We start from the raw sequence: 57,671 nt of genomic DNA, 5'->3' as shown, positions 1-57,671 counted from the left end.
ACCTGCGGATTGCGGTCGTCCATGGGCCACAGCGGCCCGGACGTGAGGTACCGGCGCAGGGTGGACTCGCGCGAGGCGGCCTGACAGCCGAACTCGCTGTGGGCCAGAGAGCGGTTGAGGGTGTGTGGAAGGTAACTGTCCACCGCGCCGCGGTAATGCCATGGGCCGTGAACGTCATGCAGGTCCTGCGGGCGTTGGCTGGCTGTGTCGGTGCTGAGGTCGTATTCGGGCCCGCTGGGCGAGGTCGGCAGGAACGGCCGGGTGCCGTCGAGATGATCAACAATGGTCCGGATCCGCGCCACGGTGGGGTCTGACCCGTTCACCGGGACATGATGTTCATCGGTGAGCTCGTTGCCCGCACAAAGCAGCACGACGCTGGGGTGATGACGCACCGCCCGCACGAGGGCGGGCAGGTCACGCTCCAGATTGGCCAGGAACGCTTCGCCGCGCGGCGGAACATTGTCGGTTCCGCTGGAGGTCAGGGGCATCTCCTGCCAGACCAGCAACCCGCACCGGTCACACTCGTCCAGCACGGCAGAAGAAGCAATGGGTCCGACTCCATTGAAACGCAGCAGGTTCGCGTGAGCGTCCAGCGCGTACCCTACAAGGGCACGCTCACGCTCGGGAACGCCGTCACGGCCTGCAATCAGGTCGCTGGGAACCACGTTAAACCCTCGGACGTACATCGGCTGCCCGTTGATTTCCAGCGTATACGGCAGCGCGCCGCGGGCACGGGAGGCGTCGTTACGCACCAGCGCCGCGCGCCGAACCCCGAATGTCCGCTCGACCGGGGCACTGCCCGGCACCCACGCGCGCAGGGTATAGAGCGGCTGTGCCCCCATGGCCGCCGGCCACCACAGCGCTGGTGCGGTCAGCATGAACACCGGCCTCACGCCTGCGGTGATCTCCCGGCGTCCGTCCGGATGAATCAGCTCTGCCGTGACGGGAAGACCGAGGTCTCCGTCGAGTTCGACTTCCACCTGCACTTCAGCCTGGGCGTGGTCCTCCGTCAGGGTGACACGGGGGAAGGCGTCCAGCACAGCTGTTCCTGCATCTGTCTGCAAGCTCACGTCGCGCCATAGCCCCACATGAACCAGACGCGTACCAAAGTCCCACCAGTAGCCGCTTCGCGGCTTGAGCGTGCCTGTCTGGCTGGTGCGGCCCAGTTGCCCAGCCTCCGGTGGGGGTTCATGCAGTACCACGACCAGCAGGTGGTCCGTCTCACGGTCGAGGCCGCTCACGTCGAAGCGCCCGGGCGTGTGGGTGCCGGCCAGACTGCCGAGTTGCTGGCCTTTCAGGTACACGTCGGCGCTGTAGTCCACTCCGCCGAAACACAGGAACAGGCGCGTGCCAGGCGGCAGTTCAACCCGGAAGGTACGTCGGTAGACCCATTGCCGCGCACTGACCCATTCGGCGTCCAGGCTGGAAAGTCCAAAGTTGGGATCGGTGATCAGGCCAGCCCGGATCAGATCGTCGTGCACACTACCGGGCACCCGCGCCGGAATCCAATTTGTGCGCGCGAACGCGCCCACGGGCTGCGAGGTCTCTTTGTGCAGCCTGCGGAATCGCCACGCCTCGCTGACCGATGAAGTCAGTTGCCAGCTGCCCCCAAGGCTCTGGAGAAATGGGCTGCTGCTCAGCGAGACGGGCTCGGGGCGGGGGTCGGTCATGGGGTCAGGAGAGGTGGGGTGTCAGGGAATCGGCGCGCCCCGCAGAACGCACAAAGTTGAGGATCTTGTCACGGGCCTCGGCGTTCACCGCGCTCAGCCCGCGTGCCAGCAGCGCCGGGTCCTGAGCGTCGAGCTCGGCACTGGTCATGCGCCCGAGGCCACCCATGGCAGCCAGCAGAGCGTTTTCCAGGTCGGTGGCGATGTTCATCTTGCTGATGCCGCCGCCGGGCAGCTCGATGGCCCGGTGCACTGTCTCGGCCGGCAGGCCGCTGCCCCCGTGCAGGACCAGCAGGGTCTCTGGAAGCAGGCGGCGGATCGCGGCCAGGCGGTCGAAGTCGATTTTCGGATTCGTGACCGGATAGACGCCGTGCGCGGTCCCGATGGAGACGGCCAGGACGTCGCAGCCGGTGCGCTCGACGAACTCGGCGGCTTCTTCCGGCACGGTGTAGAGCGCCTCGTCCCCTTCGGTTTCCAGTTTGTCGGTGGTGGTGAGCCGGCCGAGCTCCGCTTCGACACTGACCCCGCGCTCGTGAGCGTAGGTCACGATTTCCCGTGTCTGGCGGACGTTGTCCTCGAACGGCTGGGCGCTCGCGTCGATCATGACGCTGGTAAATCCTGCCTCGATGGCGGCCCTGATGACGTCATCCTCCCAGCTGTGATCGAGATGCAGGCACAGCGGAACGTCGGACCCCAGGTCAAAGGCCGCCTGCTCTACGGCGTCCCGGAAGTCGCGGGGCGTTAACCCGAACCAGCCAAGTTCACGCTGGCTGATCTCGATAATGACCGGGCTGCGCAGGTCCACGGCGGCCTGCAGCACAGGCCGGACACAGGCGCGGTAGCGAGCGCTGAACGCCGCTACGGCGTATCCGTCCCGTTGAGCGGCGGGCAGCATTTCGGCCAGGGTCAGGGCATGAGGAAGTTTCATTGCAGGGCCTCCAGGGCACGTGTCAGCCCGCTGTCCGGGCTGCTCAGGATGGGCGTGCGGGTCTCGCCGAGTCCGGGAATCAGGCGCGCCATGCTGGCCTGCGCAAGAACCACCACGTCGGTACGCTGTGCGAGCCCCTGCAATGCAGCGCTGACCAGAGCGTCGTGCTGCTCCGGCTGCCCGGCCATCAGGGCGTCGTAGGCACCTTCGACCAGCACCCGCTCGACCTCGGCGGCTTTGCCCGCGTCCGCTGCCGCGCGCTCGATCAGGCGGGCGGTAGGTTCCAGCGTGGAACCGACGGTGGCAATGACGCCAACCCGCTCGCCCAGCTGCACGGCCTGTCTGGCCATAGGTTCGTCTATGCGGAGGAACGGGACCGGCAGCTCGGCCCGGAGGTCATCGACTGCCCCGCCGACCGACGAGCAGCAGCACATCACCACGTCCGCACCGGCATTCACGGCGGCATTCGCGTAGGCGCGCAGGCGGCCGGTCACGTCCGTGGTGGGCTGCCCGGCCTGCATCACGTCCGGAAGCAGGCTATCGTCGAGAAGGTTGATGATGCGTACTCCCGGCGCGCGCTCAGCGGCCAGGGCCTTCATGGCGCTCACGGTCACGGGGGTGGTATGGATCAGGGCCAGGGTTTTCATGCGTGAGTCTCCATTGCCACGTCAAGTTCGAGGGTTACGATTTCCCAGGGACGAACGGTGAGCTCCACCATGCCGTCGGTCACGTCTATGTCTTCCTGGGGGTGTTCGCGCAGGTTCGCACGCCGGGCACCCGTCATGCCGACCGCCACGCGGACGCGTGCAACCTGTGGGTCGGGGGTCTGGTTGACGAAGCGGACAATCAGCGCGTTACGGTCCTCGGCGCGTTTCACCGCGGTGACCAGAACGCGTCCGGTGACCTCGATGAAGCTGCGCGCTGGCGGCAGCGTGGCGGGCCGGTCGCGGTGGCGGTTGCGCAACGGCACGATCTGACTGGTCTGCGTGGCAGCGTGCAGTGGGGCGTTGAAGCTGTGCGCGTCGCGCCAGGTGTCTGCTTCGGCCCAGGTGCCGGCGTGCGGCACCAGGCTGTACTCGGCCGTCACTGGCCCCAGCATCTGCGCTTCGGGCGTGGGAGTGGTTGGTCCAGCGCCGCCCACCCGGGTCAGGAAGTCCTCACGAGACAGCCAGCCCACGGCGCGCAGCACGGTCAGTGACAGGATACCGTCCTCGGCGGCGCTGAATTCCGGCAGGCCGCGGTTCAGCACGGTCAGTCCACGCGTGCCGTCGCTGAGGCTGGCAAAGTTCAACTGGGGGTGCTCATGCACGGCCGGTTCACTGCTACCGCGCTGATCTGCGGGCAGCGTTACCGGGCGGTCCACGACGCCGAACTGCGTTTCGGCGCTGGATACCGTGACCGGTGCGCCCAGGGGGAAGCGGGCGCGCAGCCGGTGGTCGCGCGCCGTGTTGTCGAAATGCGTGCGGATGTCCACCCGGCGCACGCCGGGAAGAAGGGTGACGTCGCTGTGCAGCACAAACGGTACATGGCGGGTGCTGCGGCTCTGGCGGTCCTCGCTCAGGCCCTCGGGCAGCGTCCAGCACCATGTGACGCGCAGGGTGGCGCGGGCCGGGCCGACCTCCACCCAGGACAGATGCGCCTGAACCTGCCCGGTGTGAAACACCTGATCACCCAGCGGCCAGGCGTAATTGTAGGTGTCTCCGTTGTCGCCGCCGTTGTCGAAGCTGTTCAGGCCGGTGTAAGAGTGCCCGGTGGACTTGTCGAGCAGGTCGAGGCTGCCGTTGTCCGGGTTGACCGTGACGCGCAGGAACTCGTTCTCAAGCGTTCCGGGTCCTACGGCCAGCGTGCTGACGGCAAGGGCACCCTTATTCAGGGCCACATCGCCCAGCACCTGATAGGGCCGCACCAGCGCTGAGCCCAGCGGCTGCTTGCGGCGGCGCAGGGCATACGACCGGTAGCCCAGGCCGGGCACGTCCTGGGCAACAAACGTCACCTCTATGAATTCATTGGCATCGTGCGTGCGGCCAGGACTCAGGCTCAGCCAGGAGAAGGCTTCGGTCTTTTCGACGTCGCTGCCCACCGTGCGGATCTGGAAGGGGCACTCCTGACCCAGATGATCAATCAGCATCCAGTGAAGCGGAGTGATGTTCAGGTGAGGATTCATCAGCACGCGAACTTCGTCGGTGCGCGGCCAGTTGAGCGGGTTGAAGACCGTGACCACCTCGCCGCCCTCGGCAAAGGCCGGGTCCACCCGCGTGGCAATGGACCCGTGGGCATCCTCGGCCAGCAGGTCGGCCATCTGCTGCGCCTCGTCGAAACGGGTGATCATCTCGCGGTGCACCTGGTCGATCGAACAACCACAGATGCTGTCGTGCGGGTGATTCTCGATCAGGCGCTCCCAGGCGGTCCACAGGTAGTCGGCCTCGTACTGTTCACCCAGCAGCCAGTGCAGGGCCTGCAGGGGCTCGGCGTACCGTTCGAGCGCCGTCTGGGCGCGGGCGTTGCGCTGCTTGAGGTACAGCCGGGCACTGAGCACGCCGGGCAGCAGGTGCGCCTTGCGCCCGAACGCGCGGCCTTCACCCTGCCAGACCACCTGTACCCGGTCCTGCTGAGCCTGGACCTCCTGCACAAAGGCGTCAAGCGTACTGATGCGGTAGGTGACCCCCTCGTCGGCCAGGGCGCCGTTGAGCTCCCGAAGCAGCCCGGGCAGCCGGGGATCGACCGGCAGGTGATCCCCGCCCATCGGCTCCAGAAGCACGTCCGTCACGGCGTAGCTGCGCAGGTACGCGCTGGTCCGGCGGGCCCGCCCGATGGTCTGGTCCTCGGTCAGTGCGGCGTCGTCAGGAAAGACCTTGTAGTGGCTCTGGTAGTACTCCAGGGGCAGGAACACCCCCAGCACGCGGGTTCCGTCGGGCGCCTCCCACCAGAATTCGCTGTGTATGTGTGGGGGAAACCGGTTGTCACGGGCCCGCGGGTACAGGTACCGGTTGAGCCCGACCTCGGCTGCGCCGGCCTCGACGCCCATCGGAGGGCCGCCGAACCCCCGCCAGACCACGGCACTGTCGATGCCAAATCCACGGAGCAACTGGGGCATCTGCGCAATGTGCCCAAACTGGTCGGGCAGGTAGCCGACGCGGCTGACTTCCACGCCCAGGTCACGGGCGGTTCGCTCGCCAAGCCACAGATTGCGCAGGGTGGCTTCTCCGCTGACCAGAAACTCGTCGGGCAGGATGTGCCAGGGGCCGACGAATAGACGCCCGTCCCGGATCTGGCGAATCAGTTCGTCCCGACGACCGGGCCGGACCTGCAGGTAGTCCTTCAGGACCAGGGTCTGCCCGTCGAGGACGAACGAGGCCAGGTCCGGCCCGGCGGCCAAAGCATCGAGAATCGCATCGACGGTATGCACCAGCCGGAACCGGAAGCGCTCACGGGTGCTCCACCATTCCCGGTCCCAGTGGGTGTGATGGTACACGTGCACGGTGACGGGACGCGGAACGGTCGTCACTGAGCGCTCCGGGTGGACCACGCTGCCCAGGTCTCGCGCACCAGGTCATAGTCCTCGTCGGTGAGGGGCTGCTGGTCACTGTCGACGTGCGTCACGAAATACAGGCTGGGAATGCCCAATTGCGGCTGGAGGCGGGTGTACTCGCGCCACGCAGCGCGGCTCGGCATCGGCCAGTTGTCGGTATCAACGGCGTGGTGCGGCAGCGCGGCCCGGGTGACGCGGGCGCGGTGGATCATCTGCTCGGGAACGTCCTGACCGGTATTCACGTCGTTGAGCCGGATCATGTCGGTAACGCTGGCAAAGACCGGGTGAGGCGTGTGGGTCATAATCAGCGCGTCGGCCTTGCAGCGTTTGGCCTCGTCCCGCAGAATCCACAGCAACCGGTGCAGCAGGTGAATTCCCCAGGCGCCCCCGCTGCGCTTCAGGCCGGGGCCGCTGGGGGTGCGGGCACTGAAGTCCACCTTGAAGCCGTCTGCGCCGTACTCAAGGAGCATGCGGCGCACAGCCGCACGTAGGACCGCCTCGTAGGCGGGGCTGGTAGGGTCGGCCGTGACCGGCTCGCCCAGGTCGTTGAGCACGCAGGCTTCGGGGGGAAGGCCCTCGGGGTCCCAGGCTTTCCACCACAGCAGCACCCGCTGATCCCGGGCGTGAGCTCGAGCGATCCAGCCTTCCAGGTCAGGCCACTTGGCGCGGTCGACCTCACACTGGCCGTAGCTCGCGCTCCATTTGTCGTCCAGCACCAGAATGCCCGGGTGCAGGTCATGGGCCTCCAGGGCAGCCAGGAAGCCATCATAGTTCTCCTGGGTGCAGTGGTCCGGCGCCCGGCCGCCGCGCTCGCGCACGAGGTGGCACTGGGCGCCCCAACCGCACTGGATGGGCGTACTCCACCAGCCGGGCTGAGCGCCCGGATCAAGCTGCGCATAGCCGAGTGCAGCGTGCCGTGCGCTGTTGTGCGCGATGGCGTCATACGGTCCATCCGCAAAGGCCAGGCGCAGGGTTGGCGTGCGGAACTGTCCCTGAACGCGGGTTTGGCCTTCATAGGCCAGCCTCAATGAGAACGCCGACTCCTGCGCATCGTAATGGAAGCCCGTGAAGTTCATTTCCTCGACCGGGGCAACGATGGATGCGGCCAGCCACCCGGCCGCGGCGGTCGTGGTGACCTTCGCTTCCCCTTCGTATTCAGGCGCACCGCCCTGATCGGCGCCGAGTGCGCCTCTGCGCTCGATCCCGGCCTGATGAAAGACGTACACCAACGGTGCAGGAGTAAAAAACCAGTGGGCCTTGCCCGGCAGACTGGTGCCCATCACGTCAATCGCGGTGGACTGCTCAGCGGGAATGGTCCGCTGCTCACGCTGATACGGCTCGGGGTTGAACACGGAGCTGAAGTGCGCTCCGCTCTGGAAAAACCCGCTTCCCCACCGTTGCTGGCCGTTGTAATGGCCGCCGAAGAGATGCACGTCGGTGAGTTCACCTTCGCCCTGGACCTCGACATGGCTGTCGATACCGTGCGCGTCGCAGCGGAGCACCAGCGTTTTGTGCTGCCAGATGCCACCTTCAAGCAGGAAGCGCAGCGTCACGGCGCCGTCCTCCTGGCTGATGGCCGGCGGGTGCAGACGGGCCGTGCGGTCGAGGCCGTGAGTGGTATGCAGGCTGGGCGCCAGGAACAGTTCGCTGAACAGCTGGCCGTCCGGGCGGGACAGTCGTGCGAAGGGACGGGCATCGTCCAGGCTCAGCCGGTAGGTCGGGCTGTGGATGTGGAGGCCGTGTTCGACGCGTTCGGCACTCACTTGCCTGGGGTCAGTCATCGTGTGCATGGTCACCTCTTGTCGTGTGTTCAGGGACACCCTACCCTATTCCTTAAAATTTTGAAATAACCCTGTACGCTTGGAGGCACGATGATCAATCCCCGCAGTAAGGCGCTTACCTTCCACTTGATCGGCCACGCCCACATCGACCCGGTATGGCTCTGGGACTGGCGTGAAGGCCACGAAACGGTCAAAGCCACCTTCCGCAGCGCCCTGGACCGGCTGAAGGAAAACCCGGATATGGTCTTCGTGCATTCCAGCGCCGCTCAGTACGCCTGGATGGAGGCACACCCGCAGCTGCTGGCCGAGGTCAGGGACGCCGTGCAGCGTGGCCAATGGGAACCGGTGGGAGGCTGGTGGGTGGAGCCTGATGTCAACCTCGCGCATGGCGAGGCGCTGGCACGTCAGGCGCTGATCGGCCAGCGCACCTTCGAGCGCCTGCTGGGCAAGCGCGCCCGCGTCGGCTTCCTGCCAGACTCGTTCGGGCACCCCGGCACTCTGCCGCAGCTGCTCCGGCAGTCGGGCCTTGACTCCTTCGTGTTTATGCGGCCCAGTGCCGGCGAACTTGATCTGCCTGCCAACCTGTTTACCTGGGTGGGGGCCGACGGCAGCCGCGTGCTCAGCGCCCGCCTGGAATGCTACAACAGCAGCCCCAACCAGATTTACACCAGCCTGGAGCGCAACCTGGCCTGGCGTCCCTCCCAGCTCACTAACTGGCTGGGTCTGTTCGGGGTCGGGAACCACGGGGGGGGCCCAACCCGCAAAGCCATCGCCAACCTGCGCGAACTGGCCGCTGACCCGGCCTGGCCTACCCTGCAGATGAATTCTCTGAGCGGTTTTTTCGAGACCGTGCGGGGGGAAAGCGCGCCGGAATACACCGGGGAACTCCAGCACCACGCCCGGGGCTGTTACGCCGCGGTCAGCGATATCAAACGCCTCAACCGACGCGCCGAGCACGCCCTGATGCGCGCCGAGAAACTTGCCGTAATGGCGGGTCCTGCCGGCTACCCTTACCCAGCCGAGGCCCTTACTCACGCGTGGAAGGGGCTGCTGTTCAATCAGTTTCACGACATTCTGGCCGGGAGCTCCCTGCAGAGTTCCTTCGAGGATGCACACCAGCAGCTTGGGGAGGTGCTGAGCATCGCCAGCCGGGTGACCTTCGCGGCCACCCAGGCGGTTGCGGATCAGGTTGATACCCGCCTGGACGGCCGGGAGGTGGATGAGGTGATCCGCAGCGTCCATTGGAACGGCGGCAGCTGGGTCACAGACTACGGCGATGGAGTGCCTGTCCTGGTGTTCAACCCGGACAGCCGGGAACGTGACGAAGCGGTCGAGATCGAGCTGAATGACTGGCACACCAGCAACCTGCGCCTGATTGACGACGCGGGCCAGGACGTGCCGTATCAGCGCCTGCGCGCCGAGAGCGTCAACGGGCAGGGCCGTCCCCGCTTCGTGTTCCGCGCGCAGCTGCCGGCCTTCGGCTACCGGATGTACCGGGTGCTGGACGAACCAGCGCCCGAACAGACCAACCCCCCCCTGCTGAGCGCCACGACGACCCTGCTGGAAAATGCCTTCTGGGCGCTTCATCTTGACCCGCACACCGGCGGGCTGATCCGACTGGTGGACAAAGCCAGAGGTCTGGATCTGCTGGCCGGAACCGGCGCTCAGCTGCAGGTGGTCCGCGACGACACCGATACCTGGGGTCACGGCGTCCGGGGTTTCCGGCAGCTGGTCGGCGTGTTTGGGAACGCCACTCTGGAGGTGCTGGAACTCGGAGAGGTTCGGGCCACCGTGCGGGCCACGACCCGCTTCGGCCGCTCGACCGCCGTGCAGGACTTCACGCTGTACGCCGGGTCTGCCGAGATTCACGGTCAGCTCAGCCTCGACTGGCACGAGCCGCACCACGCCGCACAGCTGGTATTCCCCGCGGCCCTCAGCGAGGTGACAGCCACCTACGAGGTCCCGTACGGTTTCGTGACGCGGCCCGCCGACGGCGAGGAGGAACCGGTGCAGTCCTGGACGGACGTCAGCGGCCTGGCCCGTGACGGACGTGGCGCGCCGCACCCGGCTGGGCTGGCGCTACTCAACGACAGCAAATATTCGGCCAGTGTGCTGGGCGGTGAGCTGCGCCTGACTCTGGCGCGGAGCCCGGTCTATGCGCACCATGATCCCGCAACCCTGGAGCCGGCGGTGGCGTATGCGCACCTGGATCAGGGCGCCCAGCGCAGCCGATGGGCCCTGGTGCCTCACACCGGTGACTGGCGCGCTGCTCACATGCCCGAGCAGGCGGCTGTGCTCAACCAGCCGGCAGTCTTCACCAGGGAGTACGTGCATGCCGGCTCCTGGCCCGCCTCACACTCCGACCTGCATCTGCAAGACCTGCCGACCGTACAGGTCAGCGCGCTCAAGCAGGCCGAAGACAGCGAGGACATCATCGTCCGCCTGCACGAATGGGGTGGAAAGGCGGCCCAGGGCCAGCTGCTTGTGCGCGGCCACGCCATTGACGTGGAACTCAGGCCGCAGCAGGTGCTGAGCCTGCGCCTCGCCGCAGATGGCCAGGCGCTGAAGGTGAACTTCCTGGAGGAAGCTGATGACTAGAGCCGTGCTGACGCTTGATAAAGCCGTAGACGACGCCGTGGCCACCCATCCGCGCCCTCATCTGCGCCGGGCCTGGCGGTCACTGGACGGCTGGTGGGACTTCGCTCCTGATCCTGCTGAGGACCCTGAGGACGTGACGTTTACCGGGCAGATCCAGGTTCCGTACGCGCCTCAGACGCGGGCCAGCGGTCTCCCGCAGGTGGTGGACCCAGCGCCGACCACGCTGTGGTACCGCACCCGGGTGGACCCCACGCCGGACGAGGTTCCGGCAAGGCACGAGCGCCTGCTGCTGCATTTCGGTGCGGTGGACTGGTCGGCCGAGGTGTATGTCAACGGCGCGTTTGCCTCGCGGCACGAGGGCGGCTACACCCCCTTTACGGTCGACGTGACTCGCGCCGCCAGGGACGGCTCGTTCGAAGTGTGCGTACGCGCGGTGGACGATCACAGTGACATGGCCATGCCGCGAGGGAAGCAGGACTGGCGCGAACCGCACGCCATCTGGTACCCGCCCACCAGCGGCATCTGGCGCACCGTGTGGCTGGAAAAGGTCCACCGACAGCACGTGGCTGCTCTGCGCTGGACCCCGGACCTTACCCGGTTTGAATTGACAGCCCTGGTCTCACTGGCCCACGCCCCGCTGCCCGGCACCCGGGTGCGGATCGAACTATGGGACGGTGAGCAGGTGCTGGCCGACAGTGACACGCTGGTCATCGGTCAGCACATGACGGTGCCGCTGAGGCTGCCCGACCCCGGTGTGGACGACGCCCGCAATCAGCTGCTGTGGATGCCGGACCACCCCAAATTGCTCGACACCCGTGTGACCCTCAGTGTCGGCGGCGAAGTTCTTGACCAGCCGGAAGGCTACGCCGCGCTACGTTCGGTCGAAGCCCGGGGGCGGCGGTTCCTGCTGAACAGCATTCCACACCCTCTGCGCATGGCCATGCACCAGGGCTACTGGGAAGACACCGGCATGACCGGCGATGACCGGCGGTACCGCGAGGACGTGCTGCTGGCCCGCCGGCTGGGCTTCAACGGCCTGCGTCTTCACCAGAAGATTGAAGATCCCCGCTTCGTGTACTGGTGTGACCGGCTGGGACTCGCGCTGTGGGTCGACCTGCCCAGTGCCTACGCGTTCACGCCCACCAGCATCGAGCGCCTGACCCAGACTTGGATGGAGGTCCTGCGGTTGTACGCCTCGCATCCCAGCGTGGTGGTGTGGGTCCCGTTCAACGAGTCGTGGGGCCTGCCGGACATTCCCAGGGAAGCGGCGCAACAGCAGGCCCAACGGGCGTTGTATGCCCTGACCCGAACCCTCGACAGCACCCGGCTGGTCAGCGGCAGCGACGGCTGGGAACAGGTGGTCAGTGACGTGTACACCCTGCACGACTATGTCCAGGACTCCGAGACTCTTCTGTTTCGTTACGGTAACCGGCAGGCCATCGAGGAGAACATCTGGCGCCTGTGGCCCGGCGGCCGGGAGCAGGGCCTGGCAGGGTTTACGCCCGGCGACCGGCCCGTGATTCTCAGCGAGTTCGGGGGCACCTCCTGGGTGCCGGTCGGGGAGGACGGCTGGGGGTACGGTGTTGTCCGCGACACCATGACCTTTACCGAGCGTGTCGAAAGCCTGCTGGCCGCTGCAGACCGCGCGATCCTGGACAAGGGCATCCACGGCTACTGCTACACGCAGCTGACCGACACCTACCAGGAAATGAATGGGCTTGCCGGTATGGACCGCATACCCAAAGGGGACGTGGACCGGCTGTCGAGCGCCGTACGCGGAGAGCGGCACGATCCCTCCAATCCGCTGTGGTATTCCAAGCGCTGGCGGGGACAGCGCGACCCGTGACGCGGATCGTGATCGTGGGTGCGGGCGGCGTGACCTTTCCCCTGACGCTCGCGGCGGACCTGCTGACCCAGCCGACTCTGGAGGGGGCCACGCTCGTGCTGCACGACCCTGACGTGGCGCGCGCCAACCGGACTGCCCGGGCCGTTCGCCAGGTGGCCGACGCCCACGCGCGGCCTCTGGACCTGGTGGTCACACACGACCGCCGCGCAGCGCTTCAGGGGGCAAGCTATGTGCTGCTGACCTTTCAGGTCGGTGGGCTGGAAGCGTACCGCACGGACCTCGACATCCCACGGCGCTATGGAGTGGACTGCGTCGCCGGCGACACCCTCAACCCGGGCGGGGTGATGCGCTTCGTGCGCAGCAGCCCCGTCTTCGAGGCGCTGGCGCAGGATCTGCTTGAGCTCTGTCCTGACGCGCTGGTCATCAACTACACCAACCCCATGGCCATGAATACCCTCTACCTGTCACGGCTGGGACTGCGGGCCCTGGGGCTGTGCCACAGCATCCCGGGTACGGCGGCCGTAATCTCGGGACTGCTTGGGCTCGGCCCGGGGGTATTGTCCTACCGTGCCGCCGGCATCAACCACCAGGCATGGTTCCTGAGCGTGGAGGCCGGCGGCGTGGACCAGCAGAGCGCTCTGCGCACTGCGCTGCGTGAGCGCTTCCTGCCCGACTATGACGCCACCACCGGCTGGACCGAAGGTGACGCTACCTACGCCGGCGGCCAGGAGCGGGTTCGTGCAGAGATGATGGAAACTTTCGGGTACTTCACGAGCGAATCGAGTCACCATGCCTCCGAGTACGTGCCTTACTTCCGCCGCTCAGCGCAGACAGTCAAAACGCACCTGCCACGTCGCTGGGATTACCTGCGCAGTGCAGAAACGGTGGCCGGACAGGTGGACACTCTCGTTGCCCTCAGCGCCGATCGGCTCAGCCGCGGCCTGCAGGCGTCGGGCGAATGGGGAATGCCGATCATCGCGGCGCTGGAGGGAAGCGAGCCGGCCGACGTCTACGTGAATGTCAGCAACGACGGCTGGATTACGAACCTGCCGGCAGAGGCGTGCGTGGAGGTGCCGGCCCGCGTGGACGCCCGGGGCGTGCATCCTGCAACGATGGGTCGGCTGCCGGGCGCCTGTGCCGGCCTGAACCTCACTGGTATTGCCCTGCAAACGGCAGTCGTCGACGCTGTGGTTGCCCGCGACCCGCCCGCACTGACAGCGGCCATGGCCCTGGATCCACTGACCGCAAGTGTGCTGGACCTGCGTGACATCCGCGCAATGTCGCGGGAGTTGCTGGCGGCGCAGCAGCCGTGGCTGCCTGAGTGGCTTCGGGCGGAGGTGAGGGCATGAGGCGCAAATTGACCACCCGAACGTTTGAATCCCTGCAGCGCACAAGTGCCGGACAAAGTACTGAACGCGGTACAATTGTTCAGGGTTTGAATATCCAGACGTCGTCTGGGTCGGGGAGCGGGATGAATCAGAGCAGATCAAGGAGTATCCGGCAGGGACGCAATCTGCCGGAAGTGCGGGCCGACAATCTCAGCGTGGTCGTGGAGGCACTGCAGAAGCTGCAGCCGATCTCCCGCAGCGCACTGGCGGACGCCACCGGACTCACGGCCGCGACGATTACACACATGGTCAACGAGCTCGAGGCCTTCAACCTGTTGGTCGAAGCCCCGTCCGGCGAGCGGAATGTCGGGCGGCGGCCAACGCTGCTGTCGTTCAACCGCCAGCGCGGTCAGCTGATCGGGGTGGAGGTCTCACGCACCCGCATCCACGCGATCCGGTCGGACTTCAGTGGTCAGGCCCTGGCCCGACTGGACCGTCCATTCCGGCCCACCTCGTCCGTCAAGAAGGGCCTGAGTACAATCTGCGAGGCCATTACGGAACTGATTGATCCTGCTCTGCCGCTCCTCGGCATCGGGGTGGGCATTCCCGGACCAGTCAACAGCACCCAGGGGATCGTCATCGAGCCACCGAACTTCGGTGGGTGGCGCAACGTGCCGCTCACCAGCGCCCTGACCGAGCGATTCGGGGTGCCCTGCTGGCTGGACGACGACGCGAAAGCGGCTGCCTATGGAGAACGCTGGTATGGTGCAGGCCGTCATGAAGAGACGCTGCTGTACATATCGCTGCGGTCTGGCGTGGGCGCAGGCCTGATTGTCGGTGACCGGGTCTACCGCGGGGCCCACGAGCTGGCTGGGGAAATTGGACACACCACCATTCATGTGGACGGCCCGCTGTGCGAGTGCGGCAACCGGGGTTGTCTCGAAACGCTGGTCAGCGTTCCGGCCATCATGCAGGAAGCCCGCCGGCTGGGGCTGGACGCTGAAGACCCGGCCGACCTGCACCGCATGGCCGTTGCCGGCGACGTGTTGGCCCAGAACATCAAAGACCGCGTGTATCTGTACCTGTCGGCCGGGCTGGTCAACGCGGTCAATCACTATGATCCAGCGGTGATTGTCCTGGGTGGGCAGCTGGTGCGGGCCTGGCCTGACCTGACAGAAAACGTGGCCCGAAAGGTCAAGGGGCGCTCATTCGGCTACCTGTCCAAAGACATCCGGATTATGGAAAGCATGCTTGACATCGACGCGTCCGCACTGGGCGCAGTGGCCATCGCCATCCACAACATTCTGCGTGATCCGGCCGAGGCGCTGCCCGGCACATCACATGCTGAATTTTCAGTAGTGAATTCCTGACGGCATAACCGCAGGTCACGGTGAAAGCACCGTAAAAAGCGCGCGGTCCCCGGGGACCGCGCGCTCATGACATTCCTGACTGCTCAGCCTTTGACCCCGCCGGATATTGAGGCACCTTCGACAAAGTACCGCTGGAAGGAATAGAACACGATGATGACCGGCAGCATGACCAGCAGGGCCGCGGCCATCAGGTATTGCCACTGCACGGCGGTGGCGGTGCGGAAAAACTGCAGCCCCACCTGAAGCGTGTAGAGCTTTTCATCATTGAGGTACAGCAGTGGACCCACGTAGCTGTCCCACGCGCCTTCGAAGGTGAAAATGGCGACCGTGGCCAGGGCAGGCTTGGAAAGGGGAATGATGACCCGGCTCCAGATCCAGAAGTCGCTTGCGCCGTCCACGCGCGCGGCTTCGGAATACTCGTTGGGGATCCCCATGAAGAACTGCCGCAGCAGGAACGTAAAGAACGCACCGGCAAAGAAGCTGGGCACCACCAGGGGCAGGTAGGTCCCGACCCACTGCAGTTTGGAAAACAGAATGTACTGCGGAATCAGGGTGACCATGCCAGGAATCATCATGGTGGAAAGCAAGACGGCAAACATCGCGTCCCGGCCCGGGAAACGCAGTTTGGCAAAACCGTAGGCCGCCAGCGACGAGGACAGCACTGTCCCGATCACCACGGCGACGGCATACAGCGCGGTGTTGATGGCGTAGCGTGTGAACGGCGCGAGGGACCAGGCTTTACTGAAGTTGTCGAAGCGCAGGGGATCAGGAATCCAGATGGGTGGGTTGGCGTACACCTGCGTATCGGCCTTCAGGGCGGTCGACAGCATCCATAGTGCCGGAAACAGGACCGCCGCACTGATGGCACAGAGCAGCGCGAACGCCAGGGTCTTCCAGAACAGGTTTTTTGCGGCAGAAGGACTCAGTCGCGGCCGGTTGACGACCGCCGTGCTGGAAGTGGGGAGTTTCTCTTGAACCGTCATCAGCGGGCTTCTCCTTCGTAGTACACCCAACGCCGCGAGACCCAGAACTGCAGCCCGGTCAGAATCAGGGTGATGATCAGCAGCACCCAGGCCATGGCACTGGCGTAGCCCATCTGGTATTCGCCGAATGCCTTCTGCCACATGTACAGGCCGTAGAACAGCGTGGAATACGACGGACCGCCCCGACCACCCTCAGAGATAATCAGCGAGGTTTCCCAGAACTGGAAGGCAGCAGCTATGCCCGTGACCAGTTTGAAGAAAATGGTGGGCGACATCATAGGCACGGTGATGGCCCAGAACTGCTTGATCGGCGAGGCGCCGTCAAGCATGGCCGCCTCGTAGAGGTGGCGGGGAATGCCCTGCAGACCGGCCAGATAGATGATGTATCCACCGGCTGCACCCCACATGCTCATGATCACCAGAGCCGGCTTGGCCCAGGTGGGGTCGGCAAACCACAGCGGCGGATTCTCTATGCCAATGGCCCTGAGAAACACGTTGATGGGGCCGAAGTCCGGATTGAACACCCACAGCCACAAGAGCAGGACAGCGACGCCGGTCAGCACTTTGGGCAGAAAGAAGATGGTCCGGAAAATACGTTGTCCGGGAATTTTCTGGTTGAGAAGCACTGCAATCAGCACACCGGTCAAGACACTCAGCGGCACGGCAAACAGCACGTAGAAGCCAGTGTTGTACAGCGAAGTCCAGAACAGATCGTCATCGAAAAACAGCCGGCGGTAGTTGTCCCATCCGACCCAGCTCGACTTGGACGTGATGTCGTAGTTCGTAAAGCTCGCATAGAGCGACCACAGCATCGGGCCGGCAATGAAGAGGATAAAGCCGATAAACCATGGAGCGACGAACAAATACCCGGTAAGTGCTTCTTTCCGCCGGGCCTGACTCATACGGGCCATGTGTACCTCCAACAGGATGACGGACTATGGAAATCACGAATACCACAGGCACATGAACGGCTGCGGTGCGGAAACCTTCTGCCTCTGCCCCAAGGAGGGCATGGCGCTTCAGGTGAACGGGTGAGTTGCTTAAATATATAAAAAAACTGCCGGTTTTGGTATATGCTCCTGACTAAGGCCACCGCCCCATAAAAATTCCACCTGACTGCAGAGGAGCTTCTCATGACAACGCTTCCGCTGGAGGCCAACACCCGTCATGTCCTGGCGATCGACATCGGCGGTACAAAGCTGGCTGCCGGCATCGTCACCGCAACCGGCCAGCTGCTGGACTCAGCCCGCATTCCGACCCAGGTTGAGCAGGGCCCCGACAGGATCATCGAGCGGGTACTGCACCTGAGCCGCATGCTGCTGGGACGCAGCCGGGCGCACATCGAACGTGTTGGCGTGGGCTGTGGGGGACCCCTCGACACAAAGCGCGGGCTGATTCAGAATCCTCCGAACCTGCCCGGCTGGATCGACTATCCCCTGGTACAGAACCTTCACGACGGCCTGGGGCTGCCCGTGGCCCTGGAGAACGACGCGAATGCCGCTGCCCTGGCCGAATACCATTTCGGAGCCGGACGCGGCACCCAGCACATGGTCTACCTGACCATCTCGACCGGCATCGGCGGAGGCCTGATCCTGGATGGAAAACTGTACCGCGGCAAACACGGCAACGCCGGCGAGCTGGGGCATCTTCAGGTCCGTTACGATGGCCCCAGCTGCAACTGTGGCGGCTGCGGGTGTCTGGAAGGCTACGCCTCGGGAACCAACATCGCCCGGCGAGCACGCGAAGCGGCGGCCGATCATCCTGAATCACTGCTGGCACGACTGACCCCCAGTCTCAGCGACATCACTGCCCAGACTGTCCTGACGGCTCTGGAGGCGAATGACCCGGTCGCCACGGCGCTGTGGGACGAAACCCTGGACATGCTCGCGGCCGGGGTGGCCAGTGTCGTGCACGCCTTTGACACCGAGCGGGTGGTGATCGGCGGTGGAATCACCAATTTCGGCGACCGGCTGTTCGTTCCGCTGCGCGACCGGGTGGCGCGGCGCAGCATGCCTTCGCTCGCCGAAGGCGTCGAGATCTGTCCGGCCGCATTCGCGGAGAACGTTGGCATACTTGGCGCCGCAGCCGTCGCGCTGCGCGAGCCGCTGGAGGTTTCGTTATGACTCTTGCTACGCATCACCTTACGAGCTACATCGACCGTCACCGCCAGGCCCTCGACCGCCTGGCTGGTCTAGCCCCCGAGGTTCAGGCCGCCGCGCAGGCCTGCGTGAGCGCCCTACAGGGCGGCGGCAAGCTGCTGACCTGCGGTAACGGCGGCAGCGCCGCAGACGCGCAGCATTTCGCTGCCGAGCTGACCGGACGCTACCGCCGCGAACGCCGCGCGCTGCCAGCAATTGCCCTGACCACCGATTCGAGCGCACTGACCTGCATCGGCAACGACTACGCCTTCGAAGAAGTGTTTGCCCGGCAGGCCCAGGCTCTGGTTCAGCCTGGAGATGTGCTGGTCGGCATCACCACGAGTGGAAACAGCGGCAACGTGGTCCGTGCCCTGGAGGTCGCCCGTGAGCGCGGCGCCTTCACCATCGCCCTGACCGGCGAAAACGGTGGCCGGGCCGCGCAGACTGCCCACCTGACGCTCCAGGCTCCCAGCGAGCGTACCGCGCAGATCCAGGAGATGCACATCCTGCTGATTCACGTGCTGTGCGAAACCATCGACGACGCCTTTGTAGAGGACCGTCAAGCATGACCGCCCCGCCAAAGAACGCAGTGTTTCACATGATCGGCAATGGTCACATCGACCCGGTATGGCTCTGGAACTGGCAGGAGGGCTACCAGGAAATCAAGGCCACCTACCGCTCGGCCCTCGACCGCCTCACGGAACATCCCGACTTTATCTTCACGGCCTCTTCGGCCGGGCACTACGCCTGGATTCTCGATAACGAGCCGGAGATGTTCGAGGAGATCCGCGCCCGGGTTGCTGAGGGCCGCTGGGCCCTGGTGGGCGGATGGTGGGTACAGCCGGACTGCAACATCCCGAGCGGTGAAGCCTTCGTGCGCCAGGGGCTCTACGGGCAGCGGTTCTTTCAGGCGCACTTTGGCCGCACCGCCGATACCGGCTACAACCCGGACTCCTTCGGACATGCCGGCACGCTGCCGCAGATCCTGCTGGGAAGCGGCCTGAAGCGCTACACCTTCATGCGACCGGGACCGCACGAGCAGGCGCTCCCCAGCCGGCTGTTCTGGTGGCAGGGTCCTGACGGCTCGCGCGTCCTGACCTTCCGTATTCCCTATGAATACTGCACCTGGGGCAAGGACCTCGAAGCTCACATCCGGAAGTGCACCACCGAACTCAGCGGCACGGTCAATGAACTGATGTGCTTCTACGGCGTCGGCAACCATGGCGGCGGGCCAACCACCGAGAACCTGGCGTCCATCGCCCGCCTGAAAGCCGATCCCGACCTTCCCGAACTGCGTCTGAGCGATCCACGGCAGTACTTCAACGCCGTGCAGCACACCGACGTCCCGGTGTGGTCAAGCGAATTGCTGTACCACGCCGTCGGCTGCTACGCGGCACACTCCGGCGTGAAGCGCTGGAACCGCGCAGCGGAACTGGCGCTGGTGCGCGCTGAGAAACTTGCGGCACTGGCGACGGCTCTGACGGGCATCACCTACCCGCATGACGACCTGGCACGGGCTTGGAAGCGGGTGCTGTTCAACCAGTTCCATGACATTCTGGCCGGCACCTCCATCGAGAGTGCCTACGAGGACGCCCGCAACGAGTACGGTGAAGCCCTGGCCACCGCCCAGCACGTCGCCAACGCCGCCCTGCAACGCATCAGCTGGCGGGTGACCGTGCCTCATCGGGAAGGCAGCAAGCCGTACGTGGTGTTTAACCCGCACCCCTGGCCGGCACGCGTGGCCATCGAGCACGAGACGGGGGGGGTACCCACCGACTTCACCATCGTTGACGAGCGCGATCAGCCCGTTCCCGCGCAGCGCATCCAGTCCGAAGCGACCGTCACCGGCTGGCGCAAACGGCTGCTCTGGACCGCGGACCTTCCGCCGTTCGGCTACCGCACCTACACCATCCTGCCCGAGGCGGCACCCCAGACACCGCCGGTGGACGCGAGCGATACCCATCTGGAAAACAGCAACTTCCGGCTGGACATCGACCCGCAGACCGGTGGCATCGCCAGCCTGCTTGACAAGCGCACGGGTGCCGAGGTGTTTCGCGACACCGCCGCTGTCGGGCAGGTCATGCGCGACCCCAGCGACACCTGGAGTCATTCGCTGCTGCGCTATGATGATCTCGCCGGCCGCTTTGCAGACTCGACGAGCGTCCTACTCGAACACGGCCCGGTGCGCAGCACCATCCGCACCACCAGCCGCTACGGGCGCAGCACCCTCACTCAGGATTTCATGCTGTACGCCGACCAGCCGCATATTGAAGTCCGCGTCCGGGTGGACTGGCATGAGCAGCAGCGGGTGCTGAAGCTGCACTTTCCGGCGCACCTGCACTTTCCGCAGGCGACCTTTGAAGTACCCTACGGAGTCACGACCCGCCCCACCAATGGCAACGAGGAACCGGGGCAGCGCTGGATCGACCTCAGCGGCGTGTACCGCCCCAGTGGAGTCATCCGTGGCCTGAGCCTGATCAACGACGCCAAATACAGCTACCACGCCCTGGACGCCGACCTGGGCCTGACCGTCCTGCGGTCCCCGGTTATCGCGCATCACGATCCCTACGAGCCGGTCGAGGGCAGCGACTACCGCTACCTGGACCAGGGCGAGCAGGCATTCACCTACTGGCTGTACCCACACGACGGCACTTGGCGGGACGCCGGCACCCCCCGCGAGGCGGCGGTGCTTACCGAGCGGCCGGTGGTGATTCCCGAGACCTACCACGACGGCGCGTTTGCGCCGGCCGCGTCCTTTATGCAGGTCGAACCGGCCAACGCGCAGGTGACGGTCTTCAAGCGTGCCGAGGACAACCACGGCTACGTCCTGCGGCTGGTCGAAACCCACGGTCATCCGGTGCAGGCTCAGGTGAACCTGCCCGGGCTGGACCGTCAGATCCAGACCGGGCTGGGTGCCTTCGAAATCAAGACGCTGCTGATTCCGGACGGCGGCGGCGCCGCTCAACTCCTCAACCTGACCGAGCTGGAGGTCCTGGGTGAGGCCTGAGCTCCCCCTCTGGCCGGCTGGACTCCCGCAGGCCCGCGGACCGTGAAAGGATAGGACTGTCCATCTGTCCCTGGTCATCGATCCGTTCCCTGACATAAGGAGACCCATGCCCAGACCTATCACCCTGTTTACCGGCCAGTGGGCCGACCTGCCTCTCGCCGACCTCGCTCCGCTGGCACGCCAGATGGGCTACGACGGCCTTGAACTGGCCTGCTGGGGCGACCATTTCGACGTGCAGGCTGCCCTGCGCGACCCGACCCACCTCCGGCGCACCCGCGACCTGCTGGAGGCCAACAACCTGAGCTGTGTGGCCATCAGCAATCATCTGGTGGGTCAGGCCGTATGCGATCCCATCGATGAGCGGCACCAGCAGATCGTGCCCGCCCACGTCTGGGGTGATGGTGACCCGGAAGGCGTCCGGCAGCGCGCCGCACAGGAAATGATGGACACCGCGCGCGCGGCGGCAGCCTTCGGTGTGAAGGTAGTCAACGGCTTTACCGGCTCGTCTGTGTGGCACACCCTGTATGCCTTTCCGCCGACCAGCCAGGCGTACTGGGACCGTGGCTTCGAGGATTTCGCGGCCCGCTGGCGGCCCATCATGGACATTTTCGACGCGCACGACGTGAATTTCGGCCTGGAGGTGCACCCGACTGAAATTGCCTTCGATATCGCCTCGGCGCAGCGGGCCCTGGAAGCCATCAGTCACTCGCGCTTCGGGCTGAACTATGACCCCAGCCACCTCGCCTACCAGGGGGTGGATTACGTGAAATTCCTGCGGGACTTCGCCGACCGCATCGTGCACGTCCACATGAAAGACGTCTGGTGGGGGCATGGCAACGGCGACGTGGGCGTGTTCGGGGGACACACCACCTTTGGTGACCCCAGACGCTACTGGGATTTCCGCAGTGTGGGGCGCGGTGATGTCCGGTTCGAGGACATTCTGGTGGCCCTCAACGACATCGGGTACCGGGGGCCGCTCAGCGTGGAATGGGAGGACGCCCGTATGGACCGCGTCCACGGCGCTACCGAAAGTGCCGCGTTCCTGCGCCGGCTGGATTTTGAGCCGGCGGGTGGTGCCTTCGACGCGGCATTTGCCCGCACCAACCCGGCACCGACAGGAGGCTGAGATGCGCAGACTGCGAATGGGGATGGTTGGGGGTGGCCAGGGTGCGTTCATCGGCGCAGTGCACCGCATGGCGGCCGCCCTGGACGGCCAGTTCGAGTTCGTCGCAGGGGCATTATCCAGCACCCCCGACAAAGCCCGGTCCTCCGGACTGGCGCTGGGCCTCAGCGAACACCGCAGTTACCCCTCCTGGCAGGCCATGCTCGAAGGTGAACTGCGCCTCCCGGCAGACGAACGCATCGATCTGGTGTCGATCGTGACCCCCAACCACCTGCACTACCCGGTGGCGCACGCCTTTGCCAGTGCCGGATTCCATGTGGTCTGTGACAAGCCCCTGGTGCACACCAGCGAACAGGCTCAGAACCTGATAAGCGTCGTGCAGCAGACTGGGGTGGTCTTTGGAGTCACCTACAACTACACCGGCTACCCCATGGTGCGAGAAGCCCGTGAACGCATCCGGCGCGGGGACCTCGGGGAGATCCGCAAGGTGATCGTGGAGTACAACCAGGGCTGGCTGGCCTCGCAGCTGGAAGCGACCGGCCACAAGCAGGCCGACTGGCGCACCGATCCCGAGCGCAGTGGCATCGCCGGCGCGGTGGGCGATATCGGGTCGCATGCCGAGAACCTCGTGTCGACCGTCACGGGTCTGGAACTTGAGGCGATCTGTGCGGACCTGACGACCTTCGTGCCAGGCCGGGCCCTGGATGACGACGCCAGCATGCTGCTGCGCTTTACCAATGGGGCGCGTGGCCTGCTGTGGTGTTCCCAGATCGAGATCGGCGCAGAAAACGACCTGAGGCTGCGCGTGTTTGGCACCCGGGGCAGTCTGAGCTGGCGGCAGGAGGACCCGGATACCCTCGAACTGCAGCAGGAAGGTGAGCCTCGGCAACTGCTTCGGCGCGGCAACGCCTACCTGAGTGCGTCGGCCCAGGCCGCCACACGTCTGCCGGCGGGGCACCCGGAAGCGTTTATCGAAGCGTTTGCCAACGTGTACCGTGGTGTGGCCGAAACGGTGCTCGCCCGCCTGGAGAACCGCACACCGGACCCCCTGATCGCCGACTTCCCGACCCTGGCAGACGGTGCTCGGGGCGTCCACTTCATCGAAAAGGCCGTCGAAAGTGGGCAGACCAGCCAGAAGTGGACGCCGGCCCGCTGGTTGCCTCCAGCCTGATGCCCCCCTTGACCTAAAGGTCCCATGCCTCCCTAAGAACCGACGCCCGCCGATAACTTCACCTTCGGACCGTGGACGGTAGGCCACCCCGAACGGATCGCGCCCGGGGTGACCACCCGCCCCGGCTTCAGCGTCCCATACATCGTGCAGCAGCTCGCGTGCCTCGGGGCGTACGGCGTCGATCTGCACGACAACGACCTGGTTCCGACTGACGCCACGACGCAGGACCACGACCGGATCGTCAGAGAGTTCCAGGCGGTGCTGTCCGACCATGCACAACCTTCTTTTCCGTCAAGCTGCTGGAGGACAGTGGCCACGCCTGTCCGCAGCACTTCGATGCCCATGCGCTGCGCACCGAGGACGAAGCCGGCGTGCGGGCCTTTAAGCGTGGTGCATGCGTCCCTACCTGATTCTGAAGGCCAAGGTGACCCAGTTCGACGCGGACCCCCGAGATCCAGGCGGCGCTCCGGGCCTACCGGGTCGAGGAGGACCTAGACCTGCCCTTCCGGTTCACTTCCTAGGGGGCGCAGGCCGTGAAAGCCCGGGCCTTCGACCGTAAAGCACCCGGGCAAGTTGGCTCCGGCCTGGAGCACCTCGTTCGGCTTACGCTGGAACTGCTGCTGGGCGTGCGGCCGTAGGGCGATGCCGCCCAGGGTAGGCCCGGTCCAGCTGTGGGAGCTATTTCCGGGCCGACCAGTCGGTCGCCCGCCAAACCAGGAAGTTGTACACGGCGAATCCCACGAAAAAGTGGTGTGCCCGGCGCTCCCTGCTGAAGCCGCACAGCCACGGCAGGGCCAGCTGCACCACCACGCTGGCCAGCTCCAGCCGGCCATGCCAGCGGAACGGGACCACCCGGACCACACCCAACGGCGTCCGTGTGGTGGTCACTGCGAGCAGAATCAGCAGCACAAAAGTGTCTGACCAGCGCTGAGGCGCGGCACTCAGGCCGGTGCACCGCGAGAGCAGATAGAGGGCGGGCGCGGTCACATAATCCACCAGCGCATGACCCCGACGTCCCCACAGGTTTCGCATGGCTCACGCTATCGGCTTGCCACCCCTTGATGCTGAGGGCTCTCTCAGCGTCCGCAGACAAAACGTCCTGGCTTTTTGCAAGAAGAGCTTCTGGCCTCGCTTAGCCTCAAACTGTCATGACCGGGGAGCGCTGTAGCTGATCCGGTAAATCAGGCCGTTGCCGTCGTCAGTCAGGAACAGGGCGCCGTCTGGCGCAACCTGAAGGTCGACCGGGCGCCCGGATGTCGTCAGGCCCTTGAGGAAGCCGGTCAGAAAGTCTCTCACCTCACCCGTCTGCGGATGAATGGTCACGACCTTGTAGCCCGACTTGGGCTCCCGGTTCCACGACCCGTGCAGCGCGACGAACATCAGGCCCCGGTATTCGGCGGGAAACGCCGTGCCAGTATAGAACGCCAATCCCAGCGGAGCGGAATGGGCGGTGGTGGTTGCAAAGGCCGGCTGCGCCGATTCACATGAACCCTGGCCCTCGCGGCCGAAGGAGGGGTCGCGGACCTGCCGGGTGTTCGGGGCCGGGGCGTAGCAGTAGGGCCAGCCATAGTTGCCGCCTTCCTGAAGCCGAAAGAAGGCTTCGGGCGGAATGTCGTTGCCCAGCAGGTCGCGGCCGTTGTTGGTGGCATACAGCTGACCTCCGAACCATTCCAGGCCCACGGCGTTGCGCAGGCCACTGGCAAACAGCCGGCCATTTTTACCATCAGCGTCGTACACCCAGACAGCCGCCCGGCGGGGATCGCTTTCCTCGCAGACATTGCAGGAGCTGCCCGACGCGACATACATGCGCCCGTCCGGCCCGAACACCAGGGTGCGGGACTTATGCTGCCCCCCTGCAGCCAGTTCGACGACGTGCTGGGCCTCGGCGCCCGCCCGGAGGTCTCCACGCGCGTACCGGAAGCGCACCACGCGGTCGGTGGTCGCCACATACAGATAATCTCCACGGAATTCCAGACCGTGCGGCTCGTTGAGGCCCTCGGCAAAGACTTCACGGCGGTCACTCTGGCCATTGGCGTCACGGTCCGGCAGCACATAGACCCGGCCCGCCGCACTGTCGGTGACGAAAAGGTCTCCGTTGGGAGCCACTGCCATCAGCCTGGGTTTTTTCATTCCGTCGGCATACACCGCAGCATGAAACCCCGGGGGCAGGGTCAGCCCCGCGTTGGGCAGCGAGGGATTCGGCCGGGTGACGACGGCACACGACGACAGCACAGCCGCAAGTATGCCGGTGATGACACCGGCTTCCCAAAAATAAGGGGACCGCATACCCCATTAAAAACAGTGCCTGTGAGCCGGTGGAGCGCTCCAGGTAAAGAAACACCACAGCTGGCTCCCGCGCCTGTCAGGGCCGCTGATAGAGCTCTGCGTCAGGGTTGCAGACCATGACATTGACCACTGCCCCGCTGAAACAGGCAGCCCGGATCAGCCAGCAACGAATAATGACCTCTCTTACGGAACCTGACACTACGCAGAACCTCGGATGAGAAGCTCAGCACCGAGCCAGAAGAAAGGAACGCCTAACCCCGGGCACATATCCGACCGGCGTGGTCCGGCACACTGAGCTATGAACAACAAGTGGACGGCCGCCTTTCGCGGCGCGGTCCTCACGGCCGTGCTGCTGGCGGCCGGGATGGTCGACGCCCGGACCACACCCACCGAGTCTGCCGCAAGCCCGGCTGTGCTGGCGCAGGCGGCCCCTGTGCCCTCACCGGCCACGCCGGTCATCCCGCCAGCGCCACTGAGTCCACAGGAATCTGCCGCCCTGACGGGGCTGTTTGAGAAGCTGCGCCCCGCCACGCTGCGCCTCGAGGACTGTCCACCCAATGACTGCTCCGATCCAGACGGTGTGGGGACCGGCTTCCTGATCGGAGGCGGCTATGCCCTGACGGCCTTTCACGTGATTGAAGGCGAGAAGAACCTGACTGCGGTCACCACGGACAAGCGGCGCTACACGCTGCAGGTTATCGGCTTCGACGATCACTCCGACGTGGCGTTGATCCGCGTAAATGTTCCCGCGAATACCCCTTATGTTCCCCTGGCCACCACGGGGCCAGGGGTGGGAGAGCCGGTACTGACCATTGGTAATGGCAACGGCACCTTCCTGAGTTCCAAGACCGGCCGGATGACGGGTCTGGACCGTGAAGCGGGACGCGCCGAATTTCCGGAGGGAACCCTGGAGTTCAACGCCCCGCTGCTGCCCGGAGACAGTGGCGGACCGGTAATCAACTCGCGTGGAGAAGCGGTGGGCGTGGTGAGCTACATCCGTTTCTCGGGAAGGCGCAGCAGCCGCATCACGGCCTACGCCGTGCCCGTCACCGAGACCAGCACACGAATGGCCGACCTCCGTGGCGGGATGCAGCGGGTGGCACCAGCCACGGGGATAGATCTCGATTCCCAGCTGGACTTCGCGGTAACGCTGCCAGCAGAGCAGTTCAGCCAATTCAGCGACTACTTTGATCTGGATCTGGGCAGCACGCCCGGTGCCTTCTTCACCAGCGTCCTGCCAGGAAGTCCGGCTGACCGTGCCGGTCTCCGGCCTCTGGATTTTGATGAGGACGGCAAGCGCATCTCCGGAGACATCATCATTGCGGTCAACGGCCAGCGGACGGTCAACTTCTCAGATTTTCAGTTTGCCGTCAGGCGGTATCAGGCGGGAGAAACCGTGACACTCAGGGTGCTGCGAGGCGGCCGGCCACTGGACCTGAAGCTGGTGCTGGTGCCACGAACCGGGGTCCGCCTGAACGGAACGTCAGGAAAATTCTGAGTCTTGCTGGCGCTGTCCTGGGTCCAGAATGCAGTCCTGGGGGGCTGGGGTCACCAGAAAGAGCGGCGCGAACTGGTACGTGCAGAACCACTTGGTGGTGGGTACTGCTTGCAGACCCTGCCTTACGGTCTCCCCGGATGCTTTCCTCTACCCTGGCATCCAGGGATGCGCAAGATCGTGCATGTGGACGCGGACGCCTTCTTCGCGAGTGTAGAGCTGCGGGATGACCCCAGTCTGCGCGGAAAGGCGGTGGCCGTGGCCTACCATGGCCCGCGCAGCGTGGTCACCACCGCCACCTACGAGGCCCGGCAATACGGCGTGCGGAGTGCGTTGCCGCTGCGAACTGCCCTTGCCCGTTGCCCGCACCTGATCGTCATCGAACCGCGCATGGACGCCTACCGCGAGGCCAGCCGCGTCATTCAGGGCGTGTTCCTGGAATTCACCGATCTGGTCGAGCCGCTCAGCCTGGACGAGGCGTACCTGGACCTGACCCAGCCCAAACAGGGCCCGCGCAGCGCCACCCTGATTGCCCGCGAGATCAGACGTCTCGTACGGGACCGAACCGGAGGTCTGACCGTTTCGGCCGGCGTGAGCTTCAACAAGATGCTGGCCAAGATCGGCAGCAGCATGAACAAGCCCGACGGCCTGACAGTCATTCTCCCGGACGAGGCGGATGCGCTGATCGCGCGGTTGCCGGTCAGGGAGTTTTACGGCATAGGACCGGTGACGGCTGCCAGGCTCGAAGGCATGGGTGTAAGCACCGGGGCCGATCTGCGCCGGCTTCCGCTGGCCGAACTCACAGCCACCTTCGGAGCGCACGGAGCGCACATGTACGCTATCGCTCGGGGCATCGATGACCGCCTGGTGGACCCGAGCGATGACCGCAAAAGTATCGGCACCGAGGATACCTTTGATACGGATGTCAGCAGTCTGGACGAACTGGCCGCGCATCTGCACAGCCTGTCCGAGCGCACCAGCCGCAGGCTGAAAAAGCATGGTCTGGGTGGACGCGTGGTGGTGCTCAAGGTGAAGTTTGCGAACTTCGAGCTGATCACCCGGCGGGTCAGTCTGCCGGTTCCGGTGCAGGCCGCAGAGGACCTGCAACGGGTGGCGTCGAGCCTCCTGAACGCCCAACTGTTACAGAACCGGCCGGTACGGCTGCTGGGGGTCAGCGTAAGCGGCCTGGTGGACCCTGAAGGGCGCGATGTGGCCCCTACTCTGTTCAAGGTCGTGTAATCAGCGGTGTTTTTGGTACCTGGATGTAGGGTGACCGGTTGTCTTCTCGGGCACCGTACCTGGATTTATCGGCCGACTACCCTGCCTGACGTTGGTCATCCCAGGGCAGTGACCCGAAAGATCATTGCAACCTCCGGAGCCTGGGGCCGCTGTACGGGCCTCATCTCCCCCACAGCCCCTATGATCTGAAACACCATGTCCTGCGGGTGTGACGGCGCTGCCGGTCTCTGAGGGTTGATCGTTCCTCCAGTCCGCATCCACCCGTCCGAAGACCACAGGAGGAAATGCCATGTCCGACGCCGCACCCCCACCGCCCGCACCGAACGGCCAGCCTCAGACCGGGAGGCGCCTCGCCGGCCGCCGGGTCCTCGTTACCGGGGGCACAAGTGGCATCGGCCTGGCCGTTTCGCAGGCTCTGGCCGAACATCAGGCGCGGGTGTTCCTTATAGGCCGGACAGCGACCACTCTGGAAACTGCCGTGCATGACCTCCAGGCAGGTGGTTGCGACGCGCTGGGTATGACGGCCGACACCAGCAGCCCACATGACCTGCGCAAAGTGTTTGGAGCCATCGACGCGCAGTGGCAGGGCCTCGATGTCCTGGTGAACAATGCCTCGCTGCGCGGCACACCCTTCTGGGACGAGGACGAGACCCAGGCAGACCAGCTGATGCGGGTCAATGCCGGAGGCTACGTGACCTGTGCGCACCTCGCTGCGCGGCGCATGCGGCAGCAGGGCGGACACATCGTCAACATAGGCTCACTCAGCGCCGAACTGCGCGACGGACCGTACGCCAGCTACGTGGCGGCCAAGTCCGCGGTGCGGGGGTTCTCGATGGCCCTTGGCAGGACGGTACGCGGGGCGGGCATCAAGGTCACGCTGATCGAGCCAGGGTTCGTCGACACGCCGATGATCGATCTGCCGCCGGAAGACAAGGCTCAGAAGAAACGGCGCCACGAGATGCTCGAACCTGGGGATGTCGCTGAAGCCGTCATATTCTGCCTGACCCGGGCCCCCGGGGTGGATGTCCCGCTGCTGCAACTCCAGCCCCTGCATTAGAGGCTCGATGAACATGCAGCCAGACCGGGACGCGTGAGCATTATCACCACTGTGTACGCCGCCAGGGCACATCGCGGGCGGGTGCGGTTCAGAAGGCGTACCGGACCGTGCAGTACGGCAGTTCGCGCCGCAGCAAGGTCGTGAAGTGCTTTACCGCCTGGCCCTTCAGGCCTCTGCGGTAGCGCAGATTCTCACCCCCGTACTCTGACCGTTTGGTTTCCTGCCACTGCGGTGTCCAGAGCAGCCTTTCGGCCTTCGGGTGCCAGCCGAGGTTGACCTCGTGCAGGCCCGCGTTGTGGGTCAGGAAGATGACCTCGGCTGCCAGCTGCGCTTTCGCCTGCGGCGAGAGGGCCGCGTCGACCTGCCGGAACAGCTCGGTATAGGCCGTGGTCCACCCTTCATAGACAATCACCGGTGAGAAGTTCAGATGGACTTCGTACCCAGCCCCCACGAAGTCATTGATGGCCGCGAGGCGCTCATGTATGGGGGACGTGCCGATGTCCACCACCCGGGCAATAGACGCAGGCATCAGCGAAAACCGCAGACGGGTGCGGCCCTGCGGGTCATAGGTCAACAGCGTCCGGTTGACGTACTTGGTGGCGAACGACGCCTTGGCATTTGGCAGGGACCGGAACAGCGTCACCAGGTCTCGGACGTTCTCCGAGATCAATGCGTCCACGCTCAGGTCACTGTTCTCGCCCAGGTCATAGACCCAGGCAAAAGGATCGACCGGGTTGGGTTCCACTTTTGCCCCCAGGACATTGGCGTGCCTGCTCAGCGCCGTCATCACGTCATCGATGTTGGCGAAGGTGCTGATGGGGTTCGCATACCCCTTGTGTCTGGGGACATAGCAGTAGGCGCACGACAGCGCGCACCCGTTCGCCATGCCCGGGGCGATGAAGTCCGCGCTGCGGCCGTTGGGCCGCATCTTCAGGGTCTTGCGAACCCCCAGTACGAGGATCTGGCGCTTGATGCGCAGCCAGTCCTTGACCAGCCCGGCATTGCCGTGCAGCCCTGGAATATTCCAGTGCGAAGTGACTTCTATGCGTTCGGCGTCCGGAAAGCGGTTGAGGATGTCCTGCCCCCGGGGCAACCGCGCGGCCTGAGGGTCGACATAGATCTGTCGGATGTCGAGGGGAAACCGTGCCGGCATGTCTCAGTAGAGAGCCTGAGCCTCAAAGCGAACGCGAGCCGGCAGACGAAGTGCGTTTGTCCGGAATATATGTACGGTACCGTTATATGAATTCACCGCGGCCAATGGCGCGTCACGTAAGGACATGGCCGACCACAAATAGCAACCCGTGACTCATGAGGACGTCCGTCTCCTGCCTCAGGAGCCCTCCCTGATCAGCACTCCCAGGCCCGCGTCCCGGCCGCTCCTGGCGATTCAACCAAGCCCGGTGTCACTGCTCGTCGTCCAAGCCGCACTGACCTGGACCCTGGTCGGCCTGATCCTGACCGTCCAGCTGGTCCATTACCCGCTGTTCTCCCATGTTGGCGCCGGGTACGCCACGTACCAGCAGGAGCACGTCAGGCGTATCACCTGGCTGGTCGCGCCGCTTATGCTCGCCGAACTCGCCACAGGTGCCGCACTGGCACTCCACCCACCGCCCTTCGTGCCGGTCGCGTCCACCTGGGTGGGGCTGGCGCTCCTCGCCCTGATCTGGCTTTCAACGGCCCTGATCCAGTCCCCAACCCATCGCCATCTGGCCACGGGATTTGACCCGGCTTGGCACTCATGGCTGCTGACGACGAACTGGGCCCGGACCCTGCTTTGGGTACTGCGGGGAGTCCTGGTGGGCTGGTGGGTGCTGCAAGCCGGGGTCCATCAGGCGTGATTCACAGACTCGGCTTTTACGGGGGTGGACGCTCCCGAGCGGTATGGACCAGGGTTGTCGAAGAGAAGATCCTGGCCCATCTGCAAGGCGCCCATCTCAAAGGCCCGGTGGCTGGCGGGGCCTCCCCAGGACAGCGATCGTTGAGTATCTGGAAACACCAGACGGAGGATTTGGGCTGAACTGCACCTTTGCCCCAGCACGTTTCTCGCGCTCAGCGCAGGGGAAAGGGAGCTTTTTTTCTGTTTTCAAAGCGCATGATTGAGGTGTAGCCGACCCTTTCGAGCAGGGCTGCGGCCCGCGGGAAGTCTGCCGCCACATCCTCCGGGCGGTGCGCGTCGGAGCCCAGCGTCACCGGCACACCGTAGTGACAGCATACCGCCAGAAGTTCTTCCCGTGGATATGGCTCCCCCAGCCCCTTGCGCCACCCGCTGGTGTTCAGTTCGATGGCAACCCCGCTGTCTGCGAGAACGCGCACGGTGTCCTCCAGCAGGGGCGTGAGCCGAAGGTCCGGGATATGCCCACGCGTCTTCAGGCAGTCCAGGTGCCCGATGACGTCGTAAGCTCCGCTGCGCGCGGCGGCCTGGGTGGTATGCAGGTATTCATCGTAGACGTCGTCCGGGGACTGCCCGACCGGCAGTTCGGGCGAGAAGATGCTCCATTGACCCAGCCAGTGCACGCTGCCGATGACATAGTCCAGGGGCATGGAACGCCACAGGGCGCGGTAGTGTTCGTCCCACCCCAGCACGTAATCACTCTCCACGCCCAGCCGGACCTGAACGCGGCCTCTGAAGCGGTCGCGGACCACATGCATCTCCTTCAGGTACGAGGAGAACTCGTGATGTGACATGGCCGTACCGGGCAAAGCGTGCGGATCCTCACCCAGGTGGTAAATCGGGCTGTGATCACTCAGGCCAACCTCAGAGAGTCTGGCCCGGGCAGCAGCCTCGACATAGTCCTCCAGATTGCCGGAGGCGTGGCCGCAGCGGTGGTGATGGGTGTGATAGTCGACCAGCACAGGATCTCCTTGCGGTAAGCAGACGCAGAGCGGCAGCTGCGGAGTGCAGGGGGCAGGGTGGAAGACCACTTCCCTGCACTCCGGGCATGCTGTGAACAACGACACCCAGCATGCCCCCATGCGGTCGCAGGGTCAATGGAGGCACGGTCAATGGACAAGGTTGCCCGCCTTCACGCCTGCGTTCCCGGACATCAGGCATATGCAACTGCGTGATCCCGCGCCGACCTCCCTGGTCCAGGCCAACTCTGGTTGTCGGTATCCTCATAACCCGGCGCTGTTTCCAGCAAAGACTCCGCACCGAATTTCAAGAATCAGTCTGCGTCCTCGCAAGAGGGGCGAACCTCGTGCGGTCGCCCCTACTGGACCATGGAACTGAAAGTTACTTCTGGCGGGTCAGTTTCACAAAGAAGGTGTGCGCGCGCTGCGAGACATCCAGGGTGACCTGATGTGTCTGTCCACCCTTCCTGACGAAAACGCCCCGTGCCTCGCGCTCACCGGCGGTGGCATGGACGTCCTTGTACCCTTGAGCGCGCAGCCGGTCGGCGTACACCACGTAGACCTCACTCAGGCGCGCGCCGCGGTTGAAGCTCACCTCTGACTTGAGGGCCTTGACGTCCACTGCCGGCAACCCGTTCAGGGCGCGCCGGGAGATGGTGTAGCGCGCGGTGTCCGTGGTCCAGCTCTCGGGCTTCAGGGGATGAACGACGAGGCTCAGGGCCTGGGCCAGCCCCTCCTGTCCCGTGACGTTGACGGGTGTCATCTGACCCTGCGCAGCTGTGACCTGCGTCAGGTGCTTCAGGTTGAGCGGCATAAGACTTGCCAGAGCCAGCACCTGGTTGCCGCCCTGTGGCAGGGTCAGCAGGAAAGTGGATGCCAGGCCTTTTTTTGGAAACACCTGCGTCGTGTTGGCCTTCACGAAGGTTCCTCCAGCCTGCAGACCGTTCGAGGCCAGCAGCGTGACCTGACCCTGAGCATCAATGTTGAAGAGGTACACATAGGCGTCCTGGTTCACACGCGCGTAGAACTCCAGGTGGTCGCCGGGCGCAAAGCCCAGGTTTGCTTGTCCGGCGGTGGTCCTGTTGGTGCGGACGTTGACCTTCAGAACGGTGGGCGCAGGGTTGACGATGATGCTCTGGGTGCTCAGTCGGGGCGTAGCGGAAACGCCACCAGACGCCAGCGCCGCCAGCACTGCAATGTGAAAATTGAACGATTTCATGGATTATACCGTGCTGGTCAGCGGTGACCCCAATCTGATGAAGGCTGACGCTCCGCTTTAAGCTTCGAGGAATTTCGACCCGTGACTTCTGGGCCCTGTCGCCCCGCATGATCATGCCCAGCGGAACCAGTAGAAATACTGCACGGACCGGATCAGAGCGGTTCTTTTACATGTGACTGGCAACCGGATGCCTGCAGTCTCACGTCATGCGCAGCCGTCGGGGATGATTGTCTCCCTCAGCTGTTTCGCAGCATAGTGCCCGCAGTAACCCCGCACATGGCTTGTGGCGCCAGACTCGTCCTGAGCAGGGCGCCAGCCGTAGCATGACCAGCATGGCAATCCGGGCGCTGGTAGACGAGACGCTGCGTGACGAGCGCGGGCGGCCCTGCCGCATGACCGGAGGAGAGTTTCCCGAAGAGAACCGTGCCTCGCTGTCAATGCGCTTCGACGACGGGTCGTGGTGCAGCCTGGAGATCGAGGCCAGCCGGCTGGACGCCGCAACCATCGACGCCGTGGCACGCGGTTGGGCCCGCGATCCGGATTACCGCGCGCACTTCATGACCCCGGGCAGCCATAGCTTTGTCGGCCGTGACCTGCTGCTGCCGCAGGACCGGGAACACGAGGAGGAGGAACGCCTTATGCAGGCTGAGCGTCTGGCTGCGCGCCGGGAAGCGCTGGAACTGGTGCTGGCCAGGGGTGAGGCGGCGACCTTCGAGGAGTACGCCGCCCTGCGCAGCGGAAGCGATGAGTTTTCAGGACGCAGGCTCTCCCGACTGAGGACCGACCTTGGAGACCTCGGAGAGGAGGTGGCGACCCTGGGTGCGGCCCTCAGCGACAAGGCCCTGGCCAGTGCCCTGCGCTGGTGTGCCCGGGGTCTGCCTCCCCTGCAGGCGGTTCGGCGGGCAGAAGTCGAGACCGAAGTCGAGAGGATGGCAGCCGAGGACCGCAACAGCCGCTGGCGCCGCTGAAGGATCTGAACCGCCTCCCCAAGACCTGTGGCCCGACAGCCGCGCGAGGCTTGAAGGGTCTCAGGCATGTGCGGCCTGACACACCCGCGCGGTCAGCCCCATAGACTGGAGCATGGCGAAGTTCATCAAGCTGGAAGACGGAACTTTCGTGAATGCGGCCAGCATCCACCGGATTCACGTCGAGCAACGCACCGAATCCGATGTCTGGACCCTGAAAGCCCAGATCACGGCGCAAGAGGGTCATGGGTACTGGGCAGACCTGGCCGGGGAATTCGACAGCCAGAAGGACGCAGAGAACGCCATCAGAAAGATCGGAAAATAACTTTGGGGCCTCCTGAGGTAGTGAGCGTTTAGCAGAGCGCTCCCTTGCCCATGCGCGTACACGGCATGATGTCCGTCAAGGAGATCCTATGCACGACCCCATGCCCCGGCGCGCCCGAGTGTTCAAGACCGTTGATGTGTTTACGTCCATCCCACTGCTGGGCAACCCGGTAGCAGTCGTTCTCGACGGCGAGGGCCTGACGACGGCCCAGATGCAGAGTGTCGCGCGTTGGACCAACCTCTCGGAGACTACATTCCTGCTGCCCCCAACCACAGCCGAGGCCGACTACCGCCTGCGGATCTTTACGCCCGGCAGTGAACTGCCCTTCGCCGGTCACCCGACCCTGGGCAGCGCATTCGCCGCGCTTGAAGCGGGCCGCGTGACTGCGCGTCACGGGCGGCTGGTGCAGGAATGCGCTTCTGGCCTGATCCCGGTGGAGGTACAGGAGGACGCCTCGGGCCTGAGGCTTGCCCTCACGATGCCGGCTCCCACCATCACCCCGCTGTCCCCTGCCGATACCCATGAGCTAGAAACAGTCCTCCAGCAGCCGGTCAGGCACGAGTATGCACCTGCCATCGTGGATGTCGGTGCGGTGTGGCTGGTAGCGGAACTGTCCTCGCCACAGGTTCTGCTGGGCCTCTCCCCGGACCTTGCCCACTCTGCGGCTCTCGAGCGCCGCCTGGGCCTGACCGGCGTGTCGGTGTACGCGCGGTATCCAGGCGGACAGGATATCGAGGTGCGCTCGTTCGCCCCATCGTGCGGAATCAACGAGGATCCGGTATGTGGCAGCGGAAATGGCGCGGTCGCGTTTCATCGCCGGTTCTCCGGGGCACTTCCGGACGAGCTGGCCGCTTACCGGTCCACCCAGGGCCGTCAGGTCGGCCGGGACGGGCAGGTGGCGATCACAGTAGGCCAGGACGGCCGTGTAACGGTTGGCGGAGCGTGTGTGACCTGCGTGGACGGCACCATCACCATCTGAAGCGACGCCGAGGCTCTGTCATCTGGACCGAACAACAGAGGGTGTCTGCAGCTTGGCTGGGAGAAGCGAGGCACTGGTCCGATGTGTCCAGCTCTGAGTAGAATCCACGGCTGGGGCTGCTGCATTGGGCCTGCCGCCACGAAAAAGCCGTGTGCCCAGCCTTCTGGTCTCCCTGCCGAGAAGGCCTGTCTTGCCCTTCATCACCCCCGGTAGGTCTCTTCAGAACAACACGCTTTTTTGACGAACGGCACCTGAGGAAATTGTCTACGCTCCCTCTGAGCTCGGATGCCCTCCACCCTCACCCTCCCTCACGTGGTTCTGGAGATGCATGCCGACTGTTCGTCCTACCCCCTCCACACGCTACTACCGGCCAGACAGCGCTCCCTTTCGGATCAGCACCTTTGTAGATACTGATGAATCAGTGCGCGATCTGCCTACCGAGCAGGAACGGAGGGTGGTTTTTTACTCAGCTGCGGCAATGACCCGGCTCAGGCACGCAGTTACCGGCACAAAGCCAGTCGACCACCAGAAGAGCCTTCAGTCATGAGTACCTCCACGCCGGAATACAAGTCACGGGGGGTGCAGCTGAGGGCCCTGGCAGGGTTACCCAGAAACGCCCGCAACGCCATTCTGATGGAGCCCCTGTGGGCCATTTTCGGCACAGTCGTCATCTATTACGCGCCCCTTTATATGCGCAGCGTGGGCTTGTCCAGCACGGAAATCGGGCTGCTTGGTTCAATTACGCTGGCCCTGTCCTTCTTCTTTCAGGCAGTGGCCGCGCCGGTGACCAACCGCCTGGGACGCAAGCGAACCACCTTGATCGGCGACCTGATCTCATGGACCATTCCCATGTTCGTCTGGGCCACTGCAAACAGCTTCGCCGCGTTTGCGGTGGCCGCAGCGCTGAGTGCCGTCGGACGGATCGTGGCACTGTCCTGGAGCCTGCTCCTGATCGAGGACGTGGAAGAGCGGCAGCGGGCCCGAGTCTTCGGCATCATCAACCTGATCGTCACGGTCTGTGGCCTGCTCACCCCACTGGTGGGTCTGATCATCGCGCAGCACGGCGTGACAGCAACCATGAGGGCCTATTACATTGCTGGCGGCATCGGCATGACCGTGATGTTTCTGTGGCGCAACGCCATCACCCAGGAAACGCAGAGCGGCGTGGCAGCGATGGCTCAGCACCGTGCCCTGGGAGTCGGCCAGAGCCTGCGGCACACCGTGGCGATGGTGGCGGGAATGCGCGGACATCCCGGTCTGATGGGCATGACTGCCTTTTACCTGCTGACGGTTTTCATCGAGCAGCTCAGTCTGTTCCAGATCCTGTTTCTGCAGGAAACGCTGCGGTTCAGCGCCCAGACACTCTCGTTCGTGCCTCTCGTCGGTGCTTTCGTGACCGTGCTTCTGTACTGGGTGGGCCTTCCCCAGCTGACCAGGATGCCACTGGGCCGCACCCTGGTCATCACACGCGTCGTGGGGCTGCTGGGCGCCACACTTCTGCTGTTCGTTCCAGCAGGCAATGTGGCCGTGATGCTGGCCGTGGTCGGGTTGCTGGGCGGCGCCACGTTTCTGACGCAGACCTACCGCGACGCGGCCCTGTTCAGCCGGCTACCCAGAGAAGGTACGGCAGACCTGTATTCAGCAGTACAGACGCTGACCCTGCTGTGCGCCATACCCGCGGCGGCCCTGGCAGGTGCCATCTTCGAGATTTCCCCACACGGCCTGTTCGTGTTGATCGCCGTGCTGAGTGGGCTCCTGCTGGTGCTGGCTCTCTGGCTCTCCCGGCGGGAATCCGAGTCGACGGGGTAAGCCCACCTGGACCTGTGCAAGCCCAGGGCAAGTCTTTGCGCGTTATTCGTATGCACTCGCTCATAGCGCGTGAAAATGGCACTCGGACCGTACCGCCCGGCCACCCGTTTCATTGTGTTTACTTCTGTAGCCGGGAACACCGGTCTTGCTTCGCAATCAGCGTCGGCTGGTAACGTCGAGGCCTGGCGAAAAGGCGACAGGAAATGACGGGTATGCCCGTTACGCTGGTGCCTATGGCTGAAATTCTGCTTTTTCACCACGCCCTGGGACAGACCCCTGGTTTTCTTGCCTTCGCGGACGAGATTCGCCAGACCGGACACGTGGTGCACACGCCCGATCTTTACCGTGGCCAGAGCTTTACCACCCTTGAAGAGGGCATTTTCTACGCCAGGGAAGCTGGGTTCGGTGAAATCCTCGAAGCTGGGGTGCGCGCCGCAGACCAATTGCCTCATTCGCTGGTCTATGCAGGATTCTCGCTTGGAGCCATGCCTGCGCAGAAGCTGGCGCAAACGCGTCCGGGGGCACGAGGAGCACTCCTGCTGCACGCCTGTCTGCCAGTCTCCGAGTTTGGAGACAGCTGGCCCGTTGAAGTTCCGGTCCAGGTACACGCCATGGACGCAGACCCGTTCTTTGAAGAGGACCAGGAGGCTGCCAACGCTCTGGTCAAGTCTGCCGCCCAGGCAGAACTGTTCCTCTATGCCGGCAATCAGCACCTGTTTACAGATCGCAGTCTGCCAGCGTACAACGCGGATGCCTCCGCACTACTTATGCAACGTGTACTTGCGTTTCTCGAACAGAGCTAACCGGGGATCAGGTCTTGGGTTCGCACGGGCATACCAGAATTGAACCGGGCTGCACCCACTCCCTCATCTGTGCCGAGAAGTGACCGTCCCAGGCCCTGGTCCGTGCTGATGCAGAGCACTGAAGCGGAACAGGGGTCAAATCCGAGTATTGTTCCAGGAACCCACCCGTCCACTTTGTGTGAACCGGCAGGCAGTGGTGCCGCCCGCATATCCTCCGCCGGCAACAGATTTGCGGTACAGACCCGTCCGGTGCGTGGGATCAGAGTGGCCGGTCCAGGGCACAGCCGCTGGAGCGCGTACTGCCCACCCGTCCACTTTGTGGGATCCGGGTCCACGAATCGCGCGCTTCGCTCCAGTATGACGGAATGCGGGGCGCGTCAGACCCGTCCGCCGTGTGGAGTTGGGGTCCATACGCCTGGCCAGGGCCAAAACAAGAACCTGGCTTCTCACCCGTCCACTTTGTGGGAGCACGCTCGCAGGCTCAATTACAGTCACCCGTCCACTTTGTGTGAATCCACCCGTCCACTTTGTGGAAAGAGGCCTCGTACTACCCGTCCACTTTGTGTAGAGGGCGCCCAGCACCCACCCGTCCATTTTGTGGGATCGGTCGGGAGGCCTGGGGTTCAAAATCACTCTCACCCGTCCACTTTGTGGGGTTCTGCCCGTCCACTTTGTGAGGTCTGAGCATGTATAGCGGTTTCACTTTGTGGAATAGACACTTGTTATCACCCGTCCACTTCGTGGTGTTTCACCCGTCCACTTTGTGGAATTCTCGCCAAAAGACATGACCAGAACGCATTATACAGATGACGTCTGAAGAAGATCTTCTTATTCTTTTATCTTTTTATCTTTTCTCTGAATCTGTAATGATCTTCTTCAAAACCGTGTAAGATGGTCGGAACATGTCATCCTCGTCGTTGGTGCTTCGGTCGAATTACGATGATTTGAACCTCGCCGAAGCGTCGCTGATCAGTGCGCTGACGCGGCTCAAGGCTGGCGAAACGACCTGGGAGCATTCCTTTGTCATCGCGGGTCGGGAGATGCATGTCGAGTGCCTGGGCAATACCTACGGCTTTCCACATGGACCGGACAACGACACCATGCTGGTCCTTACCAACCTGTACCTCGAGCGCGGCCAGCCTTCTGACAACTCTGTGGAATGCAGTGCCTATGGTCTGCTCAAGATGCTGGGCCGCACGGATAGCAGCCAGAACTACCGCATTCTTCACGACAGCCTGACGCGCTTGTCCGGCACCATGTACAAGATCTCCGGCTGGCTGGATCACCCGGGCGGTGTTGCCCGGCGGGTCACGTTCCGCTTTCTGGAGCGGGTTGAGGAGGTGGTCGGGGAACCCAAGAGCCTGAACCTCAAATCCTTTGGCGCCGGAACCAAGCTGCGCATCACGCTGGATAAGGAAGTCGCGGCCAGCCTCTCCTCTCCCCGCGTGCGCCCGTTCGATCTGGACTTTATGCTGAAGCTGCCGGGCAGCCAGAGCCGCATGTTGTTCCGGCTGCTCGATACGTTGTGGTACAGCGACCCGCGGGCACCCATGGACGGCTTCCTGGAGTTCGAGCTGGTGGAACTGGGAAAACTGTTGCGGCTGACCAACCTGCGGCCTGACAGCATCCGCCGGATGTTGCTGACCGTACATGACGAACTGATCGCCAGCGAATTTCTTAAAAGTGCTGAGCTGCTCGGGCGTGGAGCGTCCCAGCGGGTCCGCTATGTGCTGAATTCCCAGCGTCCGGACTACCCGCTGGGCCCCGAGCAGCTCGAACTGGTGGGCAAGATCAAAGCGCTTGATATTCCGGATGTCCAGGCGCGCGATTACGTGCGAAGGCACACCGTTCCGGTGATCCGCGGTCGGCTGGATCTGGCCACATCCATCGTCTCACGAACGAAGACGTTCCGTAAGGGCCGTGGAGCCTACGCCTGGGACATCCTGAACGACGACACCGGAAAATATGTTGCTCCGCCTGCTGAGACCTCCCTGGAAGCCCGGGGAGGCCCTGGGGGGTCTGTACAGGCGCAGCTGAGCGAGGAAGAAGCGCAGCAGGACTTTGAGCGGATCCGGCGGGCTGAGGACCAGCTGCCTTCGGACGAGCAATGGGTCCAGCACCGCAGTGCCCTCAAGCTTCTGCTGTCGCGGCAGATCGACAGCGGCGACTGGAAACTGCTCGAGGCGCGTTGCCGGGCCGGTGAATTCTCGGCCAGTGAACTGCTGCGCGCCGCCAACGGAGCCATGGTCGCGATGACCATGCAGGCCTTCGTGGACGATCTACGCCACCGCCTGCGTGAACTCTGAATCAGGCTGTTCCCACAGACAGTGCAGCGGCCAGCTCAAAGGGGAATCTGGGCACGGGCCGCTCACTGACGCCCCCAGCACGTGCTTCCGTCAGCCCCTAATTCGATACAAAGTGCTGCAGGCCCAGTTCGGCAATGATCTCGTCGGCAAAGACGTAAACGTCCGGCCCATACAGGGCAGCGGGCGCAGGCATCAGCCCAGCCGGATCGATCTGACCTTCGATGATCAGGCTGGCCGTTTCGAGGAATGCCCCCTGGGCGGGCGGCAGATGGCTGAAGTGCCACGCAAGGTCTTGCTGCTGATGGGTGGATAAGGTCATGGATTCAACCTCCTGGATGCGTGCTAACCCTGGTCGAGGGTTAGTGGGGACGTTGCAGGAAGGATAAAGAGCGCGCTCTGTCAGAAATTTTTCTGACCAGGAGAGCGCGGGCCGGCAGCCCTGGAGCGGGGCATATTCAGGTCGGGGGTGCTTGGCCCCTGCGTCCCCTCTCCCCTGTCAGGCTTCAGAATCAGAAGTAGATGCAGCGCCTTGCTCGTTCCCTTTCTGTGTGTGCGGACCCCGCGCCGTGACTGTCCGCGCGCCTCCTGCGGCTGATCCCGCCGTGGCCATGCGCCCGGCCGATCTTCTGGCCACCCTGAAACTGGTCTGGCAGGCCAGCTCGCGTCACAGCTTGATGTACGCGGCGACCAGCCTGGGCGGCAGCGCCCTGCCGGCCGCCCACCTGTATGTGGGAAAGCTGCTGCTCGACGAGGTGGCGCACGCGACCCAGGGTCAGGCCACGTATCCAGCGCTGCTGTCCTTGCTGGCTATCCAGGTGGGCCTGACCGTTCTGGGCAGCCTGCTGTCCACCGTGCAGACGGCCGCGCAGCAACTGCTTGGAGACAGCCTCCAGCACAGCGTCAGCCGGCGGCTGCTGGACAAGGCGTCCGGGATGAGCGTCGAGTCGTTCGAGAACGCGGAGACCTATGACAAGCTCCAGCAGGCGTACCGCGAGGTGGGATCACGGCCGCTGGGAGTGGCAACGCAACTTGTCGGGCTGGCAGGGGCCGCGGTGACGCTGGTGTCGGTGGGGGTTCTGATGGCCCGCCTGGGCTTCTGGGTGCTGCCGCTGGTCCTGCTGGCGAGTCTGCCGAACGTGTATGTCAGCAACCGCTTCGGCATCGAAAACTACCGCATGCTGCGCCGCCAGACCCACGACGCCCGGGTCCAGAACTACCTAGGTAGCCTGCTGACCTCCGACACCCTGGTCAAGGAGGTCCGTCTGTTCGGTTTCGAAGGCCACCTGCTCGGCCGCTGGCGGGAATACTACCTGGGTTTTCGCAGACAACTCGACGCCATGGTGAGGCAGCGGGCCCTCTGGGGCTTCGCCGCCTCGCTGACATCGGCCCTGCTGATCGGGCTGGCCAGCGCCCTGATCCTGCGCCGCGCCGTGGACGGGCAACTGAGCGTCGGAGATTTCAGCGTGTTCATCCTGGGGATCGCGCAGGTACAGGGCACCGTCTCCGGCTTTCTCAACGGCCTGAGTGGGATCTACCAGAACCTGCTGTACATGCGTAACCTCTTTGCCTTCCTGGAACTTCCTGACCGCGACCTAGACGCTGGTGAGGAATGGCACGGCAGTATCGACACCATCGAATTCCAGAACGTGGGCTTCCGCTACCCGCTGACCGACCGTGACGTGCTGCGAGGCGTGAGTTTCACGGTCCGCCGCGGTCAGGCATTGGCCCTGGTAGGCGAGAACGGCGCGGGAAAGACCACCATCGTGAAACTGCTGACCCGGCTGTTCGAGCCGACCTCAGGGCGCATTCTCTTCAACGGCATGGACGCCGGGCGCTTCTCGCCGCGCAGCGTTCAAAAGGAAATGAGCATCATCTTCCAGGATTACGGGCAGTACCAGATGAGCGCCCGAGAGAACGTTGCTATCGCCGAAGTCAGCCGCATGGAAGACGCTCCGGGTGTGGACCGCGCCGTCGAGCAGGCAGGTGCGGCGTACGTGGCGACCCTGCCGCAGGGACTGGAGACACCTTTGGGGCGCCTGTTTCAGGGGGGCCGGCAACTCTCGGGTGGACAGTGGCAACGGCTGGCCCTGGCGCGGCTGTATTTCAGGGACGCCTCGGTCCTGGTGTTCGACGAACCCACGGCGGCCCTGGATGCGCGCGCCGAATTCGAAACCATTGAAGCCCTGCGGGCGCAGGCCCAGGAACGGCTGACTGTTCTGATTTCCCACCGCTTCTCCACCGTTCGGCTGGCCGATCAGATCATCGTCCTTGAAGGCGGTGTAGTTACGGAGTCCGGCAGCCATGCGGAGCTGCTGCAACGGAGCGGGAAGTATGCGGCCCTGTACCAGCTGCAGGCCAGTGGCTACGCAGGCGGACAGAACCCTCTCCTGGGCCAGAAGGACGCCTGACAGTCCTGCTCTGGCGTCCCCTGTCACCTGGTATTGAAGAGGGCTGGACCGGTTCGGCTGACCTGCCTGCGGTAGTCATAGGCATTTTCCAGAACATGAAGCTGGATATTGCCCTGAGAAGCGTCTCTCCTCCCGTTGTCCCTGCCTGTGCTGGAAATTTGCAGGGGGTTGACGCCCGAATTCAAAACCCCGACCCTGTCCGGGTGCATGCCATCGGGTTCGACGACGCGCCGTTCGAGCGCACCCACCGTGGAGACGTTCCAGTGTTCGGCACGGTCTACGCCCGGCAGACCCTGCACGCGGTGGTGCGCGGCCGGGTCCGGCGCGACGGGCGCAACAGCACGGCTGAACTGGCCCGGCTCGTCGAGGCCAGCGGCGCGCAGGAGCATCTGCACCTGATCCTGCTTCAGGGTGTGGCGCTGGCCGGATTCAACGTGGTCGACGCCTGGGCCCTTAGGGAGATGACTGGCCTTCCTGTACTGGTGGTGGCCCGCCGCGCCCCGAACATGGAGCGCATCCGCTCAGCCCTGCTCACCCGTGTCCCCGGAGGCCGGCGCAAGTGGCAGCTGATTGCTTCGCTCGGCCCGATGGAGCTGTGTCTGGATGTGATGGTTCAGCGCGTCGGGCTCAGCCTGGCTGACGCCGAGGGTGCCTTGCAGGCCCTGACCGTGACCGGACATATTCCCGAGCCTCTGCGCGCCGCGCACCTGATCGCTCGTGGGACGACCCAGGGGCACAGCCGTGGCGGGCGCGTCTGAGGTAGAGGACCGGGGAGTCGAGCCGCATGTATTTTCGGCGACAGGTGAGAAGGCCAGCAGGTGACGTCGAAATCGCCCGGGATTGTGCCTGCCTGCAGACCAGGTCAGTCCATGGCTCGGAGTGGTCTTCCCGCGGGCATGCAGGCTGACTACGCTGCTGGTGTTTCCGTACTGGTATTCCTACAGGACCACAGGTTGCAGACGGCTGGGGATGAAGCCCCGAGCAACAAGCTCAACACGGATCAGCATATGGTCCGGCCGGTCCTGCAGATACACCTGTCCCTGGGTTTGTATGGAGGTGAAATTTACGCGCTCACTTTTGCCAGCAGATTGGGAAGACGGCGGGAATCCAGGGCACTGGTGTGACCCTTTGTCCCGGCAGCCCCAGGCGACCACAACAGACACCTATTCCTTCGCCCCTCCTCCCGATTGCGGGGCCTCCCCCAGGCGACGGACAGCTTCCATCAGGTCTGGGTAGCGCACGGCGCTGTGGTGGGGTGATGCGGTGCTGGCTCGCACGATCAGTTCTGGCTGAGTGACGGTCAGGTGCGGGGGCTCGTGACCTTCCACCAGTTGCAGCAAATGATGAAAGGAGCGCTTGCCCAGGTTCGGGAAGTCCTGCCGGATGGTCGTCAGGGGAGGAATCAGCATGGCGCTTTACGCAGTGTCGTCAAACCCGATTACCGAGACGTCACGGGGAACGTTCAGGCCCCGCTCCCACAGGGCGCGCAGGGCCCCCACTGCCATCTGGTCGTGGCCACCAGCAAGCCGGTGAACTCGGCACCATTGCCCAGTAGTTGTGACTGCGGTATACCCGCTGCTGGCGCTCCAGTCCCCGTGGACGGTAGCTACCGGCGCCAGATTGTGCCGGGCCAGAGCGTCACGCCATCCCTGGGTGCGCGAATGCTCCGCCACCGCAGATTGGGGCTCGCTGATCATGGCAATCCGCGTGTGCCCCAGACTCAGCAGGTGCTCGGCTCCAAGCTGCGCGCCGGAATACTGGTCGAGCAGGGCCGCGTGGACATTGGCCTCGGCCAGAACGTCCAGGAACACGCACGGCAAGTCCGAACACAGGCCGTGCAGTGCGTGGGTCGGGTCTGTCGAGTTCTGCGGCCCTGCTGGTGGCCCTGATCCGCGGGCTGCGCGAGCTCTACGGCTTCCAGATGACAGACGTTGAGGCGGCCCTGCTGGCGCGTCAGGCGGAAAGTACGAGGGGGTCGCCCGGCCACAGGACGCCGGCCTGGTGGTGCTGCATTCCGGGGTGGAGCGTCAGCACGCCGGCGGGGACTACAACACCCGCCGTTCAGAGTGCGAACAGGTCTGCGCGTTGCTGGAGGTGGCCAGCCTGCGCGACCTCGGTCTGACCGACCTGCCCCGGCTCGATGGGCTTCCAGACCTGCTTGCCCGCCGTGCCCGGCATGTGATCACCGAAAACGACCGCGTACTGCAGGCGGTGCAGGCCTTCCGTGAGGGGGATCTGGCAGGGGTCGGCCGGCTGTTCCTGGCCTCGCACGCGTCGATGCGCGACGACTACGAAGTGTCGGTGCCGGAGGTTGACCTGATCGTGGAACTGGCCCGCGCATGTGGCGACGTATACGGCGCGCGGCTGACCGGGGCAGCTTCGGCGGAAGTGTAGTTATGCTCGCCCAGGCTGGCCGCGGGCTTCAGGCCGGTCAGGCCATCCGGGACGCCTACGCCCGGCAGTCATCTCATGTTCCGGTTCTGTTGACTCTCCAGCCAGATACCTTGTAGGGGCTGGGGACCGTGCCGGTCGGTGCGACATCGGGTGCGTAGCATGTAGGTTCCAGGCAACAAGGCACCACAGGTAGCTTTATACGAGGGTATGGAACGGATCGGCGGTCACAGGCGAATGGAATGGAGGCCAGGAACGACCCGGCACCGCCCAAGTGGTCACCTGAGATTGCAGAACGATGGGCAGGGCATGAAGCTCCTCATCATGGGCGCAATCGAAGCAAGCGGGTGGTCTTCAAGACCACCCGCTTGCTCGCGTCATCAGCACATTCTTTATCTAGAAACTGTAGATCTCCGTCCAAGCCCTGACTCTCGCTTCAGCGAATGGCGCCGGAAGCACTCAGGGTGTAGCTCGGGGTGCGGCTCGACCAGACCACGCGGGCGTAGTACTGCTTGCCGGCCGCCAGGTTCAGCGTCACGCTGTCGGTGCTGCCTTTGCCCTTTCGGCTGCTGCCCAGCAGGGTCGTGCCGTCGGCTGCGTAGATCTCCAGGTCACTGTTCCAGCCTGTGGTCAGGGAAACGGTACTCTGGCCGCCCAGATCGGTGCTGGTGAAGGTGTACCAGTCCTGCGTATCGGTCGAGCTGAGTGTTCCCGATACGGATGCGACCTTGGTCAGCGCCAGGGCGCCTGCAGCAGTGTCGTCCGTTGGGGCGGTGACAGGGGCGGTTGTCGGCGTGCTGGTCGCGGTGGCCGGCGTAAAGCTGACGTAGTCGACAAGCATGTACTGGGTGCCAGGTGTAGCCTTGCCGCCCCAGCCGGTGGAGTTGGTGGGCCACAGGTTCAGCATCAGGTGCGCTTCGGCGGTGGGCACCACGGAGGTGGTGGTGCGCTTGAGCACGCCGTCGATATAGAAGTCGATCTTGGTGGGCGTCCAGTCCCAGCGGTAGGTGTGGAAGCCCTGCGTCAGGTTCTCGCCGGTGCCGCCGGTACCGTAGTCGTGACGGCTGGTGGTCTGCCAAGCGCCCATCCAGTCGGTGGTGGGGTTCTGGCCTTCGACCTCGTGGTCAATCTCGGTTTCCGAGTCATTGACGAAGTTGAAAAACGCGCTGATGTTGCCGCTGGTGCCGGTGCCTGCCACCGATGGATCGGCGCTGCTGCTCGAGGCACGCATCCGGGCCTCGTAGGTGCCGTAGCCGTGTTTGGCGTTGGTGGCCAGCTCGGCAGCGCGGGCCACCAGGCTGCTGCTGACGTCCAGTTTCATCACCAGGAAGCCGTCTTTCACAGTGACGTTGCTGGGTTCCCAGGTACCGCTCAGGCCGTCACGTGCCCAGAAAGGGGTCCAGGTGTTGGACGACACCCACCAGCGGGCGGTGTCCAGCGTATTGAAATCATCGCGCCAGCTTCCGGCCACGTTCTGAACCTCCACATTCGGCTGCGATGCAACAGGTGCCGGAGCCGTCTCTTCGACGGTGGACTCCGGAGTGGTGGTGCTCGAGCAGGCAGCCAGCATAAGGCCCAGGGCAGTGGTGAGGGCCAGATTTTTGACAGCAATACGTGTACGCATGAAATTCTCCCTTCTTTCGGTAACTCGGCCAACCACTAGGGTTCCGGAAGCTTTGCGCCACCGCCTCGCGACGGATTTGCCTTTTTCGGTTAAGGGAGATGAACCAGAGGGGTTCATCACCTCCGGTAGATTAAGTCGAAATTAATGACAGACTCCTTACACAAAGCTTAATAACATTTTTATCAATTGTGACGATATAAAGATTTTGCACAACCGATAGATATGGCATAGACGAAAATGCCGTTCTGGAAGTCCGCAAGGAAGTTTTGACTCCTGGTCATATCCGACTGAAATCACCTTAAAAACGACTCATTCATTAAGGCCTCTCGGAACTACCATGTTTATCGAGAATGGCTCCTCATAAATTAAGACTTGAACAGTGGCGGATCCTGCCTCGTGATCGGACTCCCTCATCAGGTCTGACGAAGTGGGTGGCGCTTCATCTGCCTACCAGCGCGAAGCTGGACGCTGCACAGGGCCCTGTACGCCTGGGTTGGGAGACAACCGTTGGTTCGTACTGCTCTGATCGGTAGTTCTGCAGCTGCAGCACAGCCGGCTGCCCCCGCTGGCCAGGGAGACCTGTTTTTGTTGTGGCACCACCTCAAATATCAGCGCGTGTTCTTTGCAGCACAGGGCTGTGGTGGGCCCGGTGAGTATGCTGCTCAGCGTGGCAGGCCTGTCCCTCTGCACCGATAGCTGCCGTACCTCTATCAATGCTCTGTTTCAGATCAGCCCACTGTCTTTCATGGCCAGTGGACTCACCGCTCCTGTGGTGAATGTGGGCCATGAAGTAATCTTCGCTGGCATCGCCCGGGAACCGGCGCGGTTCGACTCTTGGCAGACGTGCGTGGCTGCGGCTTCGCTCGGTGATGACCTTCGCTAAAGTGCGCAGCAACTCTTCAGGCGCCCGCTGTCCTTGCTACCTTTGTGTCGCGTTACCGCGCCGTTCGGAGCAGGACCAAGAACGGTACGTTCGGGAGTGCCACGCGGCCCCGGTTCTCCTAAAAGCGCAGGCAGAGGTCAACAGTGGCCAGCGTGACCTCTCCACAAGCCTGGAGGGTCGAACTTGGACTTCGTCGTATCCCCAACACCCTGAAGGAGTGCCTCGAACGACACCACCTCGAAGACCGCCTCTAGGCGGCTCCATGTCTGCGTCCTGCCCGGCAAAATCCACTCGCTCAGCTCGATCAAGAAGAGACCATCTTTCTGATGAATGCCTTAGAATCACCGCGTGCCCCCCGCCCATGAAGGCCACGCGCTGAGCGTCGGCTTCGCCACCCTGGATAGCCTGCTGGAGGGGACGTCGGCTGGGCTGGCAGTATTGGACCAGCATCTGGCCATCGTGCATACCAACGCCGTGTTCCGGCGGCTGACTGTCCGGCCAGCCAGCCACGACGCAGGGAAACCCCTGGTGGAGGTGATGCCCGGGGTGTCCCCGGCTGTGGTTGAAGCCTGTCGAGCAGTGCTCGACACAGGAGTTGCGAGACGTGATCTGGCGGCTGTGACCGCACCAGAAGCTCACCCCGTGACCTGCAGTGTTGTGCCTGTGTACGACACCGGCAAGGAGGTCCAGGGGGTCGCCGTGATACTGCGGGATACTGGTCAGGGACACACGGAGCATGGCGGAACCCCGCGCAGTCATCGGGACCACGACCTGCTGGCGGTCGAACAGGCCCTGGCTCAGGCTCTGGCCACCACCGAAGTGAAGCGGACCATCCTGCAGAAGGTCGTTCCTCTGATGGGGGCCTACGGTGGGGCGCTGGTCGAGGCTGTTGACGATCAGACACTCTATCTGGTCGGGGCTGTGGGCTACGAGCCCTCCGTCAAACTCAGCTGGGAAAACTTCCCGGCGCAGGAGTACTATCCCGTGGTTCATGCTCTTCGAACACGGCGGCCCGTCTTTGCCACGGCTGAGCAACTTGACCGCGATTTCCCTGAGTTTGTGCCTCTGTTCCAACCTGGAACGAGGGCCGTTGCGGCGCTTCCCCTGGAGGACGGGGAGGTTGTCACATGCGCGTTGACCCTGTCGTTCCACGATGAGCAGGCCATAACGGACGAGCAGCAGTCCTATCTGCTGGAAGTGCGAGAAGCGTGTTCCTGTGCACTGAAACGGGCACGCCGATACAACGCGGCGCATGAGGAGCGGGAGCGGGCCACCTTGCTGGCGGAAGCCAGCGCCGCGCTTGCCGCTTCACTGGACCTGCAGGGAACCCTGGACCGGCTGGCTTCCCTTGCGCTCCGACACGTCGCCGACTGGGCCGCCGTCTTTCTGGCCGATGATGACGGTCTGCCTTTTCCGGTGGCCGTGGCCCATCACGACCCGGGCATGGTGGAACTGCTGCGCTGGTTCACTGCTCAGTACCCGTCGGATCCCTCCTCCCCCGGCTCGACCGCGTGGGTCATGCGCACTGGAGCCCCGCTGCTGATGCCGGTGGTTCCAGGTGGCCTGATCAACCAGATCAAGGATGAGCAGCGCCGGCGCGCGGTTCAGCGGATGGGACTGCATTCGCTGATCCAGGTGCCGATGATCGCCAACGGCCGGACGGTTGGTGTGCTGGCCCTCGCCACGACACATCCCCAGCGCACGTATGGGCCCCAGGATCTGGAACTGGCCCAGGCACTGGCTGAACGTGCGGCTCTGGCCCTGGACAATGCGGCGCGGTACGAGGCGTCGCAGATCAGTGAGCGCCGCTACCGTTCCCTGATCGACGCCACCCGTCAGATCGTCTGGACCAACACCGCCGAGGGCATGCTGGTGGGCAAGCAGCCGGGATGGACCCAGCTGACCGGGCAGACCGAGACCGAGTACACCGGTCTGGGCTGGACTGACCGGGTCAATCCGGAGGACCTGCACCGCACGTTCGACGCCTGGCAGGAAGCGCTGCTTTCCCGGACCATCTACGAGTCTCACCAGCGGGTCACCGTCGCATCCGGCGAGGAGCGTCATTTCAACGTACGCGCTGTTCCGGTGCTTGACCTGGACGGACAGGTCCGCGAGTGGGTGGGCGTTCACACGGACATCACCGAGCAGGTGCGTGCCGAGACCAGGCTGCGAAGCAGCGAGGAGCGCTTTCGCAGCCTGGTCGAGGCCAGCCCAATCGGGATCGCCGTCGGCGCTATGGACGGGTCGATGCACCTGGCGAACGACGCATACCTTCACATGCTGGGCTACTCCCGCGCCGAATTTGAGGCTGGACAGGTCAACTGGGCGGCCCTGACCCCGGCTGAATTTCTGGAACAGGACTTTCAGGCCTTTGAGCAGGCATTTGCCCAGGGAACGTCCGAAGCCTACGAGAAGGAAATGGTCTGCCGGGACGGACGCCGCATCCCGGTGGGTCTGGTCCTGACCCGCTATGAGGCGCAGGACGAGACGTTTGTGGTGGCCTACGTGCAGAACCTCACGGTGCAGTTGGAAGCCGAGCGTGCCCTGCGGGAATACGGCGTTGAGCTCGAGCGGCGGGTAGAAGAACGCACACGCGCACTGGAACAGACCAATGCCGAACTCGAGCGTTTCGCCTATGTGGCGTCACACGACCTTCAGGAGCCCCTGCGCACCATCGCTGGACTGACAGGGCTGCTCGAGAAGCGCTACGCGGACCTATACGACGAACGGGGACAGAACCTTCTGCGGCTGATCGTGGAAGGCACGGCCCGGATGAAGACGCTGCTCGACGACCTGCTGGTGTTTTCACGCCTGGGCGCCGAACTGCTCACGCTGGAACCTGTTTCCGCGACTCATTTGGTTGAAGAAGCCCGTGGCCGCCTTGGCGGATTGCTCGAGGAGAGCGGCGGTCAGGTCACCTGTGGACCGCTGCCCATAGTCCTAGGCAACGTTTTTCAGCTGATCCAGGTGTTTCAGAACCTGATCGGCAACGCCCTGAAATTCCGGAAACCTGACAGCGCGCCACACGTCAGGATCAGTGCCGAGCCTGACGGAGAGTTCTACCACTTCACGGTCGAGGACAACGGCATCGGCATTGATCCCGCCTATTTCGACCGGATTTTTGTGATGTTCCAGCGCCTGCACGGCCGGGACCAGTATGCCGGCACCGGCCTGGGGCTGGCCATCTGCCACAAGGTGGTCGAGCGCCATGGGGGACAGCTATGGGTAGAATCCACACCCGGCGAGGGCAGCAAGTTCCACTTCACACTGAAAGCTGTTCAGGCTGGCTCGGAAGACTGATGACACGTCGGACCTCACAGCACCCACATCGAGGCGTCCGAGGCACGCCGGGTCTGGAGACAACATTCGCGTGGTGGTGCGCCTGTCCCGTTGCTACCACCTGATGCGCGCCACGTTTGCACCAGGACAGGCTCTCCGCCCTGTCCGTGACCTGCAGGCAACTGCGGCAGCAGAAATGCTCGTGTCTGCACACCATTGCAGCTGTCTTTTCAACAGCCGGCACCCACCCGGCAACTCACGCCGAGGAATCATCCTTGAGGGTAAAGCCCGGTAAACTCCTGGTTCAGCCAGTATTCGGCGTCATCCGGAGCAATCCCTTTGCCCTGTAGCGCCTGCCGCCACAAGGTCCAGACGGCTGCCTTGACGTCCGGATGGCATGCCAGAAAGTCCGCCAGAGCAGCACGCTCCTGTACAGCCGGGGCATCGATCGTCAAACCGATATCCGCCTCGTACGCATGGTGCAACACCTCTACAATTTCCGAAGCGCTCATCTCCGAAGGGTGCATGTATCGAGCGTACTCCACCGACCGGGGCGCCAGCATCAGGTCTGCAAAAATTCTGCGGACAACATACTTACCTGATGTTGTCCGGTCGCGTGGTCTCCTGACTGGTGGCTGACGGGTGCCTGGGGTTACGCCGGACCATTTTGTTTTCAGGGCTCTGCTGGCGCCTCAGTGGGCCACACGTTTCAGGCCTGCCTGCTCAGGGAGTCTGTCCATGTCCCCGGCTCTCAATTTCCTTCAGGTGCCTGATTCGGTCTGAGGTGCCAGGGTGTGTGGCGAGCAGGTTTTCCAGGCGGCCGGTCTCCCCTACGCTGTTTTCGTCGGTCCGTGGACTGCCGGATTCCATGCGGGCCAGCAGGTCACGGAGCGGTTTGGTGGTGCCATATGCCGTCATCAGAAAACGGCCCGCCAGAGCGTCCGACTCCCTTTCTGCGGCTCTGGAATACCCTTTGCTCAGAATGGTGGCCGGAACAGCGGCGGCAAAGGTGCTGGCGCTCACCACGTCGCCGGTGACCGCCACCGTCAGGAGCGTCAGTCCCAGGCCCTGATACACGCTGGCCAGTACATGACGACTGGTGACGTGGGCCGCCTCGTGCACCATGACCCCCATGAGTTCCCGGTCATTGCCCGAGAGATCTACCAGCTGATCCGTCATGACCACAGTTCCATTGGGAAGGGCAAAGGCGTTGGCGCCAATCTGGAACATCTCCGCCTTTTCCGGCTCTCCATCGCGCAGAAGCAGGCGGTAGGGGTAGGGCCCCCCTGCCCAGCTGCTTGCCCGCCGGAACGCCGATTGCAACTGGGCCTGACGTGAGGGACTGAGGGTGCTCGGGGCCAGATACTCACCGTCCAGCAGCTCAATGGTTTCGCGGTCAAAAACGGCCAGCACCCGGTGTGGCGTGGCTGCCGCGGCTCCACGCGCCAGGGTAGGTATGCCATACACCACGAACGCCGCCGCCAGGGCCAGCGTCATGGCCAGCGCGCCCAATGCGGTCCACCAGCGTCCTTCGAGCCTCCTGATGCCAGCCAGGGCATGGTTCTGACCCAGGTGGCGCTCCAGAGTGGCTACGGCCCCATCGTCTCCAGTCTCGAAACGGGCGCCGTCCGGGAATTTCACGACCCGGGGAATGCCGGGAACTGCAGGATCAATGCGGAGCTGGTTCAGCTGCCAGTGGGTTTCCACCATGGCGTTCAGGCTCAGCACCACCCTGGAGCCAGTGACGTGGAGGGTGGCCGGTTGGCGGCGGCTGGTGCGGCCATCGAACCCCGCTCCGGACACGGTGAGATCGAGCTGCTGAGAGCCTGTCATAACAGCACCTGACGGCTGCGACATGACGCGCCAGATGAATGGCTTCGCGCAGCCACCACCGGGAAGTGTGACGGGCGGGCAACCGGGCGTACCTGACACCGCTGGTGGACTGAGCCTGGCGCATTTTTGGTCCACTGCCGCTGGAATGTCATCAGAAGCCCACGTTGATATCAAGCAGCTCGGTGGCCGCTTCGCCCAGGCTGCTTTCTCCGACTGCGCTTCCCGACGCGAATTCGTCCAGCGGGGCGATGGCCCGCACGGTAATTTCCTGCGTGATGTAGCGGGCCCGGCGTACTGCAGCCCAGGGGGTGGCCAGCCCAAGGGTCAGGGCCTGCACGACTGCATTCGAGACCGCGATCCAGACCACCACCCAGGGACGGAAAGTCGCGGTTACCCGGACCACTCCACCCACTTCCACGTGATTGAGCACATACCGCATGGTCGAAGCCCGGACATATTGCCAGGTCACCCCGTAGACCGCCAGGATAGCCAGGTACGCTGCTGCAATGCCTACAAGTGCAATGTTGTCAAGGCCACTCGTGACAGCGACCCTTTCGCCGAGACCTGCCAGGGCCAGCGTTCCAACCAGGGCTGCGAGGATCAGTCCACCAGCCACGGTCAGGCCGACCCCAACCAGCCCGATGACGTAAAAGTCACCCACATCCCCCCGGAACGTGGCCCTCGCCGATCCGTAGGCTGCGCATTCCACCTGATACCGGCGCTGCCGATACCAGGCCCACGGGAGGGCCAGCCCGGCTGTCAGGCCCGCTGCGATATTGGCCAGCCCGTAGGCGACGTAAGCCTGTCCTGTGTTCGCGTGGTGGCGGAACCTCAGGCCACGATGAACGGAGCTGACGGCCAGGAAGCCCAGCGACTTCATGACAAGCCAGGGATACAGCAGCACGTAGACCACGCCCAGGGTGCCGGCCACGTACTCCCAGCCGGAGAACTTCAGCGTGGTTGACAGCGAATACAACCCGAAGGCCAATCCAATAGCCAGGTAGCCCCGGAGAAGGGCCAGAGGGTTGGCGGTGTACTCAAAGTTCTGTCCGTCCAGCCAGGTGTGGCCATAGAAATACTGCCGCTGCCGTACCCGCGCCCAGGGCAGGTACACGCCAAGCGTCACGATGGTCAGGGCAGTATTCACGATCCAGAGCCTGAAATATTCTCCGGCCTGCCCGGTGAATGACATCGGATAGTGCTGCACGTGCGGTGCCGCTCCTGGTGTGGCAGGGTCCTCAAGCAGGACAGGGGCCTGCCCGCTGGCAGTAGAGGGCAGGACCTGAGTCATGCACGCATCCTAATGCCGAACTGCCTGGCGGATGTGCCGAAATGCCTCCTCCGTCCGGTGGTGCGGGCTGACAGCAGGGCGGCTGCAACTGTCAGGGTTGCTCCCGGAAGACCGGCACCTGGTGGCGAGGATCAGGAAGACGGACTCGTAACCTGCGCCTGAAGCCAGTAAGTGACGAACGCTGTCATCTGTTGCGGAAAACCGGGGGCCTTGATCAGGAATGCGCTGGCCTGCAACTGATAGGCCTCGACCACCTCGGCAGGTTTGGCCGAACCGGACATCAGCACCACCGGAAGATGCGCGAGTGCCGGGTCAGCCTTGATGATTTTCAGCACGTCGATGCCGTTCAGTCCCGGCATGTGCAGGTCCATTAGAACCACGTCGGGTAGACGTTCGGGCGGCTGCTTCAGGAACGCGACGGCGTCGGCCCCGTTCTGATGGGTGGTGACCAGCAGGCGGTCCTTGTGCGCCTCGAAGACCTCCTGAGCCAGAAAGAGATCAGCTGTGGAATCTTCGACCAGAAGCAGATGGAGCCGCTGAACCATGCCATAGCATGTGCCACCGTGGCCCGACCGATCTTCATCCGAGCTTCATGCATAGGGGTGGCCGCCCATTTTCGGCTGCAGGTGTGGTCCAGGAATGCAGAGTTGCAGGGGCAATGAAGAGACCAACCCTGGGCGCCAGCCCTTGGGCACGCCCGCCGAACAGAGCAACGTGGGGAAGCGGGAGCGTAAGGGCGCCTGTGTCAGAGCCCCCGACCTTGAGCCCGCAGAGGTTTGCCGGAGACGCGGCAGAGGGTCCAGAAGCCCACCAGTGCATCGATCTGCTGCAGGAACGTCGCAAAGTCATGGGCCTTGACCACGTAGGCACTGGCCCGGAGGCTATAGGCACGGGTGACGTCCGCCGGGTTGTCCGACGCTGAAAGCATGACCACTGGCAGGTGGACGAGTCCCGGGTCGGCCTTGATCGCCTCCAGAACGTCAAACCCGTCCATACCAGGCATGTTGATGTCCAGGACGATCAGGTCGGGGGGAGGGGCCTGCGTATCGCAAAGGCAGGCCAGAGCGTCGTGGCCGGACTGGCAGACACTGAGCTGAATATGATCGGCGTGACGTTCGAAGGCCTCCCGCGCCAGGTAGACGTCGGCGACATTATCGTCCACGAGCAACAGATGAAGACGCGATGCCATAGGGCCCTGATTATGACTGCCTCCGGGGTTCAACCGCGAATATGGCTTGTGACACCCTCTGGCTCGGTATTCCTGCGCGAAAAATGGGGAACCTCTTTTGAGGCTCGGCACCCCAGCATCTCTTCTGGCATGACCAGGTGAGCACCTGACCGAGGTGCAATGGGTGCAGAGTCACTGGCGCCCTGACGGCAGAGGTCCCGCTCACGACGAGCGGGACCTCTGCGGGAAGAAGGTGCGTTAACTTGGCGGCTTCTGAAGCTGGCTGCGCCAGTGTTCAGCAATTTTCCCAGCCGCTTCACGCCCGCCCAGGCCAAAGGCGAGGGCAAACGCCACGGCCAGGGCTCCCAGCGTCAGGCCAAAGGCCAGGTTTACGATGGAATCCGCGATGCCCATCTGTTTCAGCGCCATGGCAAAGAACAGGGACACCGTTGCCCAGCGTGCCAGCGAAGCCAGCAGGCGGGCATTGGGGCTGGATGAGCTGTTCTGCACGATGCCGGCAAACAGGTTCGCGAGCCACAGCCCTACACCAAAAATCACCAGACCCAGAAGAATCTGACCGACCAGCGCCAGGAAGTTGGCCGCCAGTGCAGCCAGCGTGTCGGCGCCCAGCGCCTGCAGAGCGCTGATGACCGCAAAGAGCACGATCAGCGTCTGAACAAAATAGCCCGCGATCCCTGAAGGCGTGGTGTTGGCTTTCGCCAGTGGGTTCTGGCCCGTGGGGGGCGTCGTGGTCCCGCCTGCTGGAGGTGTGGTTGGAGCCCCTGCGCTCTGGGCTTTCATGCCCAGCGAGCCCACGATACGGTCAAACCCAAGACTGGCCAGGACGCCACTGACGATCCCGGCAATGATGCGGCCCACGAAGAATGCGATGCCCAGCACCAGAATTGCGGCGAACAGATTCGGAAGTGCCGCAAGAATCTCGTTGAGCATCGCGGTGATGGGCGCGGTGATCGCCTCTGCGTTCAGCGCGTCAAGTGCCGCCGTGATCACGGGAATAATCACCAGGGCATAGACGACGAGCCCCAGCAGATTGGAGAGGTTGGCGCTGGGTGGGAGTCCCAGGCGGCTGCTCATACGGTCCAGGCCTGCGGTGGACGTCAGTGTGGTCACCAGTTCGCGCAGGATCTTGGCCACGAAAAAGCCGATCACCAGAATCAGGATGGCGCCGAGAATGTTGGGCAGGTAACCTAGGAAAGTGTTGAAGAAGGTCGTCGCTGGTTCCAGCAGGCTCCGGAGGCCTAGGGCCCCGAGGATACCGGGCAGAAACAGCAGCAGCACGATGTAATAGATGATCTGTCCGATCGACCGTGTGACGTTCGTGCTGTCCGCGCGGTGGCTGGAGAGCCGCTCGTCGACACGCGCAGCCTGCAGGCCCCGTACGACTAAGCCGCGAACCACAGCAGCCACGACGAAGGCCACAATGATCAGTACCAGCGCACTGATGAGACTCGGGGCGTAGTTCAGGAACTGCATCCAGTAACGTTCAAGGATGTCCAATTGATATTCACCTTCCTTTTGTTTTTACGGTAATGGCCATAGCAGCCGTGATGCGTGAAGCGCCTTCATGTCTTGCAGAGACTTGATAAAGGTGCATCGGCAGATATGCGCGGCGGCTGGACTGCTTTCCGACTGGTTTGGGACTGCCACAATAGAAAAACTCCATTGATGACGCATCCGATCGCTTCAGGTGGCCATTGACCTGAGCACAACCGACTCTCTGCATTACGGGCGTCACTTCGTAGGATGCGACGGTGAAACTCACACTGGACATGCTGCTGTGCATATTCGGCCTGGTGGCCTTGAAGACCGTTGCATCGTTGTGAACGCAGAAAATCTTTGTCTCAATTCCTGTAGCTGTTGGGCCTGTTTGAGGTTGTGCCGGTTTTGCGTACTTCAAGTTAAGCGGCGGCTGGCTGTCTGGCAAGATGGTGGGCTTCGAACTCGGCAGGGCTGAGATACCCAAGGGTCGAG

45 protein-coding genes, 1 pseudogene and 1 riboswitch (1 of these 47 running past the window's edge) are annotated in these 57,671 nt (G+C 63.9%); of the genes and pseudogenes, 24 read left to right on the top strand and 22 right to left on the bottom strand.

Annotation, left to right across the window (positions count from 1 at the left end; all coding sequences use genetic code 11):
- The 5 genes in view from IEY49_RS15905 to IEY49_RS15885 are tightly spaced (at most 4 nt apart) and all read right to left on the bottom strand, a layout consistent with a single transcriptional unit that may run on beyond the window.
- A protein-coding gene (locus tag IEY49_RS15905) for a glycoside hydrolase family 2 protein (RefSeq protein ID WP_189010554.1) crosses the window boundary here: on the bottom strand, positions 1–1,670 show its 5' portion. Its footprint begins 853 nt before the window's first position; 1,670 of the gene's 2,523 nt are visible here — the first part of the coding sequence; it begins with the start codon at positions 1,668–1,670; the stop codon falls past the left edge of the window.
- Between the two features lie 4 nt (positions 1,671–1,674).
- Positions 1,675–2,595 carry a class II fructose-bisphosphate aldolase gene (locus IEY49_RS15900; protein WP_189010552.1) on the bottom strand — a complete coding sequence of 307 codons (921 nt, stop codon included), beginning with the start codon at positions 2,593–2,595 and terminating at the stop codon, positions 1,675–1,677.
- Positions 2,592–3,242, bottom strand: coding sequence for an aspartate/glutamate racemase family protein (locus tag IEY49_RS15895; protein ID WP_189010550.1), 651 nt, complete (start codon positions 3,240–3,242; stop codon positions 2,592–2,594). The genes IEY49_RS15900 and IEY49_RS15895 overlap by 4 nt, the downstream gene beginning before the upstream one ends.
- The gene (locus IEY49_RS15890) at positions 3,239–6,100 is read right to left on the bottom strand and encodes an alpha-mannosidase (RefSeq protein ID WP_189010548.1); all 2,862 of its coding nucleotides are present in this window, start codon (positions 6,098–6,100) and stop codon (positions 3,239–3,241) included. The genes IEY49_RS15895 and IEY49_RS15890 overlap by 4 nt, the downstream gene beginning before the upstream one ends.
- On the bottom strand, positions 6,097–7,905 hold the full coding sequence (locus tag IEY49_RS15885) for an alpha-galactosidase (RefSeq protein WP_189010546.1): 1,809 nt from the start codon (positions 7,903–7,905) through the stop codon (positions 6,097–6,099). The genes IEY49_RS15890 and IEY49_RS15885 overlap by 4 nt, the downstream gene beginning before the upstream one ends.
- A 90-nt stretch (positions 7,906–7,995) precedes the next feature.
- Here IEY49_RS15885 and IEY49_RS15880 point away from each other — a divergent pair, with 90 nt between their 5' ends.
- The 4 genes from IEY49_RS15880 (at position 7,996) to IEY49_RS15865 (ending at position 15,047) form a co-directional block, all read left to right on the top strand.
- Positions 7,996–10,503: an alpha-mannosidase gene (locus IEY49_RS15880; protein WP_189010545.1), complete on the top strand. Its 2,508-nt coding sequence runs from the start codon at positions 7,996–7,998 to the stop codon at positions 10,501–10,503.
- The gene (locus tag IEY49_RS15875) at positions 10,496–12,349 is read left to right on the top strand and encodes a glycoside hydrolase family 2 protein (RefSeq protein ID WP_189010543.1); all 1,854 of its coding nucleotides are present in this window, start codon (positions 10,496–10,498) and stop codon (positions 12,347–12,349) included. The genes IEY49_RS15880 and IEY49_RS15875 overlap by 8 nt, the downstream gene beginning before the upstream one ends.
- Positions 12,346–13,698 carry a family 4 glycosyl hydrolase gene (locus IEY49_RS15870; protein ID WP_189010541.1) on the top strand — a complete coding sequence of 451 codons (1,353 nt, stop codon included), beginning with the start codon at positions 12,346–12,348 and terminating at the stop codon, positions 13,696–13,698. Before IEY49_RS15875 ends, IEY49_RS15870 begins: the two co-directional genes overlap by 4 nt.
- Positions 13,699–13,820: 122 nt before the next feature.
- Positions 13,821–15,047 carry an ROK family protein gene (locus tag IEY49_RS15865; RefSeq protein ID WP_189010538.1) on the top strand — a complete coding sequence of 409 codons (1,227 nt, stop codon included), beginning with the start codon at positions 13,821–13,823 and terminating at the stop codon, positions 15,045–15,047.
- An 83-nt stretch (positions 15,048–15,130) separates the two neighbouring features.
- Here the strand turns inward: IEY49_RS15865 and IEY49_RS15860 are convergent, their stop codons facing one another.
- The gene (locus tag IEY49_RS15860) at positions 15,131–16,030 is read right to left on the bottom strand and encodes a carbohydrate ABC transporter permease (protein ID WP_189010536.1); all 900 of its coding nucleotides are present in this window, start codon (positions 16,028–16,030) and stop codon (positions 15,131–15,133) included.
- Positions 16,030–16,941, bottom strand: a complete 912-nt coding sequence (locus IEY49_RS15855) for a carbohydrate ABC transporter permease (protein ID WP_189010534.1) — start codon at positions 16,939–16,941, stop codon at positions 16,030–16,032. The genes IEY49_RS15860 and IEY49_RS15855 overlap by 1 nt, the downstream gene beginning before the upstream one ends.
- Positions 16,942–17,163: 222 nt before the next feature.
- Here IEY49_RS15855 and IEY49_RS15850 point away from each other — a divergent pair, with 222 nt between their 5' ends.
- From IEY49_RS15850 to IEY49_RS15830, 5 genes are all read left to right on the top strand, one after another.
- Positions 17,164–18,153, top strand: coding sequence for an ROK family protein (locus IEY49_RS15850; protein WP_189010532.1), 990 nt, complete (start codon positions 17,164–17,166; stop codon positions 18,151–18,153).
- Positions 18,150–18,737 (top strand): D-sedoheptulose 7-phosphate isomerase, encoded by a 588-nt coding sequence (gmhA, locus tag IEY49_RS15845; protein WP_189010530.1) that lies wholly within the window; start codon positions 18,150–18,152, stop codon positions 18,735–18,737. The genes IEY49_RS15850 and gmhA overlap by 4 nt, the downstream gene beginning before the upstream one ends.
- A complete protein-coding gene (locus tag IEY49_RS15840; RefSeq protein WP_189010528.1) occupies positions 18,734–21,175 on the top strand; it encodes an alpha-mannosidase in 2,442 nt (813 codons plus the stop codon). The genes gmhA and IEY49_RS15840 overlap by 4 nt, the downstream gene beginning before the upstream one ends.
- A gap of 106 nt (positions 21,176–21,281) precedes the next feature.
- The gene (locus tag IEY49_RS15835; RefSeq protein ID WP_189010526.1) at positions 21,282–22,301 is read left to right on the top strand and encodes a sugar phosphate isomerase/epimerase family protein; all 1,020 of its coding nucleotides are present in this window, start codon (positions 21,282–21,284) and stop codon (positions 22,299–22,301) included.
- A 1-nt stretch (position 22,302) separates the two neighbouring features.
- A complete protein-coding gene (locus tag IEY49_RS15830) occupies positions 22,303–23,469 on the top strand; it encodes a Gfo/Idh/MocA family protein (RefSeq protein ID WP_189010524.1) in 1,167 nt (388 codons plus the stop codon).
- A gap of 678 nt (positions 23,470–24,147) precedes the next feature.
- On the opposite strand, the gene IEY49_RS15825 is transcribed toward IEY49_RS15830, so the two are convergent.
- Together IEY49_RS15825 and IEY49_RS15820 are read right to left on the bottom strand one after the other, a co-directional pair.
- Positions 24,148–24,456 carry a hypothetical protein gene (locus IEY49_RS15825; protein ID WP_229780860.1) on the bottom strand — a complete coding sequence of 103 codons (309 nt, stop codon included), beginning with the start codon at positions 24,454–24,456 and terminating at the stop codon, positions 24,148–24,150.
- Between the two features lie 159 nt (positions 24,457–24,615).
- On the bottom strand, positions 24,616–25,755 hold the full coding sequence (locus IEY49_RS15820; protein WP_189010520.1) for a PQQ-dependent sugar dehydrogenase: 1,140 nt from the start codon (positions 25,753–25,755) through the stop codon (positions 24,616–24,618).
- Positions 25,756–26,053: 298 nt separating this feature from the next.
- On the opposite strand from IEY49_RS15820, the gene IEY49_RS15815 reads away from it, so the two are divergent.
- The 3 genes from IEY49_RS15815 (at position 26,054) to IEY49_RS15805 (ending at position 29,546) form a co-directional block, all read left to right on the top strand.
- Entirely contained in the window at positions 26,054–27,253 is a 1,200-nt protein-coding gene (locus IEY49_RS15815) for a S1C family serine protease (RefSeq protein ID WP_189010518.1), read from the top strand.
- 165 nt (positions 27,254–27,418) lie between these two features.
- Positions 27,419–28,489 (top strand): DNA polymerase IV, encoded by a 1,071-nt coding sequence (gene dinB / locus IEY49_RS15810; RefSeq protein WP_189010516.1) that lies wholly within the window; start codon positions 27,419–27,421, stop codon positions 28,487–28,489.
- Between the two features lie 289 nt (positions 28,490–28,778).
- Positions 28,779–29,546, top strand: coding sequence for an SDR family oxidoreductase (locus IEY49_RS15805; RefSeq protein WP_189010508.1), 768 nt, complete (start codon positions 28,779–28,781; stop codon positions 29,544–29,546).
- Between the two features lie 88 nt (positions 29,547–29,634).
- Here IEY49_RS15805 and IEY49_RS15800 read toward each other — a convergent pair whose 3' ends face one another.
- Positions 29,635–30,699 carry a spore photoproduct lyase family protein gene (locus IEY49_RS15800; RefSeq protein WP_189010506.1) on the bottom strand — a complete coding sequence of 355 codons (1,065 nt, stop codon included), beginning with the start codon at positions 30,697–30,699 and terminating at the stop codon, positions 29,635–29,637.
- A 247-nt stretch (positions 30,700–30,946) separates the two neighbouring features.
- Between IEY49_RS15800 and IEY49_RS15795 the strand changes: the two genes are divergently transcribed.
- Complete coding sequence (locus IEY49_RS15795) at positions 30,947–31,384, top strand: hypothetical protein (protein ID WP_229780859.1); 438 nt, start codon at positions 30,947–30,949, stop codon at positions 31,382–31,384.
- A gap of 211 nt (positions 31,385–31,595) precedes the next feature.
- Here the strand turns inward: IEY49_RS15795 and IEY49_RS15790 are convergent, their stop codons facing one another.
- Both IEY49_RS15790 and IEY49_RS15785 read right to left on the bottom strand, forming a co-directional pair.
- On the bottom strand, positions 31,596–32,399 hold the full coding sequence (locus IEY49_RS15790) for a histidinol-phosphatase HisJ family protein (protein ID WP_189010504.1): 804 nt from the start codon (positions 32,397–32,399) through the stop codon (positions 31,596–31,598).
- A 379-nt stretch (positions 32,400–32,778) separates the two neighbouring features.
- Entirely contained in the window at positions 32,779–33,615 is an 837-nt protein-coding gene (locus IEY49_RS15785) for a DUF4384 domain-containing protein (protein ID WP_189010502.1), read from the bottom strand.
- Between the two features lie 323 nt (positions 33,616–33,938).
- Between IEY49_RS15785 and IEY49_RS15780 the strand changes: the two genes are divergently transcribed.
- From IEY49_RS15780 to IEY49_RS15755, 6 genes are all read left to right on the top strand, one after another.
- Positions 33,939–34,583, top strand: coding sequence for a hypothetical protein (locus IEY49_RS15780; RefSeq protein ID WP_189010500.1), 645 nt, complete (start codon positions 33,939–33,941; stop codon positions 34,581–34,583).
- 112 nt (positions 34,584–34,695) lie between these two features.
- On the top strand, positions 34,696–34,905 hold the full coding sequence (locus IEY49_RS15775; protein ID WP_189010498.1) for a hypothetical protein: 210 nt from the start codon (positions 34,696–34,698) through the stop codon (positions 34,903–34,905).
- Positions 34,906–34,993: 88 nt separating this feature from the next.
- Positions 34,994–35,884 carry a PhzF family phenazine biosynthesis protein gene (locus IEY49_RS15770; RefSeq protein WP_229780858.1) on the top strand — a complete coding sequence of 297 codons (891 nt, stop codon included), beginning with the start codon at positions 34,994–34,996 and terminating at the stop codon, positions 35,882–35,884.
- A 543-nt stretch (positions 35,885–36,427) separates the two neighbouring features.
- The gene (locus IEY49_RS15765; protein ID WP_189010496.1) at positions 36,428–37,693 is read left to right on the top strand and encodes an MFS transporter; all 1,266 of its coding nucleotides are present in this window, start codon (positions 36,428–36,430) and stop codon (positions 37,691–37,693) included.
- Between the two features lie 233 nt (positions 37,694–37,926).
- Positions 37,927–38,496, top strand: a complete 570-nt coding sequence (locus IEY49_RS15760) for a dienelactone hydrolase family protein (protein ID WP_189010494.1) — start codon at positions 37,927–37,929, stop codon at positions 38,494–38,496.
- A 920-nt stretch (positions 38,497–39,416) separates the two neighbouring features.
- Positions 39,417–40,802 carry a replication initiator protein A gene (locus IEY49_RS15755; RefSeq protein WP_189010492.1) on the top strand — a complete coding sequence of 462 codons (1,386 nt, stop codon included), beginning with the start codon at positions 39,417–39,419 and terminating at the stop codon, positions 40,800–40,802.
- 97 nt (positions 40,803–40,899) lie between these two features.
- Here the strand turns inward: IEY49_RS15755 and IEY49_RS15750 are convergent, their stop codons facing one another.
- Entirely contained in the window at positions 40,900–41,121 is a 222-nt protein-coding gene (locus IEY49_RS15750) for a hypothetical protein (RefSeq protein ID WP_189010490.1), read from the bottom strand.
- 229 nt (positions 41,122–41,350) lie between these two features.
- Here IEY49_RS15750 and IEY49_RS15745 point away from each other — a divergent pair, with 229 nt between their 5' ends.
- Together IEY49_RS15745 and IEY49_RS15740 are read left to right on the top strand one after the other, a co-directional pair.
- Positions 41,351–43,210, top strand: coding sequence for an ABC transporter ATP-binding protein (locus IEY49_RS15745; RefSeq protein ID WP_229780857.1), 1,860 nt, complete (start codon positions 41,351–41,353; stop codon positions 43,208–43,210).
- A gap of 95 nt (positions 43,211–43,305) precedes the next feature.
- The gene (locus tag IEY49_RS15740; RefSeq protein ID WP_189010488.1) at positions 43,306–43,968 is read left to right on the top strand and encodes an endonuclease dU; all 663 of its coding nucleotides are present in this window, start codon (positions 43,306–43,308) and stop codon (positions 43,966–43,968) included.
- 405 nt (positions 43,969–44,373) lie between these two features.
- Here IEY49_RS15740 and IEY49_RS21530 read toward each other — a convergent pair.
- Positions 44,374–45,021, bottom strand: a pseudogene (locus IEY49_RS21530) (substrate-binding domain-containing protein).
- Between the two features lie 29 nt (positions 45,022–45,050).
- Between IEY49_RS21530 and IEY49_RS21920 the strand changes: the two are divergent.
- Both IEY49_RS21920 and IEY49_RS15725 read left to right on the top strand, forming a co-directional pair.
- Complete coding sequence (locus IEY49_RS21920) at positions 45,051–45,332, top strand: GHMP family kinase ATP-binding protein (RefSeq protein ID WP_373291929.1); 282 nt, start codon at positions 45,051–45,053, stop codon at positions 45,330–45,332.
- Positions 45,215–45,604 carry a hypothetical protein gene (locus IEY49_RS15725; protein WP_373291933.1) on the top strand — a complete coding sequence of 130 codons (390 nt, stop codon included), beginning with the start codon at positions 45,215–45,217 and terminating at the stop codon, positions 45,602–45,604. The genes IEY49_RS21920 and IEY49_RS15725 overlap by 118 nt, the downstream gene beginning before the upstream one ends.
- A 433-nt stretch (positions 45,605–46,037) precedes the next feature.
- On the opposite strand, the gene IEY49_RS15720 is transcribed toward IEY49_RS15725, so the two are convergent.
- Positions 46,038–47,225, bottom strand: a complete 1,188-nt coding sequence (locus IEY49_RS15720; protein ID WP_229780855.1) for a glycoside hydrolase family 16 protein — start codon at positions 47,223–47,225, stop codon at positions 46,038–46,040.
- Between the two features lie 15 nt (positions 47,226–47,240).
- Positions 47,241–47,316, bottom strand: a riboswitch (cyclic di-GMP riboswitch).
- Positions 47,317–48,456: 1,140 nt separating this feature from the next.
- Here IEY49_RS15720 and IEY49_RS15715 point away from each other — a divergent pair.
- Positions 48,457–51,408, top strand: coding sequence for a PAS domain S-box protein (locus IEY49_RS15715; protein WP_189010482.1), 2,952 nt, complete (start codon positions 48,457–48,459; stop codon positions 51,406–51,408).
- A gap of 248 nt (positions 51,409–51,656) precedes the next feature.
- On the opposite strand, the gene IEY49_RS15710 is transcribed toward IEY49_RS15715, so the two are convergent.
- From IEY49_RS15710 to IEY49_RS21525, 7 genes are all read right to left on the bottom strand, one after another.
- Entirely contained in the window at positions 51,657–51,899 is a 243-nt protein-coding gene (locus IEY49_RS15710; RefSeq protein WP_189010480.1) for a hypothetical protein, read from the bottom strand.
- Between the two features lie 211 nt (positions 51,900–52,110).
- The gene (locus IEY49_RS15705; protein ID WP_189010478.1) at positions 52,111–53,220 is read right to left on the bottom strand and encodes a M48 family metallopeptidase; all 1,110 of its coding nucleotides are present in this window, start codon (positions 53,218–53,220) and stop codon (positions 52,111–52,113) included.
- 151 nt (positions 53,221–53,371) lie between these two features.
- Positions 53,372–54,511, bottom strand: a complete 1,140-nt coding sequence (locus IEY49_RS15700) for a YjgN family protein (RefSeq protein ID WP_189010476.1) — start codon at positions 54,509–54,511, stop codon at positions 53,372–53,374.
- Between the two features lie 131 nt (positions 54,512–54,642).
- Positions 54,643–55,056: a response regulator gene (locus IEY49_RS15695; RefSeq protein ID WP_189010474.1), complete on the bottom strand. Its 414-nt coding sequence runs from the start codon at positions 55,054–55,056 to the stop codon at positions 54,643–54,645.
- A gap of 200 nt (positions 55,057–55,256) precedes the next feature.
- Entirely contained in the window at positions 55,257–55,700 is a 444-nt protein-coding gene (locus tag IEY49_RS15690) for a response regulator (protein ID WP_189010473.1), read from the bottom strand.
- A 237-nt stretch (positions 55,701–55,937) separates the two neighbouring features.
- Positions 55,938–57,197, bottom strand: a complete 1,260-nt coding sequence (locus tag IEY49_RS15685) for a mechanosensitive ion channel (RefSeq protein WP_189010472.1) — start codon at positions 57,195–57,197, stop codon at positions 55,938–55,940.
- A 7-nt stretch (positions 57,198–57,204) separates the two neighbouring features.
- Positions 57,205–57,671: hypothetical protein (locus IEY49_RS21525; RefSeq protein ID WP_229780854.1), on the bottom strand; the 467-nt coding region annotated here is incomplete at its 5' end.

It is taken from the genome of Deinococcus malanensis, assembly GCF_014647655.1.
GTDB lineage: Bacteria > Deinococcota > Deinococci > Deinococcales > Deinococcaceae > Deinococcus > Deinococcus malanensis.
This window is presented reverse-complemented; position numbering and strand designations above follow the sequence as displayed.

Bases quoted from the DNA above. Each gene is read 5' to 3' on its own strand.
- IEY49_RS15880 (WP_189010545.1), top strand. From the start codon at position 7,996: ATGATCAATCCCCGCAGTAAGGCGCTTACCTTCCACTTGATCGGCCAC.
- gmhA (WP_189010530.1), top strand. From the start codon at position 18,150: ATGACTCTTGCTACGCATCACCTTACGAGCTACATCGACCGTCACCGC.
- IEY49_RS15805 (WP_189010508.1), top strand. From the start codon at position 28,779: ATGTCCGACGCCGCACCCCCACCGCCCGCACCGAACGGCCAGCCTCAG.
- IEY49_RS15765 (WP_189010496.1), top strand. From the start codon at position 36,428: ATGAGTACCTCCACGCCGGAATACAAGTCACGGGGGGTGCAGCTGAGG.
- IEY49_RS15900 (WP_189010552.1), bottom strand. From the start codon at position 2,595: ATGAAACTTCCTCATGCCCTGACCCTGGCCGAAATGCTGCCCGCCGCT.
- IEY49_RS15830 (WP_189010524.1), top strand. From the start codon at position 22,303: ATGCGCAGACTGCGAATGGGGATGGTTGGGGGTGGCCAGGGTGCGTTC.
- IEY49_RS15705 (WP_189010478.1), bottom strand. From the start codon at position 53,220: ATGACAGGCTCTCAGCAGCTCGATCTCACCGTGTCCGGAGCGGGGTTC.
- IEY49_RS15835 (WP_189010526.1), top strand. From the start codon at position 21,282: ATGCCCAGACCTATCACCCTGTTTACCGGCCAGTGGGCCGACCTGCCT.
- IEY49_RS15850 (WP_189010532.1), top strand. From the start codon at position 17,164: ATGACAACGCTTCCGCTGGAGGCCAACACCCGTCATGTCCTGGCGATC.
- IEY49_RS15775 (WP_189010498.1), top strand. From the start codon at position 34,696: ATGGCGAAGTTCATCAAGCTGGAAGACGGAACTTTCGTGAATGCGGCC.
- IEY49_RS15690 (WP_189010473.1), bottom strand. From the start codon at position 55,700: ATGGCATCGCGTCTTCATCTGTTGCTCGTGGACGATAATGTCGCCGAC.
- IEY49_RS15760 (WP_189010494.1), top strand. From the start codon at position 37,927: ATGGCTGAAATTCTGCTTTTTCACCACGCCCTGGGACAGACCCCTGGT.
- IEY49_RS15855 (WP_189010534.1), bottom strand. From the start codon at position 16,941: ATGGCCCGTATGAGTCAGGCCCGGCGGAAAGAAGCACTTACCGGGTAT.
- IEY49_RS15860 (WP_189010536.1), bottom strand. From the start codon at position 16,030: ATGACGGTTCAAGAGAAACTCCCCACTTCCAGCACGGCGGTCGTCAAC.
- IEY49_RS15700 (WP_189010476.1), bottom strand. From the start codon at position 54,511: ATGACTCAGGTCCTGCCCTCTACTGCCAGCGGGCAGGCCCCTGTCCTG.
- IEY49_RS15865 (WP_189010538.1), top strand. From the start codon at position 13,821: ATGAATCAGAGCAGATCAAGGAGTATCCGGCAGGGACGCAATCTGCCG.
- dinB (WP_189010516.1), top strand. From the start codon at position 27,419: ATGCGCAAGATCGTGCATGTGGACGCGGACGCCTTCTTCGCGAGTGTA.
- IEY49_RS15780 (WP_189010500.1), top strand. From the start codon at position 33,939: ATGACCAGCATGGCAATCCGGGCGCTGGTAGACGAGACGCTGCGTGAC.
- IEY49_RS15770 (WP_229780858.1), top strand. From the start codon at position 34,994: ATGCACGACCCCATGCCCCGGCGCGCCCGAGTGTTCAAGACCGTTGAT.
- IEY49_RS15895 (WP_189010550.1), bottom strand. From the start codon at position 3,242: ATGAAAACCCTGGCCCTGATCCATACCACCCCCGTGACCGTGAGCGCC.
- IEY49_RS15740 (WP_189010488.1), top strand. From the start codon at position 43,306: ATGAAGCTGGATATTGCCCTGAGAAGCGTCTCTCCTCCCGTTGTCCCT.
- IEY49_RS15820 (WP_189010520.1), bottom strand. From the start codon at position 25,755: ATGCGGTCCCCTTATTTTTGGGAAGCCGGTGTCATCACCGGCATACTT.
- IEY49_RS15840 (WP_189010528.1), top strand. From the start codon at position 18,734: ATGACCGCCCCGCCAAAGAACGCAGTGTTTCACATGATCGGCAATGGT.
- IEY49_RS15710 (WP_189010480.1), bottom strand. From the start codon at position 51,899: ATGAGCGCTTCGGAAATTGTAGAGGTGTTGCACCATGCGTACGAGGCG.
- IEY49_RS15750 (WP_189010490.1), bottom strand. From the start codon at position 41,121: ATGACCTTATCCACCCATCAGCAGCAAGACCTTGCGTGGCACTTCAGC.
- IEY49_RS15800 (WP_189010506.1), bottom strand. From the start codon at position 30,699: ATGCCGGCACGGTTTCCCCTCGACATCCGACAGATCTATGTCGACCCT.
- IEY49_RS15815 (WP_189010518.1), top strand. From the start codon at position 26,054: ATGAACAACAAGTGGACGGCCGCCTTTCGCGGCGCGGTCCTCACGGCC.
- IEY49_RS15885 (WP_189010546.1), bottom strand. From the start codon at position 7,905: ATGACTGACCCCAGGCAAGTGAGTGCCGAACGCGTCGAACACGGCCTC.
- IEY49_RS15695 (WP_189010474.1), bottom strand. From the start codon at position 55,056: ATGGTTCAGCGGCTCCATCTGCTTCTGGTCGAAGATTCCACAGCTGAT.
- IEY49_RS15785 (WP_189010502.1), bottom strand. From the start codon at position 33,615: ATGAAATCGTTCAATTTTCACATTGCAGTGCTGGCGGCGCTGGCGTCT.
- IEY49_RS15720 (WP_229780855.1), bottom strand. From the start codon at position 47,225: ATGCGTACACGTATTGCTGTCAAAAATCTGGCCCTCACCACTGCCCTG.
- IEY49_RS15875 (WP_189010543.1), top strand. From the start codon at position 10,496: ATGACTAGAGCCGTGCTGACGCTTGATAAAGCCGTAGACGACGCCGTG.